General features: G+C 41.7%; 49 protein-coding genes and 1 pseudogene (1 of these 50 running past the window's edge). 31 read left to right on the top strand and 19 right to left on the bottom strand.

Going from position 1 to position 57,671, the window contains the following annotated elements; genetic code table 11:
• Positions 1–113 precede the first annotated feature (113 nt).
• Positions 114–350, bottom strand: a complete 237-nt coding sequence (locus tag HWQ36_RS32485) for a type II toxin-antitoxin system Phd/YefM family antitoxin (protein ID WP_292710690.1) — start codon at positions 348–350, stop codon at positions 114–116.
• Positions 351–1,040: 690 nt separating this feature from the next.
• On the opposite strand from HWQ36_RS32485, the gene HWQ36_RS32490 reads away from it, so the two are divergent.
• The 4 genes from HWQ36_RS32490 to minC all read left to right on the top strand — a co-directional run bounded on the left by HWQ36_RS32490 (position 1,041) and on the right by minC (position 5,059).
• Positions 1,041–1,538: a DUF29 domain-containing protein gene (locus HWQ36_RS32490; protein WP_292710693.1), complete on the top strand. Its 498-nt coding sequence runs from the start codon at positions 1,041–1,043 to the stop codon at positions 1,536–1,538.
• A 40-nt stretch (positions 1,539–1,578) separates the two neighbouring features.
• Entirely contained in the window at positions 1,579–2,241 is a 663-nt protein-coding gene (locus HWQ36_RS32495) for a hypothetical protein (RefSeq protein ID WP_292710695.1), read from the top strand.
• Between the two features lie 204 nt (positions 2,242–2,445).
• On the top strand, positions 2,446–3,768 hold the full coding sequence (locus HWQ36_RS32500) for a four-carbon acid sugar kinase family protein (RefSeq protein WP_292710697.1): 1,323 nt from the start codon (positions 2,446–2,448) through the stop codon (positions 3,766–3,768).
• A 205-nt stretch (positions 3,769–3,973) separates the two neighbouring features.
• Positions 3,974–5,059, top strand: coding sequence for a septum site-determining protein MinC (gene minC, locus HWQ36_RS32505; protein ID WP_292710700.1), 1,086 nt, complete (start codon positions 3,974–3,976; stop codon positions 5,057–5,059).
• 80 nt (positions 5,060–5,139) lie between these two features.
• Here the strand turns inward: minC and HWQ36_RS32510 are convergent, their stop codons facing one another.
• Complete coding sequence (locus HWQ36_RS32510; RefSeq protein ID WP_292710703.1) at positions 5,140–5,286, bottom strand: hypothetical protein; 147 nt, start codon at positions 5,284–5,286, stop codon at positions 5,140–5,142.
• Positions 5,287–5,346: 60 nt separating this feature from the next.
• Here HWQ36_RS32510 and minD point away from each other — a divergent pair, with 60 nt between their 5' ends.
• Positions 5,347–6,153, top strand: coding sequence for a septum site-determining protein MinD (minD, locus tag HWQ36_RS32515; protein ID WP_174712164.1), 807 nt, complete (start codon positions 5,347–5,349; stop codon positions 6,151–6,153).
• Positions 6,154–6,189: 36 nt separating this feature from the next.
• Entirely contained in the window at positions 6,190–6,480 is a 291-nt protein-coding gene (gene minE, locus HWQ36_RS32520) for a cell division topological specificity factor MinE (RefSeq protein WP_292710715.1), read from the top strand.
• Between the two features lie 216 nt (positions 6,481–6,696).
• On the opposite strand, the gene HWQ36_RS32525 is transcribed toward minE, so the two are convergent.
• Positions 6,697–8,019: a hypothetical protein gene (locus HWQ36_RS32525; protein ID WP_292710718.1), complete on the bottom strand. Its 1,323-nt coding sequence runs from the start codon at positions 8,017–8,019 to the stop codon at positions 6,697–6,699.
• A 1,132-nt stretch (positions 8,020–9,151) separates the two neighbouring features.
• On the opposite strand from HWQ36_RS32525, the gene fmt reads away from it, so the two are divergent.
• Complete coding sequence (fmt, locus tag HWQ36_RS32530) at positions 9,152–10,156, top strand: methionyl-tRNA formyltransferase (protein ID WP_292710721.1); 1,005 nt, start codon at positions 9,152–9,154, stop codon at positions 10,154–10,156.
• 118 nt (positions 10,157–10,274) lie between these two features.
• Here fmt and HWQ36_RS32535 read toward each other — a convergent pair whose 3' ends face one another.
• Complete coding sequence (locus tag HWQ36_RS32535) at positions 10,275–10,628, bottom strand: DUF6464 family protein (RefSeq protein WP_292710725.1); 354 nt, start codon at positions 10,626–10,628, stop codon at positions 10,275–10,277.
• Between the two features lie 107 nt (positions 10,629–10,735).
• The gene (locus tag HWQ36_RS32540; protein WP_292710728.1) at positions 10,736–12,244 is read right to left on the bottom strand and encodes an FAD-dependent oxidoreductase; all 1,509 of its coding nucleotides are present in this window, start codon (positions 12,242–12,244) and stop codon (positions 10,736–10,738) included.
• Between the two features lie 181 nt (positions 12,245–12,425).
• On the opposite strand from HWQ36_RS32540, the gene HWQ36_RS32545 reads away from it, so the two are divergent.
• Positions 12,426–13,328, top strand: a complete 903-nt coding sequence (locus HWQ36_RS32545) for a class I SAM-dependent methyltransferase (protein ID WP_292710731.1) — start codon at positions 12,426–12,428, stop codon at positions 13,326–13,328.
• Between the two features lie 236 nt (positions 13,329–13,564).
• Positions 13,565–15,376 (top strand): molybdate ABC transporter permease subunit, encoded by a 1,812-nt coding sequence (gene modB / locus HWQ36_RS32550; protein ID WP_292710734.1) that lies wholly within the window; start codon positions 13,565–13,567, stop codon positions 15,374–15,376.
• A 463-nt stretch (positions 15,377–15,839) separates the two neighbouring features.
• On the opposite strand, the gene HWQ36_RS32555 is transcribed toward modB, so the two are convergent.
• Both HWQ36_RS32555 and HWQ36_RS32560 read right to left on the bottom strand, forming a co-directional pair.
• Positions 15,840–16,211 (bottom strand): four-helix bundle copper-binding protein, encoded by a 372-nt coding sequence (locus HWQ36_RS32555; RefSeq protein ID WP_292710920.1) that lies wholly within the window; start codon positions 16,209–16,211, stop codon positions 15,840–15,842.
• A gap of 560 nt (positions 16,212–16,771) precedes the next feature.
• Entirely contained in the window at positions 16,772–17,836 is a 1,065-nt protein-coding gene (locus tag HWQ36_RS32560; protein ID WP_292710737.1) for an alpha/beta fold hydrolase, read from the bottom strand.
• A 157-nt stretch (positions 17,837–17,993) separates the two neighbouring features.
• Here HWQ36_RS32560 and HWQ36_RS32565 point away from each other — a divergent pair, with 157 nt between their 5' ends.
• Positions 17,994–18,737, top strand: a complete 744-nt coding sequence (locus HWQ36_RS32565) for a response regulator transcription factor (protein WP_292710740.1) — start codon at positions 17,994–17,996, stop codon at positions 18,735–18,737.
• A 184-nt stretch (positions 18,738–18,921) separates the two neighbouring features.
• Here HWQ36_RS32565 and HWQ36_RS32570 read toward each other — a convergent pair whose 3' ends face one another.
• The 3 genes from HWQ36_RS32570 to HWQ36_RS32580 form a co-directional block, all read right to left on the bottom strand.
• Positions 18,922–19,143: a hypothetical protein gene (locus HWQ36_RS32570; RefSeq protein ID WP_292710743.1), complete on the bottom strand. Its 222-nt coding sequence runs from the start codon at positions 19,141–19,143 to the stop codon at positions 18,922–18,924.
• Positions 19,144–19,196: 53 nt separating this feature from the next.
• Entirely contained in the window at positions 19,197–20,696 is a 1,500-nt protein-coding gene (locus HWQ36_RS32575; protein ID WP_292710746.1) for a cryptochrome/photolyase family protein, read from the bottom strand.
• Positions 20,697–20,847: 151 nt separating this feature from the next.
• Positions 20,848–21,639 carry an S-adenosyl-l-methionine hydroxide adenosyltransferase family protein gene (locus HWQ36_RS32580; RefSeq protein WP_292710749.1) on the bottom strand — a complete coding sequence of 264 codons (792 nt, stop codon included), beginning with the start codon at positions 21,637–21,639 and terminating at the stop codon, positions 20,848–20,850.
• 275 nt (positions 21,640–21,914) lie between these two features.
• On the opposite strand from HWQ36_RS32580, the gene HWQ36_RS32585 reads away from it, so the two are divergent.
• The 4 genes from HWQ36_RS32585 to HWQ36_RS32600 all read left to right on the top strand — a co-directional run bounded on the left by HWQ36_RS32585 (position 21,915) and on the right by HWQ36_RS32600 (position 26,109).
• Positions 21,915–22,820, top strand: a complete 906-nt coding sequence (locus tag HWQ36_RS32585) for a hypothetical protein (protein WP_292710752.1) — start codon at positions 21,915–21,917, stop codon at positions 22,818–22,820.
• Between the two features lie 14 nt (positions 22,821–22,834).
• Complete coding sequence (locus tag HWQ36_RS32590) at positions 22,835–24,781, top strand: Hsp70 family protein (protein WP_292710754.1); 1,947 nt, start codon at positions 22,835–22,837, stop codon at positions 24,779–24,781.
• A 9-nt stretch (positions 24,782–24,790) separates the two neighbouring features.
• Positions 24,791–24,961 (top strand): hypothetical protein, encoded by a 171-nt coding sequence (locus tag HWQ36_RS32595; RefSeq protein ID WP_292710757.1) that lies wholly within the window; start codon positions 24,791–24,793, stop codon positions 24,959–24,961.
• Positions 24,962–25,284: 323 nt separating this feature from the next.
• Positions 25,285–26,109: a M90 family metallopeptidase gene (locus HWQ36_RS32600; protein WP_292710760.1), complete on the top strand. Its 825-nt coding sequence runs from the start codon at positions 25,285–25,287 to the stop codon at positions 26,107–26,109.
• Positions 26,110–26,493: 384 nt separating this feature from the next.
• On the opposite strand, the gene HWQ36_RS32605 is transcribed toward HWQ36_RS32600, so the two are convergent.
• Positions 26,494–26,949, bottom strand: a complete 456-nt coding sequence (locus HWQ36_RS32605; RefSeq protein ID WP_292710763.1) for an EVE domain-containing protein — start codon at positions 26,947–26,949, stop codon at positions 26,494–26,496.
• A 151-nt stretch (positions 26,950–27,100) separates the two neighbouring features.
• The gene (locus HWQ36_RS32610) at positions 27,101–27,745 is read right to left on the bottom strand and encodes a class I SAM-dependent methyltransferase (protein WP_292710765.1); all 645 of its coding nucleotides are present in this window, start codon (positions 27,743–27,745) and stop codon (positions 27,101–27,103) included.
• A gap of 137 nt (positions 27,746–27,882) precedes the next feature.
• Between HWQ36_RS32610 and HWQ36_RS32615 the strand changes: the two genes are divergently transcribed.
• The 6 genes from HWQ36_RS32615 to HWQ36_RS32640 all read left to right on the top strand — a co-directional run bounded on the left by HWQ36_RS32615 (position 27,883) and on the right by HWQ36_RS32640 (position 35,636).
• Positions 27,883–29,544, top strand: coding sequence for a glycosyltransferase family 39 protein (locus HWQ36_RS32615; protein WP_292710768.1), 1,662 nt, complete (start codon positions 27,883–27,885; stop codon positions 29,542–29,544).
• A gap of 75 nt (positions 29,545–29,619) precedes the next feature.
• Positions 29,620–30,084, top strand: a complete 465-nt coding sequence (locus tag HWQ36_RS32620) for a MarR family transcriptional regulator (protein WP_292710771.1) — start codon at positions 29,620–29,622, stop codon at positions 30,082–30,084.
• A gap of 157 nt (positions 30,085–30,241) precedes the next feature.
• A complete protein-coding gene (locus HWQ36_RS32625) occupies positions 30,242–31,690 on the top strand; it encodes an HlyD family secretion protein (RefSeq protein WP_292710774.1) in 1,449 nt (482 codons plus the stop codon).
• 224 nt (positions 31,691–31,914) lie between these two features.
• Entirely contained in the window at positions 31,915–33,174 is a 1,260-nt protein-coding gene (locus HWQ36_RS32630; RefSeq protein WP_292710777.1) for an MFS transporter, read from the top strand.
• Positions 33,175–33,416: 242 nt separating this feature from the next.
• Positions 33,417–34,997: a DHA2 family efflux MFS transporter permease subunit gene (locus HWQ36_RS32635; RefSeq protein WP_292710780.1), complete on the top strand. Its 1,581-nt coding sequence runs from the start codon at positions 33,417–33,419 to the stop codon at positions 34,995–34,997.
• Positions 34,998–35,045: 48 nt separating this feature from the next.
• Positions 35,046–35,636, top strand: coding sequence for a Uma2 family endonuclease (locus tag HWQ36_RS32640; RefSeq protein ID WP_292710782.1), 591 nt, complete (start codon positions 35,046–35,048; stop codon positions 35,634–35,636).
• Here the strand turns inward: HWQ36_RS32640 and HWQ36_RS32645 are convergent.
• From HWQ36_RS32645 to HWQ36_RS32655, 3 genes and pseudogenes are all read right to left on the bottom strand, one after another.
• A complete protein-coding gene (locus HWQ36_RS32645; protein WP_292710785.1) occupies positions 35,633–36,391 on the bottom strand; it encodes a Uma2 family endonuclease in 759 nt (252 codons plus the stop codon). The genes HWQ36_RS32640 and HWQ36_RS32645 overlap by 4 nt on opposite strands.
• A 239-nt stretch (positions 36,392–36,630) precedes the next feature.
• Entirely contained in the window at positions 36,631–37,860 is a 1,230-nt protein-coding gene (locus tag HWQ36_RS32650; protein ID WP_292710788.1) for a hypothetical protein, read from the bottom strand.
• Between the two features lie 227 nt (positions 37,861–38,087).
• Positions 38,088–38,528: pseudogene (locus tag HWQ36_RS32655) on the bottom strand (hypothetical protein); the annotation flags it as partial.
• Between the two features lie 294 nt (positions 38,529–38,822).
• Between HWQ36_RS32655 and HWQ36_RS32660 the strand changes: the two are divergent.
• The 3 genes from HWQ36_RS32660 to HWQ36_RS32670 all read left to right on the top strand — a co-directional run bounded on the left by HWQ36_RS32660 (position 38,823) and on the right by HWQ36_RS32670 (position 41,283).
• A complete protein-coding gene (locus HWQ36_RS32660; protein ID WP_292710790.1) occupies positions 38,823–39,722 on the top strand; it encodes a YihY/virulence factor BrkB family protein in 900 nt (299 codons plus the stop codon).
• Positions 39,723–39,809: 87 nt separating this feature from the next.
• Entirely contained in the window at positions 39,810–40,316 is a 507-nt protein-coding gene (locus HWQ36_RS32665; protein ID WP_292710792.1) for a DUF4112 domain-containing protein, read from the top strand.
• A 19-nt stretch (positions 40,317–40,335) separates the two neighbouring features.
• Positions 40,336–41,283 (top strand): alpha/beta hydrolase, encoded by a 948-nt coding sequence (locus tag HWQ36_RS32670; protein ID WP_292710923.1) that lies wholly within the window; start codon positions 40,336–40,338, stop codon positions 41,281–41,283.
• A 152-nt stretch (positions 41,284–41,435) separates the two neighbouring features.
• Here the strand turns inward: HWQ36_RS32670 and HWQ36_RS32675 are convergent, their stop codons facing one another.
• Together HWQ36_RS32675 and HWQ36_RS32680 are read right to left on the bottom strand one after the other, a co-directional pair.
• The gene (locus HWQ36_RS32675; RefSeq protein ID WP_292710795.1) at positions 41,436–42,101 is read right to left on the bottom strand and encodes a class I SAM-dependent methyltransferase; all 666 of its coding nucleotides are present in this window, start codon (positions 42,099–42,101) and stop codon (positions 41,436–41,438) included.
• A 1,842-nt stretch (positions 42,102–43,943) separates the two neighbouring features.
• Positions 43,944–44,348, bottom strand: a complete 405-nt coding sequence (locus HWQ36_RS32680; protein WP_292710798.1) for an Npun_F0494 family protein — start codon at positions 44,346–44,348, stop codon at positions 43,944–43,946.
• A gap of 667 nt (positions 44,349–45,015) precedes the next feature.
• Between HWQ36_RS32680 and HWQ36_RS32685 the strand changes: the two genes are divergently transcribed.
• The 8 genes from HWQ36_RS32685 to HWQ36_RS32720 all read left to right on the top strand — a co-directional run bounded on the left by HWQ36_RS32685 (position 45,016) and on the right by HWQ36_RS32720 (position 55,955).
• Positions 45,016–45,201, top strand: coding sequence for a hypothetical protein (locus tag HWQ36_RS32685; RefSeq protein ID WP_292710801.1), 186 nt, complete (start codon positions 45,016–45,018; stop codon positions 45,199–45,201).
• A gap of 348 nt (positions 45,202–45,549) precedes the next feature.
• Positions 45,550–47,427, top strand: coding sequence for an NAD(P)H-quinone oxidoreductase subunit F (locus HWQ36_RS32690; RefSeq protein WP_292710804.1), 1,878 nt, complete (start codon positions 45,550–45,552; stop codon positions 47,425–47,427).
• A gap of 61 nt (positions 47,428–47,488) precedes the next feature.
• Positions 47,489–48,211 carry a carbonic anhydrase gene (locus HWQ36_RS32695; RefSeq protein ID WP_292710806.1) on the top strand — a complete coding sequence of 241 codons (723 nt, stop codon included), beginning with the start codon at positions 47,489–47,491 and terminating at the stop codon, positions 48,209–48,211.
• Positions 48,212–48,327: 116 nt separating this feature from the next.
• Positions 48,328–49,836: an NADH-quinone oxidoreductase subunit M gene (locus HWQ36_RS32700; protein ID WP_292710809.1), complete on the top strand. Its 1,509-nt coding sequence runs from the start codon at positions 48,328–48,330 to the stop codon at positions 49,834–49,836.
• A 121-nt stretch (positions 49,837–49,957) separates the two neighbouring features.
• The gene (locus HWQ36_RS32705) at positions 49,958–51,265 is read left to right on the top strand and encodes a CO2 hydration protein (RefSeq protein ID WP_292710812.1); all 1,308 of its coding nucleotides are present in this window, start codon (positions 49,958–49,960) and stop codon (positions 51,263–51,265) included.
• 399 nt (positions 51,266–51,664) lie between these two features.
• Entirely contained in the window at positions 51,665–52,945 is a 1,281-nt protein-coding gene (locus HWQ36_RS32710) for a pitrilysin family protein (protein WP_292710815.1), read from the top strand.
• A 295-nt stretch (positions 52,946–53,240) separates the two neighbouring features.
• The gene (gene speY / locus HWQ36_RS32715; RefSeq protein ID WP_292710818.1) at positions 53,241–54,413 is read left to right on the top strand and encodes a deoxyhypusine synthase; all 1,173 of its coding nucleotides are present in this window, start codon (positions 53,241–53,243) and stop codon (positions 54,411–54,413) included.
• A 447-nt stretch (positions 54,414–54,860) separates the two neighbouring features.
• Positions 54,861–55,955, top strand: a complete 1,095-nt coding sequence (locus HWQ36_RS32720) for an endo-1,4-beta-xylanase (protein ID WP_292710821.1) — start codon at positions 54,861–54,863, stop codon at positions 55,953–55,955.
• Positions 55,956–56,200: 245 nt separating this feature from the next.
• Here the strand turns inward: HWQ36_RS32720 and HWQ36_RS32725 are convergent, their stop codons facing one another.
• Both HWQ36_RS32725 and HWQ36_RS32730 read right to left on the bottom strand, forming a co-directional pair.
• Entirely contained in the window at positions 56,201–57,025 is an 825-nt protein-coding gene (locus tag HWQ36_RS32725; RefSeq protein ID WP_292710824.1) for a WecB/TagA/CpsF family glycosyltransferase, read from the bottom strand.
• A gap of 156 nt (positions 57,026–57,181) precedes the next feature.
• Positions 57,182–57,671, bottom strand: partial view of a glycosyltransferase family 4 protein gene (locus HWQ36_RS32730; protein WP_292710825.1) — the end only. Its footprint extends 662 nt past the window's final position; only the last 490 of its 1,152 coding nucleotides appear in the window; its start codon lies beyond the right edge, outside the window; it ends in the stop codon at positions 57,182–57,184.

Here is a 57,671-nt window from a genome sequence, read left to right on the forward strand (position 1 = left end):
GTTTCTGTTTTGGCTGCGGCTCTCCCAAACTCAGACCCTCTGCCATAATCCCTCTGTCAATAGGGTTTGAGACGCGCTAACCCTGGGAACAATGGCGCTAGTATCTAAATAAATCAATATCTTTGGTTATCTCTTTCTTCTAATATCGTCGTACTCATTTCACTCCCTTTTAAAACTATGGATTTTCTAAAATAGTTTAAATTAGGAAATACCTTCTTTTCCTGTTGGGGAGGAAGAAGACGAGCAACTTCTTTGCCTTCTTTCATCAGAACAAATTGCTCACCTTTAGCCACTTTTTCTAGAAGTTTATATAAATTTTTAGTAGCTTCTTCAATTGTAATCTGAGTCATAAGTTTCTCAATATTTTACAAATGTATTCTAATCATATAACAGAGATAGATGTTTTGTAAATATATTTTATTAGCTATTTAGAGAGACTACTAGATCCCCGACTTCTTAAAGAAGTCGGGGATCTGAATATACTAGGAAGTGCGATCGCCTAAAATAATCCTGTTATCGAAAAATGCGATCACACAAAAATATCGTGTTTGGGCTTAATTTTTGTTTAAGTCCCGCTATGCTTTAGGGTGAAATGAAAACGTTAAAGTCTTTAACTCCAATTTCTTTTCCTCCATAGGGGTAGATAACAGATATCATGAGAAATAGGATATTTCTCAGGTGTCCATTTACCTGCGACATTAAACTATGTTTAATTCTCTTTAAATATAAGTGGATGTTATCAATTATTTTGCCTCTATTGGTGTGGACAGCAACAGGGAATCAGATGTATTTTAGCGATCGCCAACAATGGCTCAATCGTCAACCATACCACCTATGAACGCCCAAAAGGTGGCTATGGCAGTAAGATGATGAATGCGTAGACGCAAAGCGGCTTGTCGCAAGACATCGCCTCTGAACTTCCAAATGGTGCATGGGAAATGTCAGCTTTGCCTGATGGACAAGTGCAAGTCGCACTAAGTTGGCGTTTACCCTAAGTCGATCTGGCTAAATTAAAAAAATAGTAGGAGTTCGGCTAGTCTATGGTAAAACCAATAATCCAATCAGCAACTCAAACCTTATACGACGAAGATTATTATCTGTGGCTGAGGACAACTATAAACCAACTTCGCGCTGGTCAGTTTTCATCTGTGGATTTAGAGAATTTGTTAGAAGAATTAGAAAGTGTGGGTAGGAGCCAAAAGCGAACGGTGAAAAGTCTGTTGATTCGGCTTTTTGAACATCTGCTTAAGCTCACATACTGGGATGTGGAACGGGAGCGAAATGAAGGGCATTGGAAAGGGGAAATCAGGACATTACATAGAGAGATTAAGGATGAACTCAAAGATAGTTCTAGTCTTAAGCCTTACATTTTAGAAATATTTGATGAATGTTATCAAAACGCAAGGATGGAAGCAAGCGATCGCTCAAAACTTCCTATTGATACGTTCCCTGTTGCACTTCTTGGTTCTTTAGAGCAAATTTTAGATGAAAACTGGTTTCCTGAATATTACCACAATCATCACGGTAAACCCGATTAAAATGAATACGCAACTTGGGTTTCCATAGGAGTATGCAGCCGTGCAGCCGGACTTAATAGGTTTGGAAATTAGTAAGGGGGAACAGAGACGTTTGACTGGATTCGATCCAGAAGACGTTTTCCGTCCCTCTGTTTTGCGAGATGGCAAGAAGCGATTAGGGTTTTTCATCAATGAAATGCTGGTAACGCTGGCGCTAACCCCTATAATTGTGGGCTTTGTTTATGCGTTTATTATTTTGCCGACAATTGGTTCTTCAATTCGACTAGGAATTCTTTTACTAATTTTAGTGCCAATGCCGATATTAGTAGGGCGATGGCTGTGGCGACAATTGACCTGTCCCGAAGGACTGACAATACTTTTAGATGAAGTTGATAAATATCATGACTTGATTCACGCTATAGATATTAATGACCAATTGGCAGCATCAGGAAACGTAGAAAGCAGTATTCATGACCGAGATAAAGTAACCGCCGCTCTGCAACTAATTAGAGAAGATTTAGTCCGCGCTCTGAAAACGGAACGAATTTTGCGAGATAATAAAAAGTTGCTTGCTAATAACCAAGAGTTATTTGTGAATAATTTAGCCAGTCTGCAAGCTTTACAAGTTAGTAGTCAAGCAGGCGAATATGCTCAACTGCTAAATCAATCATTGCAAATTGCGATCGATGTGCAAGCAGAAATCAGAAAATTGCAGAAAGGCTAAGAGGATGTTTGTAAAACTTGGGCGACTAGAAGTCGCGGCTACACAGACAAAACCTGCCTCCGCAGGTTAGAAAACCATTAATCTTGTATTAGTCCACGGAGGTGGACTTTGCCTGTGTAGCCGCGTTCGCGTCAGCGTGCCGGAGGCTCTATTCTATTCGCCCAATACTTTCTTTCCCAGAAAACGATCGCCCCATTAACTTAAATGACCAACAAACCCAAAATAATTGTCCTGGATGATGACCCTACGGGTTCTCAAACAGTCCACACCTGCTTGCTGCTAATGCACTGGGATGTGGACACTTTACGCAGTGGGTTACAGGACGATTCGCCGATTTTCTTTGTACTGACTAACACTAGATCGCTAACGCCAGAGTCAGCTACATCTGTCACCAAAGAAGTTTGCCAAAACCTGAAAATCGCTTTGAATGCTGAAGGAATTGACGATTTTTTGATTGTCAGCCGTTCTGATTCTACCTTGCGGGGGCATTATCCCATTGAAACTGATGCGATCGCCCAAGAACTCGGCCCCTTTGATGCTCATTTTCTCGTACCAGCCTTTTTTGAAGGTGGACGCATCACCCGCAACAGCGTGCATTACTTGATGATTGGCGGTGTCCCCACCCCAGTCCATGAAACCGAATTTGCCCGTGATTCAGTCTTCAGTTACCATCACAGTTACTTACCCAAGTATGTTGAAGAAAAGACTCAAGGACGGATTAATACCGAAGCTGTAGAAAGGTTTCTTCTAGCTGATATTCGCGCTGGTAGTTTGGAACGTTTGTTAAAACTTAATGGTAATCAGTGCGTTGTTGTCGATGGTGAAACTCAAGACGATCTCAACCGCTTTGCAGTAGATGTATTAGCAGCAGCAAGTCAAGGGAAACGCTTTCTGTTTCGCAGTGCCGCAAGTATTCTAACGGCTTTAGCCGCTTTACCACCCCAACCTATTGCTGCCGAAAACATGGCGCAGTACGTGCGTCAAGGCAAACCAGGTGCAGTAATTGTTGGTTCCCATGTGAAAAAGACTACTCAGCAGTTAGAGGCGCTATTGCAAGTAGAGGGAACAGTGGGAATCGAAGTCAATGTAGCGCGATTACTTGATGATGCAAATCAATCTGCGGTTCTGCTAACTGAAATCAAAGAAAGTACACAGGCGGCACACGAAGCGGGCAAAACACCAGTGGTTTATACTAGCCGTCAGGAACTGAGTTTTAAAGATGTCAACACCCGATTGGAGTTTGGGGCAAAAGTTTCAAGTTTATTGATGGATATTGTGCGGGCTTTACCATCTGATATAGGATTCTTAATCAGCAAGGGTGGCATTACCTCAAACGATGTCTTGAGTACTGGACTAGCCTTAACTTCAGCCCGCTTACTCGGTCAAATTTTAGCTGGTTGTTCAATGGTGTTAACCCCATCCGATCATCCCCAGTTTCCTGATTTACCTGTGGTGCTGTTTCCAGGTAACGTTGGTGATGCTGATGCCTTGGCGACAATTTATCAGAGGTTGACCGTGCCAATTTGAGATTTTAGACTTTCCTGCGGAACGCTACGCCTAGCAAGATCCCCAGAGGGGTAAGGCTACGCTCAGTCGAACGATTTTAGATTAAAGAATCTTTTGGTTCATGTCAGACTAACATCCCACTACGCGCTTTCAAACCTTGTGAGTGACACCAATCCAAAATCTAAAATTGAAAATCCAAAATTTGTTGTCTTTTGGCTAGTACTGCATGACTTCTGATTCAGCAATTCCCAATCTAAAGTCAAATTCTGCACTTCCTAATGCAGAATCAAACTCTATCCTTTCGGAGGTAGAGGTAAATCCTACTGTTTCTGATGTAGAGTCAGATCCTATCCCCCCTGATGCGGAGTTAAGATCCGTCCTTCTTTATTTAAAATCAAATGCTGTCCTTGGGGATATAGAGTCAAATCCTGCTAACCCAGATATAGAGTCAAATCCTGCTAACCCAAATGTAGAGTCAAATCCTGCTAACCCAGATGTAGAGTCTAATAGTGATGCCGCATCAGATTTTATCTTGACTGATTCAAATCCCAATGAGTCAGCAATATCAGGGTATCGCGTAAATGATAATACTCAAGTCCAGTTAAAAAGTAAGGAGGGACGACTGTTATTAATTTTGCCACCAGAATCTCAAGTATCGGCCTCAGAACTCAGTTGGTCTGATATTTGGCAACAAATCAGGCAACGTTTGAATGCAGGCGATCGCTTTCGTGTATCTAATACACCTGTACATCTAATGGCACAAGACCGTCTGGTAGATACCAGGCAACTCCAAGAACTCGCCGAGGCTCTAAGTGAAGTCAAACTCCGGCTAATTTCTGTCTCCACGAGTCGCCGACAAACTGCGATCGCAGCCGTCACATCTGGGTATTCTGTAGAACAATTGCAGCCCGTAACTTCCCTGAATACAGAGTCAGAAGCTACAGCTACACCCCAGGCAGATGCTCTCTATCTAGAAACAACAGTCCGCTCTGGAGTAGAAATTCGTCATCCTGGTACAGTAATTATCTTGGGAGATGTAAACCCAAGTGGTATTGTAATTGCAGATGGAGATATTATCATCTGGGGTCGTTTACGTGGAATTGCTCATGCTGGAGCCGGAGGCAATCGTGAGTGTCTGATTATGGCTTTGCAAATGGAACCTACCCAATTGCGGATCGCAGATGCTGTCGCTAGGGCACCAGAAAAATTACCTACACAATTTTCTCCAGAAGTGGCACATATTATGCCCCAAGGGATTCGCATCGCTAGGGCTAGTGATTTTTCTAGAAACCAATTTACTAAGAGCAATTAGTAGCCCTGAATATTTACTTAAAAGATGAAGAATATGAAGGATGAAATATAGCGGTTTTTATGTAGATGGAATACACTACTTTAATGCCTTTCCCAAGCGTTGTGTATTTCATCCGACCGAGCGTAGATGCAAAGCGGCTTGTCGCCAGACATCGCAATCAAAAAATATTCATCCTCGCCTGAATCAGGGAGAACAGATATTTCTTCATACTTGATACGATACTTCATACTTTATACTGCAATTTACTGTTTTATATTTCTTGAACCCTCATTGACCGCATTTCTATCATGACTCGCATTATTGTGATTACCTCCGGTAAAGGAGGAGTGGGTAAAACCACAGTTTCAGCAAATCTGGGCATGGCTTTAGCTAAAATTGGTCGTCAAGTCGCCTTGGTTGATGCGGATTTTGGTCTGAGAAATTTGGATTTGCTGCTAGGGCTGGAAAACCGCATCGTCTATACTGCGGTAGAAGTCCTGGCCAGAGAGTGCCGCTTAGAACAAGCCTTGGTGAAAGATAAGCGCCAACCCAATCTTGTACTCCTACCAGCAGCCCAAAATCGCTCCAAAGATGCAGTCACACCGGAACAGATGAAGTTACTGGTCAATGCCCTAGCGCAAAAGTATCAGTACGTGATCATCGATAGCCCCGCCGGGATTGAAAATGGGTTTAAGAATGCGATCGGCCCGGCAAAAGAAGCGCTAGTTGTCAGCACGCCAGAAATTTCTTCAGTTCGTGATGCCGACCGGGTAGTTGGATTACTAGAAGCACAAGGTATCAAGCGTGTTCATTTAATAATTAACCGCATCAGACCCGCAATGGTGCAGGCAAATGATATGATGTCAGTGCAAGATGTTCAGGAACTTCTCGCCATTCCCCTGATCGGGGTAATCCCTGACGACGAGCGTGTTATTGTATCTACCAATCGCGGCGAACCCTTAGTGTTAGCGGAAAATCCCTCTTTAGCTGCCACAGCCTTTGAGAACATTGCTCGTAGATTAGAAGGGGAAAGTGTCGAATTTCTGGAGATCGACTCATCCCAAGACAGCATCTTCGCCCGTCTACGAAGGTTGTTGTGGACAAAGATTGTTTAACTTACTTTTCTAGTCTCCGCGCCAGACCTATTCGTAATGATTGAACTTCTAGAAAAACTTTTTTCTCGCGGTACTGATAGCAGTCGAACTCAAGTTAAACGTCGCCTGCAATTGGTGATTGCTCACGATCGCGCTGATTTAGATCCTCAAACGTTGGAAAAAATGCGGAAAGAAATCCTAGATGTAGTCTGTCGCTATGTCGAAATTGAGACAGAGGGCTTGGAGTTCTCTTTAGAAAGCAACCAACGAACCACAGCTTTAATTGCTAATTTGCCCATCCGCCGGGTAAAAGGAGCCATACCTGAATGGGAAAGGGATGATAAATAAGTCTTTATAGAAATACTCGGTAAGCGTAAAACTTAGAGTCTTTAAACCTGAAAGTGTCAAAGTTTTAGTCTTAAGTATTTTCATTTAAGATGTAGTTAAATCATCTTCAATTGCAACGAATCATCCCAAGTTTTGGATTAAATAAGCGCAGCAAAATAAAAAAATCTCCCGTTGTCGTTACTGCTGACAACGGGAGTATATAAATTTTTTTATAAACTATCGGTAAGCAACTTGTGGACCTGCCCAAATTTCTGTAACCTTTTTACCAAAAGTTATCGGTTGATCGTCGTCTGTTGTAGTGATAGTTTTACCATCATTAGCAACTTGCATTAGTGGCCAGTTCTCTTCACCCATTTCACCTGCACGGAACAGCACACGATCTGGTTGGCTTTTACTCCAACCTAATAAGACGGCAATTTTTTCATGTTCATTGTCTTGACTAACAGGGGCAACTGTATTTGCGTGATTTTTTTGCCGATCCCAAATCACTGCACTATCTGTAGAATCACCTGTGTTAAATATACCTTCAAACTTGCGTGCTAAGAAGCGATCGCCTTTTTCCGACCAGCTAACTGGAACTAATACCCCAATCTGACCGTTCGGATTAGCGTCTTCTAACGATGAACCCTTTACAGCCTTTACCTTTAATAAAGGATCGCTAACAGGAGTAGTTGAAGCCATTACCCACAACTTCTTCGTGTGCATATCTTGGACAAACAGAACGCTGGTAACACGGCTGTTGTACATTTCGGGTTTTACTTCTAGTTGCACCCGGCTATAAACAGCATATTTACCATCTGGAGAAACTACAGGTACGCTACGGTAGTGACGAACTCCAGAACCACCCTTGGAACCAATTGCTTCTTGAGTCGCTGTAATCCATTTCCAAGGAATAGGATGAGGACTACCTATGGGATCTATTTGTTCTGCTTGAGACTCATCACGTGGTTCAGCAACAGGTATTTCTGTTGTTGTAGTTGGTTGTGACTCTCTAATAGTTGGTGCTACTTGAGTTGCCGTCAATGATTCAGTAAGATACTTTTCTCTAGAGAGAGATTTTTCTTGTCCTTTCAAAGACTTGATATTAGCAGCTTTGAGTTTTTGTATTAGATTAAGTTGACTAACAGGAACATCTGTTAATGGTGCAAGTTCAACTGCGGCTATTGTATCAGGAACAGTTAAATCGCTGTTTGACCCATAACTATCTGCTTGAGCAAAGGACTCAATTTTATCCGATGGTAATACTTGCGGTTCCTGGACAGCAGGACTTTGTGTTGGTACAGAGTCAAATTCTTCTGTTAAAGAGTCGATTTGATCTGTTTTTGATATTTCAGCTATCTCAGGTTCCCCAACTACAGCTATTTCCTTTGATACAGAGTCAGAATCTCCAGTCATCGAAGTTAGTTTAGCTACTTCGGATTTTACAGGGAACGAGTGAGCCGATGCCCCTAGCAAGGGTGCGATCAGTATCACAACGACAACGTAATTGAGAAATGGTTGCGCGCGGAACCATCCTGACAGCAAAAGGGGTTTAAGCATTTGTAGACTCTCTAGAGGGGCGGTTGCTATGTGAGAAGCAATACCTATGCAGCAATGGGGCAGGCAGTAATTATATGTATAACAAGAAACTAAAAACTTTGACGAGATATTTCCTTCAAAGTTTGCTGAGTTTTACAAAAATTAAGTATCATTGTCTACACCTTTTATTACTCAGGTACTGAATATTTTTTTGCAAAAGTATGGGAGTATAGTAAATACGCTGAGAACTCAGTAATTACTACACGATATATAATCCTGCTGTTGCTATACCCGACAATACCAAAAACAGATATTAGTCAGGAATATTCAAGTTATAGTTGAGGCGATAACGCTGGCAACCAAAAATGATATAACTTAGATATTGGGGATCGTACTAGTTCTAGCTAGTACACAATAAAAAAGTCAGGTCACACACTAAATATAACAGCGCAAACCCTCATAATGGTAGATATGAGGTGTTAGGTTAGAAGCTGGGAAGCAGACGCATAATAAATCATACTCAGAAAATACTGCTGTCAGCAACTCAAAGTTATAAATTGCAATCTCAACTATAAAAAAGCTAGAAGAACGCAAGAGTTTTTTACCAAACATAATTCAGGAGTCAGAAGTCAGAATGGGCTAAACCTAGCTATCCCCTAACAAAATGAATTATGTACGACTGTTGAAGCAGTGGGGTCTTGGGGTTTCCCCAAGTGGAGCAACTGCTGTTCACCGAAGGTGTGCCGGAAGCATCACCCGAAGGGTTAATGAATAACCAGGTTTAACACCCGCACCAAATTTTCAATTTGGTGGTCTTCAATCATTCGCGGGTCTGAATCCTCGACTGATTAATTCTGACTCCTGAATTCTTCTTCAAAAACCCAACTGCATTTAATGCCAATTTGGGTTAAACGTTTGGGAACACAACAAAACTCACTTGGTAGATGCTCTAGCGGCTCGTGATGAGACACCACTAAACTATGAGGTTCCCTAAAGGCAGATGCAGCTTGCATTAGCTGTTACACTTGTCAAGTTAACTATGTAAGTTAATTAAACAGCCTTTTAGTTTCACTCGATACAAAAATATTGTACCACCAAACAGCCGATATTATTTACCATTAACTAATGATTAACGATTAACAACTAATTATTAATGAAAATTGTATTTTTTGGTACACCACAGTTTGCTGTACCCACATTGGAAAAGTTATTGAATCATTCAGAATTTGACGTGTTGGCAGTTGTCACTCAACCAGATAAACGCCGGGAACGGGGAAATAAACTTACGCCAACACCAGTAAAAGCGATCGCTACTGCTCACAACTTACCAGTGTGGCAACCCGAACGAGTCAAAAAAGATACAGAAACTTTAGCCAAACTGAAAGAATTAGACGCAGATGTGTTTGTTGTTGTCGCTTATGGACAGATTTTATCGGCAAAAATCTTAAAGATGCCAAAGTTGGGCTGTATAAATGTGCATGGCTCGATTTTACCTAAATATCGGGGTGCAGCGCCGATTCAGTGGTGTTTATATAACGGTGAGAAGGAAACGGGGATCACAACCATGTTAATGGATGTGGGGATGGATACTGGGCCAATGCTACAAATAGCCACTACACCCATTGGATTACTGGATAATACCCAAGATTTAGCCGAAAGACTAGCTGCGATCGGTGGGGATTTGTTGGTGGAAACTCTGTTGAAGTTGGAACGGCAGGAAATTCAACCAATACCCCAAGATAATTTGTCAGCTACTTATGCACCTCTGATTCAAAAACAAGATTATGGTTTGGATTGGTCAAAAAGCGCCATCCAATTACACAATCAAATTAGAGGCTTTTACCCTAACTGCACGGCTAGCTTTCGTAACAACTTGTTAAAGATCGCCGCTTCGGTTCCCCTTAGTTGTGTATGCGATCGCAATCTACCATCAGAATTACAAGAATTAATTCACAAATTGCCTGATTTGTCAAATGTATCAGACAGACCGGGAGTTGTAGTAAACATTACTAAAGGCATTGGTGCGATCGTCCAAACTGGGGAAGGTTTGTTGCTGTTGCGAGAGGTTCAGCTAGCTGGGAAACGTCCCCAGTCGGGATGGGATTTTGTTAATGGTACCCGCTTAACCGTGGGAGAAGTTTTTGGTGCGGGAAGTTGACGGGGATGATGGAGATGAGGGAGATGTGGTTCGACTTCGCTCACCAACCGGGAGATGAGGGAGAATAATTTTTAACTCCTAACTCCTGTACAGACAGACGCGATTAATCGCGTCTCTCCTAAGACTTTTCATAAAAGCGGCAAGATTCGCAAGGTCCATCTGGGTTAACTGCACAGCGAATGAGTTCTGAATGAGCATTGTAGCAGCAGGTGGCATCGCCAACTACCCAACGTCCACCTACTAAACTTTTTTCAGATGGTCGTTTAGCAGACTGTACATAAATAGCAATATTATGTAAGCGGTAGCGCCCAGCTTTAAGTTGGTATTTATGGCGGCGTTCTAAAACCGCATAAGTTTTACCTTCAAAATCGAGATAATTTCCGGGTTGGGGTGTCCAATCAAGTTGCACTTTACCGAGTGACTCACGCGGATGCGTCAGAATTACCTCGGTTTGTAAAGAGTCTGGCTCCATAAGCTTATGTGATTTGATTTACATTAGAAGGATCGTATAGCATAGCTTTCTTTAGCTTACCGAATTTAGATTACAAGTTAATGATTAACTCTTGGCGTACCTACGGATTACGGCAACCAAAAGTCAGGTAGGATAGATTTACCCAAGTCACGTAGAGTTTGGTTGAGCGATCGCGCCACTTGGATATGCGCTTCATCCTCTTCTACAGCTAAAATCTCGGCTGGCTGACCTTTTCCTAAATAAGACACCACCAAATTCGCCGCCTCTAAACCAGTAACATAAGCCTTTTCCTGTGACCAGGAACCATGACGGTTCACAATCCAATCCCCACTCATAAACACATTCTCAAAACTTGTCTTCGCGGGCAACATATAACGATAGCTGCCAGGTGCAAAGTGAGTTACCGCCTGAGATAGCCGAATTACACTGCTATCAATTATCTTTGCCTGCCGAAAGGCCGGTACACAAGTTGCTAAATAATCCTGAACTATTGCTAAAATCTCCTCATCACTCAAACCCAAAAACTGATTTGCGTGATAAAAATCAGCTTCAATCACCGTTCCTGGCTCATCCCGATATTCATCATGTAGAGCATTCAAATCAAAAAACGTCCAACCTGTACTTGCATCAAATCCAAAACAAGCATTAGAAGGACGGGGAATATTAATTTTGCGGTCAAACCATAGCCGCGTTGCTAAAACATCAATCGCTCCTAAATTGCTCAAATTACGGAATTCTTCATGGCTTTGTAAACTAGGGCTAGTTGAGACAATTTTCTTCATCCCCGCGATTCCAACTGCAAAAATCACGGCATCTGCATGAAAAACTTCATCACCGCAAACCACACCCTTAACTTGATTACTATCAACAATTAAATCTGTAACTCGACGCTTGGACAACACCCGCGCACCAGCTTTTTCAATCCGTTCCACCCAAGGACGAAATATCTTTTCTCCAACAGTTCCCCGACACCAAACTACATCAAAATCAGGTTGATGAGCCAGAATAAAAAAGTAAAGCATTCCTAAAGTTGCTGCGGCTGAACATTGTTCACCAGGGGCAAACAAACCCACTAATAACATTGGTTCAAAAGCCTCGCGGTAAAGTCGTGCAGAAACGTTAAAGTCTTTGAACAATTCCCGGGCAGTTACAAAGTCATAGCGTCGCCAAGCATTATCGGAATTGTCAAAATCAACAACAGCATACAGTAAAGGCAGGGCGCTCAGACGGTCAATTAGTGGCAATCGTTTAAACTGAGTATATAGAAAAGTTCCTAGTGGGGATGGGAGTCGCGGTAAGTCTTGAAAAATCGGTGATTCAACTTCCAAGCCTGCTGGCGAATATTGCGAAGAACGAGTCCAAGTAGTAAAAGGATTAATTTCTAATTGATTGATTAAAGAAAAAATATTTTTGTAAGGATACCAAAAGCCATGAATGCCAGCTTCAACAGATTTGCCGGCGGCTGTTTGCCAACCTGCCACCAATCCACCTGGATAGGGGCCTGCTTCTAGAAGGGTAACATCATAGCCTTGTTTTGCCAAATGGTAGGTTGCTCCTAAACCAGCCCAACCAGCACCTACAACTACCACCCGTTTTTGTTGCGATCCTTCTACCATCCCAGCCTCCGATTGTTGCTGTCCATCAACTAATGTATACGAACTTGTGTTCTGATTGGATGACAGGTTGTTACTATAGCGGTTTTCTTTGGGATGCAGTTCAGTAAAAATGCCTTGCGGTTAATGCTGAGTTAAGAGTATAACAGAAAACAGACTTGACTATTGATGAGGAATAATCCTAATGACTCAATTAGCAAATACAAAATTCAGTTTAAATGACTTTGAATTACGAGATGGCATTTATTTTCCTAGCGACTATGAACAATTGAATAATACTCAACATAAAAAAACATGGGATGCAATTGGTAAAACATATTATGGTTCCCAAAAAATTGAAAAACTTGCAGATACATCGCCCATTAAACAAGATTACACTTTACTAACTGGCACACCTGGAGGTACTTGGAACAAATTCCCATTGAATAAATCTGTTGGCTCGATTCTAGAGATTGGCTCTGGTTATGGTCGCGCCCCTTTGCATCTCTCGAAAGCGAAAAATCTCAGATGCGAAAAATATTATGGTATTGATATTTCTGAACCTTTATTGCGGCGGTTAATCAAGGTTAAACAAGAATATAATTTTTTTCCAGAAGCTGAATTTAACTTGATTTGTACTTCTGCTGAAATATTGCCTTTAGAAGATAATTCTATAGATTTGGTAATTTCTAACTGCGTCTTTATGCACATACCAGATGCACAATTAAGAAGCTTGTTAGCTGATATATCTCGCGTACTAAAACCTGGCGGAATTTTTGTTTTTAATCATTCATTTCATAACAAATCTTGTCCTTCTCATATTATCCATAATTTTATCAGAAGGCTAAATCCATTTGTGAGAAATCCAGTTTATCTCAAGCAATATTCTGCTGCTGAAATAAATGAAATGTTAGCTGACGCTGGCTTGCAAACTAAGTGCCCAGAATACATTGTGGAACCAACAGCAGAATATGCAATTTTGCCGGAAACTATTAAGGGAATTCCAGTACCCTTTGCTAATGCTATTAACAGAAGTCTTAAACCATCAGATGCTTTAAAAGAAACCTTGGCTTATGGTTTTAGTGCCTACAGCACGAAACTCGATTAAGTAAGTAAACGTAAGACTTTAGGGGCAATTCATAAATTCCCCCTACTTACATAGAATTGGTATGAGAATTGCAAGCCGCAGATCCCCGACTTCCTAAAAGTTGCCGGGGATCTTGTTTATGTGCGTTTGATTCAGGATTGCTATATTTGTTAGGTAATTTACCAACTTTTACCAACATATCAGAACTAAAGTTGGTAAATTAGGGATTAGTTAAGCTAATTCTTACCTACCCGACTATGCCATTGGATTTATCGCCTCTTTGGATATCACTCAAAACTTCATTACTTGCTACATTTATCACCTTCTTTTTGGGTATTGCTGCCGCCTACTGGATGCTGGGATATCGTGGCAAAGGTAAATCGTTGATTGAGGGTATCTTTATTGCGCCACTGATTTTACCGCCTACAGTTGTCGGTTTCTTGTTGCTGCTATTTTTTGGCAAAAATGGCCCTGTAGGGAAACTCATGGCGGCTTTTGACTTCAGCATCGTCTTTACTTGGTATGGTGCTGCGATCGCAGCCACGGTTGTTTCTTTCCCATTAATGTATAAAACTGCATTGGGAGCCTTTGAACAAATAGATGGCAACTTACTGCGAGTAGCTAGAACCCTTGGTGCAACCGAAACTACAATCTTTTGGCGCATCAGTTTACCCTTAGCACTACCTGGCATTGTAGCCGCTACAATGCTCGCTTTTGCCCGTGCTTTGGGAGAATTCGGCGCGACATTGATGTTGGCTGGTAATATTCCCGGACAAACGCAGACAATCCCAATGGCGATTTATTTTGCTGTGGAAGCGGGAGCAATGAACGAAGCTTGGTTCTGGGCGATCGCAATTATGGTGATTTCTCTATCTGGAATAATTGCAGTCAACTTCTGGCAAGAATTGAGGGAAAAGGGAAGGGGAGCAGGGGGCAGGGAGCAGGGAGCAGGGAGAGCAGGGGGAGAAAATCTTTATACTCCGCAATCTAGCTTTGAATCTGGTGGATTGTTAGTCAACATTGAAAAAGTACTTCCTAGCTTTGATTTAAAAGTTGCTTTCACTACTGATGAGCAACCTTTGGGGTTGTTAGGGGGTTCGGGAGCAGGTAAAAGCATGATTTTGCGCTGCCTTGCGGGGATAGAAACACCCTCTTGTGGGCGCATAGTTTTAAATGGCAGAGTCTTGTTTGACTCGGAACAAGGAATTAATTTACCTAGCCGCGATCGCCGCATCGGTTTTTTAGTGCAGAATTACGCTCTCTTTCCACATTTGAGTGTGGCGCAAAATATTGCTTTCGGTTTGCCCAAAAAACTATCGGCTGGAAGTATTAGGGTACAGGTAGAAGAGCAATTAATCGCGATGCAGTTGCAGGGATTAGGCGATCGCTATCCGCACCAACTCTCTGGAGGACAACAACAACGGGTAGCCTTAGCAAGAGCATTAGCAAGTCAACCGGAAGCATTGCTTTTAGATGAGCCGTTCTCGGCACTTGACACCCATCTACGTAGTCAATTAGAGGAGCAAATGACAGAAACTCTAGCTGGCTACCAAGGTGTGACTCTATTTGTCACCCATAATATGGAAGAAGCTTATCGGATTTGCCCAAATCTGTTGGTATTAGAACATGGGAAAGCCGTTCATTATGGCAGCAAATACGATATTTTCCAGCATCCTGCTACCGTTAGTGTGGCTCAACTTACTGGATGTAAAAACTTCTCCCGTGCTGTTCTCCAGTCATCACAACAGGTAGAAGCGATTGATTGGGGTTGTAGTCTCCAAGTCATTGAACCAGTCAACAGCGAATTATTTCACGTTGGCATTCGTGCCCATCAGTTCATTTTTACTAACGACTCATCACAAGAAAATACATTTCCCTGCTGGGTAGTACGAACAAGTGAAACGCCCCACCGAATGACGTTGTTTCTCAAACTACATTCTGCTGGCAAGAACTCTCAAGATTACCATCTGCAAGCTGAAGTCTTCAAAGAAAAATGGGCGACGATGAAAGACCAACCTTTTCCTTGGTATGTGCGTTTAGATCCTCTGCGCTTGATTTTGATGGAGTGAACGCAGAGATACACACGATATAGGAAAGTTTCAAACCAAGAGATAAAGAAGAACAGGCTAAACTTTCAGAGATTATTAATATTCTCAACAAAAGATTTAGAACTGATTTTACTGAAGCAGACAAATATTTTTTCAGCCAAATTGAAGAAGCACTAGTTCAGATAAGACATTATCACAACAAGCTAAAAGTAACTCAATTCAGAACTTTAAATATGGCTTTGAGGATGCATTTCTGACAAAGCTGATTGAGCGAATGGATTTAAATCAAGATATTTTTACCAAAATCATAAATTTTAAAGATTTTGGTGAAGTAGTCAAAGAGTGGATGCTAAGGAAAGTGTATACAAGGTTGACACAAGAGTTCAGCTAACAAAAATGATTAAATTACTTCAAGCGCCCAGACCCTAAAGAGTCTGAGCGCTTGAATATTAGGTTGCAGAGAAACTTCTGCTAGTTAGAGAAATTAAGCAGGCATCATTTGCATACTTCTGCAAGATTCTGCACATTTGCGGCAAGCAGCAGCACATTCCATCATTTTCATGTCATCGCTCATCATCTCACACTCCATTGCAGTGCGATCGCACATTTGGGCGCAGAGCATACAAGTGCTTTCCATGAACTCAGAACCGCTCATCATCATATTCATACACATCATGCACATTTCAGAGCAATCGCGCATCATACTCATCATGCTCATCATGTCCTTGTCCATCTGCATACCACCTTTGGCCATGCAGTAGGTCATGGTTTCCATGCACATTTTATGACAGTCCATACAAGCTTCCATACAAGCTTGCATTTCGGCAGTCATAGTTTCAGTCATCATCATCATCATCATTATGAAGTACCTCTTGATTTTTTTGATGCCTAAAGAGTGTCCTTGTAAGGACTACTCACAACATTAATCCTATCCTTTTCAAGAGTCAATGGGAGTTTTTTGTCCAGAATTCAGAAGCCTACTATCCCGATATAATTACCGGAAATTTGGGCAAATCCTACAGAAGTTTTGTGCTGTTTTTTTGGTTATTCTTACATATTAAGGCTTAGAAACTCTCGTTGTGGAGTGGGGTTTTATTGAGCAAGACAACTTTTATATCAGCTAGCAAAAGTTAGAGCTATAACCTGGACACAAACTAATGTCATGATTTCTTGACAAATGCTTTTTTGGAAGCATTTATTAAATTATATTAAGCTAGTATTTATTAGCTCTAATGAATATTTGTTGCCCACCCCACAAGATATTGAAAAAATTTTAATATGCAAATTAGATGTCTTTTAGTTTATTAAGGAAGTCGGTCTAATAAAAGCAAACTGTGTGAAGAAAGGTAAAGAAGGCTAAAACTCTTTTTCCCCTTGCCCCCTGCCTTATCCCAATGATAATTATTTACGCCAACCTTATCCTTTACGCTGTTGCTCCAACCATTGTAAAATCCGATTCCATGCCCACCAAGGATCGCAGTCTTGTACTTGACGCTGGCACTCTTTGCTACTCAAATAGCCAACATGGCCGCCATACTGAGTGAGCAATAAATCTATTGCCGAATTGCGATCGCAGGCTTCTTGTAATTCCGGTATGATAGCTGGGTCAAAAAGTGGGTCATCAGCAGCATATAAAATCAAAGTCGGTTTTGAGATTTGCGGCAATATTTGTAAAGCACTACTAGCTTGGTAATATGCTTCCACAGAAGAAAAACCTAATTGGTTAATTACCAGTTCGTTATCAAAACCCCAAATACTATTTGCCCGTTCAATCGCTTCTGGATCAATGCTTCCAGGATGAGCATCATGAATTCGCCATGCCAGTTTTTTTAAATTCTGGGCAATCCCCGCTTCCAAATATCTGCCGAAGGGTTTTGTAACTAGATAAGATAGCGATCGCTCCGAATCCAAACTAGGACAAATCACCATACCACCGCCAATATCGCTATCTTCTAGTCCTAAATCTTCATACTCCCTAATCACCTCACCAGCCACCTTCACCGCCCATAACGCTAATTGCCCTCCTAAAGAAAACCCTGTAAACCAAAATTTTCCCGGACATCCCATCGCCTTAGCTGCGGCGGCGATGCGGACAAAATCTTCCCCCTCATACAAACCATCAGAAGTTAGAGTCGGCGACAATTCGGCAGTTTTGCCGTGGGCCCGCCAATCAAACAACACTACAGCGTATCCTTGAGCGTAGGCTTTACGTCCTAGCACCCTCAAAAACCATTCTGTTTTTAACTCTCCAGTAATGCCGTAAGTGCCGATAATCGTGCTATGGGCATTTTCAGGGATGGCAACCAAGCCAAAAATTGGCACACCTTGGCCACCAATAAAGATTTTCTCGTGATAAGACGGTTCTGGGTCTTGGATAGTACTTTCCCAGTGACGTTTTCCCCACAAAGCGGTGTATACAGTCATCATCACACCGTTTTGTAAAAACCAAGACGGATTGTAGGGGGGAGTATAACACATCATAGACTATAGGATTTCGTGTAGTTGAGTCTTGATTTCACAGTCATTTAATCTTAATATTTATGTAAGATTTAAAAACTTTTTCATCATTGATTCAAAAATCTTTGTATCTATCAAAGGTTGTTATTTATCCTTAATAAGTAGTAATAATTTTTTAAGAATGCCGAGGATTCTTGTCATAGACGATGACCCAGCGATTTCAGAACTAGTTGCCGTCAACTTGGAAATGGCTGGCTACGATGTTAGTCAAGCTGAAGACGGCATCAAAGGTCAAGCGCTGGCTCTCCAGCTACAACCAGACTTGATCATGCTCGATTTAATGTTGCCCAGAGTAGATGGGTTTACAGTTTGCCAACGCCTGCGCCGCGACGATCGCACCTCTGAGATTCCCGTGTTAATGTTGACGGCTATGAGCCAAACTCAGAACAAGGTAGAAGGCTTTAATGCTGGCGCAGATGACTACCTCACCAAGCCTTTTGAAGTTGAAGAACTGCTGGCGCGGGTGCGGGCACTTTTGCGGCGGACTGACCGCATTCCCCAAGCCGCAAAGCATAGTGAGATTCTGAACTATGGATCGTTGACTCTCGTTCCCGAAAGATTTGAGGCAATATGGTTCAATGACACGGTGAAATTGACTCACTTGGAATTTGAGCTACTTCACTGCTTACTACAACGCCACGGTCAAACAGTTTCTCCTAGCGAAATCCTCAGAGAAGTTTGGGGCTACGATCCCGATGACGATATTGAAACGATTCGAGTCCATATTCGCCACTTGAGAACCAAACTAGAACCAGATCCCCGCCACCCCCGCTATATCAAAACAGTATATGGTGCTGGATACTGTCTTGAGTTACCCGGTGTTCCTCCAGCAAATGAAGGAGTTTCCACAACACTGGTGGAATGAAATCACTTAAGCAGTAGTGATTGTCCAAATTAGTTAAGTCTAAAGTAGGGGCGCACTGCAATGCGTCCCTAAAAATTGTATGTACTTTACTTAACTCAAGGGGATGAAGTTATTGATCGTGGGCGAAGAATTACCAATGCCGCAAGCGGCGGGGGTTATGGCAACAGTATCAATCAAAATAGTACTAGTTGAAATGTGGAATATGGGCTGTAGGATACTGACTAATTTCAGTTGGCGGGCGTTTAATTTCTCCCTCACAGTAACCCAGTTCGTACATACTGGCAGCTTGAGAATCTTCTTCTGGCGGCACTTTGGCTTTTCCAGCCCAGGCATCAGATTTTCCTAAGCTAAACCAATCTTCATTATTCATCCCTGAACCGAATGTGTTATCCATTGTTTTTGTCATTTAGGTATCTCTCCTGTACTGATAAGTAACTGGCTCTGAATACCTTGCATCAACTAAAACTGGGCGTGCCAATCTTGAGCTTGTTGACGGATAGACTGTAATTCTTCAGAAGACATTTTATCCAAATTATTTAAAATAAAACTCATCCTTCCTTGAGATTGTAGTTGTTGGCGGTGTCGGTCAAGAAAATCCCAATAGAAGAAGTTGAACGGACAAGCCTTTTCGCCTACACGTTCCTTATGGTTATAAACACAACTTTTGCAATAGTCACTCATCTTATTTATATAGTTAGCAGAAGCAGCATAGGGTTTAGATGCCAACACACCTCCATCAGCAAATAAACCCATACCAATAACATTTGTCTGCATTACCCAGTCATAAGCATCAATAAACACTGCATGGAACCAGTTCTCTACAGATTGTGGTGAAAGTCCGGCAATTAAAGCAAAATTACTCAACACCATTAGCCGTTGAATATGATGAGCGTAGCCAGTGCGTTCCACTTGCATGAGAATTTGGTGTAGACAATTCATTTCCGTTCTACTTGTCCAGAAAAATTCCGGTAGCGGTTGTGTGTGGTTAAACCAATTTTTATCTGAATAATCTGCATCTACATAGTGATAAATGCCGTGCATATATTCTCGCCAACCCAACACCTGACGAATGAAACCTTCTACACTATTTATTGGTAGTTGGTGTTCAAAATATGCTTTTTGTACGGTTTCAATTACCTCCATTGGTTGGAGTAACCCAATATTCAAATAAGGAGAAAGTAGCGCGTGCCACATTGTTTCTTCTCCCGTTACCATTGCATCTTGATAGGGGCCAAAATGCGGTAAACGATTTTGAATAAACCAGTCTAATACTTGAAGTGCCTGTTGGCGATTTATTCCCCAGCGAAAAGGTTTTATTTCCCCATAAGTTGGGCAAGTGAGAGAATTAACCTTGTCAATGACATCGAGAGTAATTTCGTCTGGTTCAAACCATTGTGCAGGTGGTGTATTTAATTTACCTTTGAGCGGTTGACGGTTTTCTTTATCTAAATTCCACTGTCCGCCGACTGGTTTATCTTTCTCCATTAAAATTTGGAAACGCCGCCTTCCTTCCCGATAAAAATCTTCCATTAAGAGACGCTTACGACCTGATGCCCAATTATTGAATTCTTCTGTACTCCACAAAAAATGATTGTTAGGAATCAAAGTAATGGGGCAAAATAGTTCTAAACTTTGAATCATCTGGGTGAATGGTAAATCATTCGGTGTCATCACCCGTAACTGAGTAATTTGATTTTCTCTAATCCATTCTTGGAGTGGTATTTCAAAATCTTCAGCTATTTTGTATGTTACTGAATATTTCAGTTGTCGCAACTCTTGGGCAAAATGTCTCATTGCCGACCAAAGTAAAACTAGCTTTTGCCGATGGTAAGGTCTGACTTGAACATGATGCAGTGACTCGATCAAAATTACAGGCACGTTTTCCTGATGAGAACAACTTTGTAAAGCGGCTTGTTTTTCCCAAAGTTGGTCGCCTAATATCCAAACTCCAATTGCCATTGTTAGTACCACTAATACCCATACCTACAGATAAACATAGATAGTGCTTATCTGTAGATATGGAGAATGGATTTGATTTAGAAGTGTATGAGTTTGGCTCTAGAATTTCTGAGTGCGATCGCCTTACTATAAAGAAGCCTACTAACCGATTTCAGGCAATTCGAGTTACTTGCTGATTCACACGGGGACGGCCAAAGCGCTCCCAAGCACTGCCTCCTCGCAGAAATAGCTCTAAAAAGCGCAATGGTTCTCCTGAATCGCCTCTTGTCCAACCAGAACTACCTGGAGCAAATGCTAAAGTTCCTTCAGATACCTTGAAGCTGCCATCAGAATACACTGCATCACTGACTACATCTCCAATCCGAATCACAATCTTGCTTTGAGGTTCCAAGTTAAGTGTATGGGCCCCAATAGTTGTTTTGATGTTGCCGTAGCCATCAATCCAGGCAATTCGATCTGGTGGAACATCTGGGATTTGCTCACTTTTAAGGCTATCTCCCAGAAGGCTAAAATCTTCATTCATAATGGCAGCCGCAGCCGGAGGAAACACATCCCGTGAGCGAAACTGTGAACCACCACGGGAAACGTTGACCACTCGTAACTCCTTTGTATAGTCTTTGATAAAGGAGAGGGTGTAGCCCGCATTTACACCCACTACTTTTACACCATTGGATAAAAGGGCATAAGTTAGTCCTTCACCTTCATTATCCCGACGAGCTTCGGGATCATCCTGACGAGGGGCACAGTTATGATAGATTAGGCGATCGCTAGGGCCTGGGTTAAGTCCTAGTTGGGCAATCCAGAATCCCGTTGCCAAGGTACTGAATGCTGGAACCGAAAGCAAATGAATTTGGGCATGGGGAAAAGCCATCAGCAGACGTTGTGTGACTTCTGTAAATGCCGGATCTCCTGTACCGTAGTCTGCAATGACGCAAATAAACATTCTGCTCCTCCTTCCTTAGCAAGTAATTTGCAATCAATGGTTAGGCAATAGGTGGTTTCAAACGCCCCAATGACCCTGCCTCATCAGCAGTTTAGGTGCGATCTCAACTATATGCAAGATTTCTACATAACATTGAGCGTAATTTTCCACTAAAAAAATGCTGGAATCACACAACCTAGATTAATTACATCAGTCATCATCTGATTACAGGTTGAAATAAGCAGTTGTCTGCTCATTTCACTCCTATTAGTAACGTTAAAGTCTTAGTCAACGCAATGAAAACAATCACCTCACTTTTTAGCGAAGAACGCAACCAACTCCAGACAGATATTGATAACACAACCAACATTGAAGAGATAGTTAAGTTGGTTCAGAATCGACTTGATAATCTCGAAAGAATTTACATTGAAAAACTTAATCTGGCTCAAGTTCGTCTCGCTTCCTTTTTTTTGGATACGCTGCGGCAATCCATCGCCACTCTTGCTGCGGCTAACTATTCTCAAGTTACTCCAACAGAGCGAAAGCAATTTACTAACTCAGATACAAAGTTTTTTTCCAGCAGATTAATTCTGAAACTATTAAAGGGACTAATTTATATAGGCATCTTAGGTTCGTTGTTCTCCTTAACTAAAACTACCGCAGGTGCATGGATGGCTATCTTACTAACCTCTCTACTTTTAGGGGTAGAAGTTGTACTTCAACTCGACTTAAATAACCAGCAAAATTCTATATCTTCAGAGCTATTAGAATTACCTAAACCTATGCTCCGGGTTGATAGCAAAGTATTTTTAGATCATCTTGGCGATGCTCTCAACACTATCGACCTAGCAGTGGCTAGAGTAGAAGAAGGGAATAAACATGAAGGCGACTTAGCAATAGAAGGACTGCCAGAGCTATTGAATTTTCTGCAAAGACTAATTGGCGCATCAAAACTTGATAAACCCCAAATGGCTTATGAACTGGCGAAACTTCTGCCACAGATTTTAATGTCTCAGGGAATTAACACTCAAATTTATCGACCAAATGACCCTGATAGCGATCGCAATTATTTTGACTTTGAGCCAAGTATCGATCCCGATACCAAAGATCACGTGACTCTAACTCCGGCTTTATTAAAAGGCGATCGCTTAATTAGGCGCGGTCGGGTAATCGAGCCAGCATATTCCTCTGCTAGAGAATAATAGACAATAAGGGTATGGAAATTTTAGAAACAATCGGCTTTGATTTGGGGCACGGTGAAACTGCTGTAGCTAAAGCGATAGTCGAAAGCATCGAACCCCCCCAGATGCTAGAAATTAATAACAAGAAGAACCAAATTACAGCCCTTGGTTGGCATCCTAAACTCGGTTATCTGGTCGGAGAACAAGCATTAATTCAAGCTGGCGTTACCCAACTGACAATTTCTTTTAAGCAAAAACCCAACAACGATCCCAAATATCGGGAAACAATTAGCACTTTTGTGGCAACCTACTACCGCCTTTTGAAAGAAAGCAAACAACTTGAAGGTGGAGAAAGTAGCTATTTTTACATTGGTTGTCCTTCAGGATGGTCAGTTAGCGATCGCACCGAATACCAAAAGCTACTTCAAGAAGCTGGTATTCCCCAAATAAATGTTGTACCCGAATCGCGGGCTGCTTTCATGCAAGCCAAGGAAGCCGGGAAGCTGGAGTATGATAAACTTATTGCATCGGTGCTAATTGTCGATATTGGTTCTTCAACCACAGATTTTACTCTAGTTAAAAGCTTAGAAGAGATCCCGATAGATTTCGGGAGTAATACTTTAGGTGCATCCCTAATTGACAAAGCTATTTTTGCCCGGACTCTCGCCAACCACGAACAAAAAGCATTACTCGAAAAAGTATTTAAGGAATATCCCCATCACCAAGCTCGTTGTGAACTAGCTTGCCGCAAAGCTAAAGAAGATTATTTTTCTAATGAACAGCTATACAGCGATCCTGAATCCTTTGCGCGTGGCTTCGAGTCAATCAACGAACAGATTTATTTTATTCCCCAAGTAAATAAATTGATGATGGAGGAAATTTTAAACCAACCCTTACCGGAACTGGGGCATCATAGTTGGGTGCGATCGTTTAGCGACTCTTTAACCGAGGCGAAAGAAAAGCTAGAAGAACTTGGAATCGTGCCGAAACTTGTGCTGATGACGGGTGGTGCATCTCGCATGAAGTTTACGCACTTGCTTTGCCAAGAGATGTTTCCCGAACCAGAAACGCTGCTTCGCCCCGATCCTGAACCGGAACGGTGCATTGCACTGGGTTTAGCACGAGTAGGACGATGGGATCTGCGTGCTGCTGCTTTTAAGGAAGAAGTCAACAAACTATTTACCTCGAATCAGCTTAAAGGTTTGATTGAGAAGCATATCCCGGAGTTAATTGAATCATTAACTAAACCTTTGACAGATGGTTTGATTATCAACGCAGTTAAACCAGGTTTAAAAGATTGGCAAAAAAACAAGATACGGACTTTAGCAGATTTAGAAACATCTTTGATCGGTCGTGCAGAACAATGGCTCAAAAGCGATGCCTCCGGCAACGTCTCCGACGAACGCGCTGTGCAGATAATTAATCATCAATGCGCTTCTTGGTTTAGCAATAAAATCCAACCCGATTTAGCCGCACAAACCGATCCAATCTGTCGAAAGTTTCAGATACCTAGAAGCAGCTTAAGGTTCCAGGATAGCATTGACCCAAATTTTGTTAACCCAGAGTTACGAATTGGAGATACTATTCTGGCTGAGACAGTGGGCTTTATCGTCAATGTAGTAATTGGTGGAGGCACTGTAGCTAGCATTATCACTCTTATACTAACTGGACATTTAACCTGGCCTATTGCATTAGTATATGGGGCTTCAGTTATGGCGGCAGGAATGGAGCTAAATCGCAAGAGTGTTCAAGAAGTAATCAAGACAAATGTGGATGTACCTAGTTGGGTTCGTTCTAGTTTTTTGGGCGACAAAAAAATTGAGGATATGTGTGAGCAAATAAAGCCTGAGTTAGAGAAAGTTCTTCAAGAACAATTGACAGCAGACCAAGAGGCTTTTGACAAACTGATTAGCAAAGTTGAGCAAGGAGTTCAAAAAAGTCTTTCCAACAAAGTTCAATCTTGCATAATTTTGATCCAATAGCCGTGATATATGCCAGTAAATGTAAATTTTATAATTTTTGTCGCATCTACTCATGATTTAAAAATGGTGGCAATATATGATAAACGAACTGCAAAGGGCACAAAGGACACAAAGAAAGAAGAAGCAAATAAGATTAGTGCAGCCTCACAAATAAATGGTATTAAACTAAAACCAATCTAATTTGCATATTAAAATTTTCTCAATATCTTGTGGGGTGGGCCGAAAAGCCATTGGTGTCAACTTAAGTCAGAAAGCTTATTCCACGGTCATTTTACCCCACCCCTTAATCCCCTCCCCGTTCACGGGGAGGGGAGATTTTGTCGCTAGACAAAAGCGGGGTGGGGTTCCGACGACTTAATTGGTAATTGAGTAGGCTTAATATAACGTCATTGCGAGGGTTTCACGTTAAGTTGACACCAATGGCAACATGAGCGCCCTGATTATGCAATTAGAATGCTGATTAGCTTACCAGTAACTTAAATATATAAACTGCTCAAAAGTCAATGATTCAAACAATAGTTGTCTTTCTCATCATTGGGCTAATTATCACTGGGATTTTAGTCAATCCTATTGTAGTCAAAAGGCGAAGAACCCGTCTCAAACATCGCCCTTTCCCTCCACTGTGGAATGCGATTGTTGAGAATAATCTTCCTATTTATCTATATCTATCTCCCGATGAAATTAGACGGCTTCAGGGACATATTCAAGTATTTTTAGCAGAAAAACAATTTATTGGATGTAAAGGATTACAGGTTACGGAGGAAATAAAACTGAGCATTGCATCTGTCGCCTGTTTACTTTTATTAAATGAACGTGGGCAATACTTCCCTAGACTTCGTTCAATTCTGGTTTATCCCAACGCTTATTTTGTTAAAGAAACGACTTCAATCGGAAAATATGTTGTTGAAGAAAGGCGTGTAGCTAGACTAGGCGAATCGTGGACAAGTGACCAATTAGTACTGTCTTGGGAACAGGTAAAACAAGATATTAATAACTGGAAAGATGGACGTAATGTTGTGCTTCATGAATTTGCTCATCAGTTAGATCAAGAAGATGGCAAAGCTGAAGGAGTTCCTATACTGCAAAAAAACTCAGACTATCCTATTTGGGCAAAGGTAATGACAGAAGCATATCAGCAACTTTGTAATGATGTTCTACAAGATGTAAAGACGGTAATGGATAGCTATGGTGCAACGAATCCCGCAGAATTTTTTGCCGTAGCAACTGAGACCTTCTTTGAGAAACCGCACCAATTGTTGTCTAAGCATCCGGCACTTTATGAGCAGCTGCAAAGTTACTATCAATTAGATCCTGGGCAATGGTCGTGAAATAAATAAGTAGGCAAGAATAAATCACATTATGTCGCAATACGTATGGGTTAAGCATTTCTTTCTGCTCTTTGCGAAAAATTTTACTGAGGTTTGCTTTTTCAGCAAAATACGTGAAATAAAATTGACTTTGGCAAAGAGTTTTAGCCTTAACTTAACTGTATTAGACATCTCCAGAAATTAAATATGCCTTACCCAGAACCCTTGTAGAGACGCAGCAGTACTACATCTCTACATTGTTTTTCGGAGATGTCTATTGCATTATGCCCAGCCATTTTTTGTAGGTTGGGTTTTGCTTTGCTCAAACCAACCTAAGAATCGAGACATTTTTCGATTTGGCGAAGGTATTGTTAAAAATGTTTTACGAATTACGAATTATTTCAACTAGGAGGTTTTCATCGCCAGAATCTTCAAAGCTACTGCTTCAGAGACAGGCATCACCGATAATCGATTTCCTTGTCTCACCAACATTAAGTCTTCATCGCTAAACTTTTGTTTGAGTATTGATAGTAAGATTGGGTTAGAAAAAGTCTCAACGAATTCTACTACAACTGTTTGCCAGCGAGGGGATTCGGAAGTTGATTTCGGGTCGTAGTATTTACTTTTTGGCTCAAACTGACTTGGGTCAGCAATATCTTTTTTGACCACACGCATTAACCCAGCAATCCCAGGATAATTAGTGTTTGAATGATAGAAAAAAGCTAAGTCTCCTTCATTCATTTGGCGCAAAAAGTTACGAGCTTGATAGTTGCGAACACCGTCCCAGATAGTCTGGCTTTGCTGTTGAAGGTCAGCAATGCTATAGGCTTCTGGTTCTGATTTCATTAGCCAATAATTCATCTACAGAAATTATGTATATACAAAAGTATTTGAATTTTGAGCAGGTAAGTAAGTTTGTAGTAAGGACTTTAGTCCTTATTTTCTAAGCACTAAAGTCCTTACTACAAGGCCTCTTGCACTAGCTTAGACATTGTACTAGTGAATATTTGGCTTAACTACGATGAGCTATAACGGCATAAAACGGATCTCCCCCAGCTGCACCCAACCACTGTAATAAACTCGGTAATGTTGATTTCTGAGCTATAACTTCTACGGTTGTAAATCCTGGAACTGAGGCGAAGTAGGCTTTGACTAATTCCACTCGCTGTGCTTCTGAAGCCTCACGCCAAGCTTGAATCGCCTTTTCAAAAAACATTCGGTTAGAAAAGCTGATAATTGCGACACCACCAGGTTTCAGGATGCGGTAAATTTCAGAAAATATTGCTTCTGGATATTGCATATACTGCACAGATACGCAATTGAGAACAGCATCAAAATCTCCACTTGGTAAAGGTAGCTGCGGATTTTCGTTAAGATTTTGCACAAAGTAATGATTTAAGCGAGGATTTCGTGCTAATTCCTCAGCGTTGAGTCCATGTCCTTCTACATGGGCAAACTGCATTTCTTCTGGTAGATGGGACACCCAACTGCTCATCATATCAAGAATGCGGGTGTTGGGTTTCAGGCGATCGCTATATAAATCCGTTAGCTGTTGAATAAATCCTTCATCGACATGGGTAACGAAGCGGGGATAGGCATAGAACAGCTTATCGTCTTTGTCGTCTAATTTCAGGCGTTGATTCGGTCTTAATTGCATAAATCTCTGTTTTGGAGTCCTTTGTTCAAAAAATGCGACAATTTCAGGTATTTTTCAAAAAACACTATGTAACATATTTTAATAACAGCAAGACACATAAACGAGTCTAAATAGCAGCATTCAATTTTATCAATTCAATGTTTTATAAATTACACATCTTGCAACATATTTGGCGAAAAATGCGCCTGGTCGGATTATTACCCTATTTAAGTTTGTTTGTTTGGATACTCCCCTTATTATTATTTACTTCTGGGCACAATAGCCTGATGGCACATGATGAAGCACTTTACGCTTCGCGGGCGCGTCTGATGTTTGATTCTGGTAATTGGATAGCTCCTTGGACAACGGCACATCATAAAACCCCTGGCCCTTATTGGTTAATTGCCAGTTTCTACAAGCTGTTTGGGATGAGTGATACTAGTGCGCGTCTTCCGAGTATGATTGCTAGTATTTTTAGCTTATGGCTTGTGTATGAAATCGGCAAAATTATGCTATGTAAAAAATTAGCTTGGCTTGCTGCTGCTATTTTAAGTGTAGAATTTCTCTGGCTGCAATACTCTCGCTTAAGTACACCTGATGTCACAATGATTTTCTTGGTGCTTTTAGCTATTTGGTCTTTAATAAAAACGGAATTAAATCCTAAATATCGCTATTTTTGGAGTTTTATAGCTGGTTTAAGTTTAAGTTTAGGCTTCTTAATTAGAAGCTTCATGATTTTTTTGCCAATCATAGCTTTATTCCCTTATTTAATTGGAGAACATCGCCGTCATCGTCATCTTACTAACCCAATTTTATATTTAGGCTTTTTCGTCGGTTTAATACCCACTGGTGTTTGGCTATGGTTAAGCTGGCTGCACTACGGAAATCAGAGTTTTGAAGAGTTGCTTCATTTTGTTGTGCAGCTAGGTTCTGAGGATCATTATAATAATGGGCCACTGTTCTATATGTGGAATATCCCTTTAAAATCATTTCCTTGGGCTTTTTTCGGGATTTTAGGTTTAGTTTTAACTCTTCATCATCCCATTGTTCGCTACCAGTTAATATTAGTTGGCTTTCCCCTTGTCTTATTTTGTGAACTTAGTATTTTCACGACTCGTTTTCCTCACTATAGTCTTTGCCTTTATCCGTTTATAGCTTTATTTGCATCTGTAGGTTTAAACTGGTTAGGCAATATTTATCAGACACGAATTCACCGACAATTACCTATTGAAAAAGGTAAAATAAATATATTAATAAAGTTTTTTGCAATAAGGAATCTTCCTCGGAATCTCAGTTATGGCTTTGGTGGATTAGGTATTTTACTTGTGGTAGCGAGTATTGGCGTTTTTAGTTGGGGTAGTTTTGATATTCGCAAGTATGCAACTATTGGCTTGGCTATGGGCTTAGGTTGGTTAATTTTACCTGTGGTGTGGATTAGTCGTTACCACTTTGGCATCAAGTTTCTCACAGCGCGTTATTGGATTGCAGGTTGGTTAATTCCCTGTTGGCTAGCTTTGGCGGCGATGGGTAGCATAGGTCTTTTAAGTGACTATAACCCTGTTTTGAAAACTTTTTTACAACAAAGTGCGATCGCCTCAACTCTCCAATCTCATCCTACCTACTATGTGCAAATAGACCAGAAAACCCAAGTACTGCTTGATTTCTATCTTCCTATTCATGCCCAGCCAGTATCCTCTATTTCGCAAATACCAGCTTTGAGCTATGCTTGGATCTATACTGACCAGTCCCCTAAATTATCTAGACCTCACCGGATTGTCGGCACTGTCAAAGATTACCAATTGCTCCAATTTCTTCCCTAAGTACAGATGCAAAGCAACTATTGCTAAAAAAGATTGATTTAGATATAATATTACGCACACTAAGTATTTTGCTAAATGGTTTCTACATCTAATCATTCCCCATTAGAGTCGTGGCAGCAAAATCTGGCACCATACAATTTGGGCTATAGAATCAAATTAGTCTCACAATTGCTCAGTCGCAAGTTTACAGATAAGCTAGAACCCTTTGGACTTACGCCATTTCACTGGTTGGTGTTGTGCTGTTTGTGGCAAGAAGATGGTTTACCTACTTCTAGTATTGGAGACAAACTCAAACAAGTGGGAGGGACTTTAACAGGTGTACTAGATCGGATGGAAGAACGCGGTTTGGTGCGTCGAGAACGCGACACTCACGATCGCCGCATCTGGCGGATTTGGCTAACGGATGCAGGTAAGGAACTAGAAACTATCTTACCCCCAATCGCCGCCGCAGTAAGGGATGAAGCAATGGACGGTATTTGTTTTGCTGACCGAGAACTGTTTTCCCAAATCTTGAATCGGGCGATCGCTAACCTCTCCTAAAGATAGTCCCACAATCACCCGACCGGGGGAGGTGCTGTAAAGATTTGTTTTGAGATAATATTACGCATACGAAGGAAATAAGATTTTTTTAAGGAAATATTACGCATCCTAAATAAACGACTATTAATCAAATCATCGAACAAGCGAGTTAAGGATCATGAAAGCCAGTACATTTAACGGACGCAACCAAAACAAAACCATAGTTATAGAAAAAGAATTGATTCCTAATTCCGAGACTTTAGAAGCTGTAACCGCAGAAGCACCTGTTGTAACTCCTGAGATCGAGAAAGAAGTTCCACCGAAACGGAAAAAACCGACTGGTTTGATTTTGGCAGGATTAGGTGTGGGTGCGATCGCTGCAAGTACTTTTGGTTATCACTACTGGCAATACGCCTCCACCCACCAGGAAACAGACAACGCCACCGTTGCCGGAAACATTCACCAAGTTAGTAGCCGCATTCCTGGAACTGTAAGTCAGGTGCTTGTGAATGACAACCAACTGGTGCAACCGGGACAGTTGTTAGTGAAATTAGATCCACGGGACTATGAAAGTAAGGTACAACAAGCAGCAGCAGCCTTAGAAAATGCTCGTGGACAGGCCCAAGCCGCCCAAGCAAATATTGCTTTAACTTCACAAACCACCAGTGGTAAGACAAGTCAAGCGCAGGGAGATGTTAGCGGTGCGGTAGCAGCAATTTCTACAGCCCAAGCAGCAGTACAAGAAGCCCAAGCTGGGATACCAGCAGCGCAAGCCCAAGTCAGACTAGCCCAAGCGGGGATTCCCGCCGCCCAAGCGCAGGTAGCGCAAGCCAATGCGAATTTGGAAAAAGCTCAAACAGATTACAGTCGCTACAACGAATTGTATAAAACGGGTGCGATCGCTCGCCAGCAATTAGATACCGCCAAGGCAGCTTATGATGTAGCGACGGCACAAAAAAACGCTGCTATTCAAGGAGTAGAACAAGCCCAAGCTAAGTTAGCCTCTGCCAAAGTTGGTGTAACTCAAGCCCAATCTCAACTAGCACAAGCGCAAGAAAATGTCACCAATGCCCAAGCTAAATTGGCAGCATCCAAGGGCGGATTGCAACAAGCTACCGCAGGCGGACAAGATACAACAGTAAAACGTAGCCAATACGAAGCTGCTAAGGCTGCGATCGCGCAATCAGAAGCATCGCTCAAAGACGCGCAACTGCAACTATCCTACGCCAACGTTACCGCCCCCAGTGCCGGACGAGTCGGTAGAAAAAATGTGGAAATTGGCAACCGAGTTCAATCGGGAACACCATTAATGGCGATCGTGGATAACGAGTATTGGGTAATTGCGAACTTCAAAGAAACCCAATTAGAAAAGATGCGCCCAGGAGAGACGGCAGAAATCAAGCTCGATGCTTTCCCTCATCATACCTTTGTTGGTCGTGTTGAAAGTCTTTCGCCAGCTTCCGGCGCTCAGTTTGCCTTATTGCCACCGGATAACGCTACAGGTAACTTTACCAAGGTTGTCCAACGCATTCCAGTAAAAGTGGTTTTTGACCAAAAGAGCATTCAAGGGTACGAATCGCGGATTACTCCGGGGATGTCTGCGGAAGTTGCTGTGGAAGTCAAGTAATATCATGTACATCAAATTGAACCCCACCCCCAGCCCCTCCCCGCAGGCGGGGTGGGGTTCCAGGTATTATGGTTAATTGCCCGGACATCATTAATACTAAATTGACTGCAAATAAGTGAAAAACCTCTTTCTTGCTATGGCATTCTCCTACATCTGTAGACAGGCGTATAAATATGAGGTGAAATGATATTTGTGAGAGCAGATTGGTATAAAACAAACCTGACATGAAAAAACCGTTACTACCTGCATTAAGGTCAAAAAACTACCAGTTGTTTTTTGCCGGACAAGGTATTTCCCTAATTGGGACGTGGATGACGCAACTTGCGACGATTTGGCTAGTTTATGACTTAACAAAATCACCATTAATGCTGGGAGTTGTGGGATTTTCGAGTCAAATTCCTAGCTTTTTTTTAGCTCCTTTTGGTGGAGTATTTGTAGATCGATTTTCTCGATATCGTACCTTAATTGGTACGCAAGTCTTGGCGATGATTCAATCGTTAACATTAGCGGTACTGGCGCTGACTGGTGTGATTGAGGTATGGCATATCATCGCCTTGAGTTTATGTCAAGGATTTATTAACGCCCTAGATGCACCAGCACGCCAAGCATTTGTGCCAGAACTGGTTGAACACAGAGAAGATTTAGCCAATGCGATCGCCATCAACTCTACCATGATCAACGGGGCGCGACTAATTGGCCCTGCGATCGGAGGTTTACTAATTGCTAGAGTTGGAACTGGCTATTGTTTTTTAATAGATGGTTTCAGCTACATTGCTGTACTCGCCGCTTTATTGGCAATGAAAGTTAAGCCTTGGAAAAATGTGGTAACTGACGGTAATCCCTTACAAAAAGTCAAAGAGGGATTTATATATGCCTTTAGCTTTCCACCCATTCGAGCAGTCTTATTGCTATCAGCTTTAGTCAGTCTCATGGGACTGCAAAACACTATTCTCGTACCAGTTATTGCAGAACAAGTACTCAAAGGTGGTGCAGAAAGTTTGGGTTTTTTGATGGCGGCATCTGGAGTTGGAGCTTTAACTGGTGGAATTTATCTAGCTACGCGCCAAACAATCTTAGGAATTGGTAACTTGATTGCTTTAGCTCCAGCAATTTTAGGATCTGGTCTAATTGCCTTTTCTTTGTCTCGATTTTTACCACTTTCTTTATTTACAATGTTATTTGTTGGCTTAGGTACAATTCTCCAAATTGCTGCTAGCAACACATTTTTACAAACAATAGTTGAAGATGACAAACGCGGGCGATTGATGAGCTTATACACAATGTCATTTTTGGGGATGATTCCCGTGGGCAACTTGTTAGGAGGTATATTAGCCAGTCGTATTGGCGCACCCAACACTTTAATTATTGATGGTATAGCTTGTATTTTAGGTTCTATATTTTTTAGCAGACAGTTGCCTACTTTAAGAAAGATAATGCGTCCAATTTATGAGCAGAAGGGCATTGGAATAAGTAATAAAGCTTAGGATAAAAAAATGCAAAGAGATGGTATAAAATTTATTGGATAAGAATTCCTAACCCAGCAAGACGTTTGCGGAGTCACTACCGATGCGCTATCAGAATCAAGACGCTGTTTATTTATCCGCCAGTTGCACTTCATTCTGTTAGCGATAGCGGGGCGTTTAGCCCATTCTGACTCCTGAATTCTGACTTCTGAATTCTATTTAATAATAATTTTGTTAATTAACTTTTGAACTGGAACAACACTATGGCTAATACAGGTGTAATTCGTCAGCAAGCACCACCAGAACGTGTACCGCTAAGAACCTGGATTGGTGTATTAGCAAGTATGCTTGGTGCATTCATGGCGGTATTGGATATTCAAATAACTAATGCTTCACTGCAAGATATTCAAGCAAGTTTAGGAGCAACTTTAGAAGAAGGTTCTTGGATTTCTACCGCTTATTTAGTAGCAGAGATTGTGGTAATTCCTTTAACAGGATGGTTGTCGCGGGTGTTTTCTCTGCAACGTTATCTGTTAGTGAATACTGCACTATTTATCTTCTTTTCTATATGCTGCGCTTGGTCGTGGAATCTCAATTCCATGATTTTATTTCGCGCCTTGCAAGGTTTTAGTGGAGGAGTATTAATTCCCACTGCTATGACAGTTGTATTAACGACTTTACCCCAATCTAAGCAATCAATTGGACTAGCTGCATTCGGATTTAGTGCAGTTTTTGCGCCTTCAATTGGCCCGACATTAGGAGGTTGGTTAACAGAAAATTTTGGTTGGGAATATAACTTTTATATAAATGTAATTCCAGGTGCATTAATGCTAGCTGGCGTTTGGTACGGAATTAAGCAAGAACGACCCCAAATTAATTTACTGAAACAAGGTGATTGGTGGGGAATTATTGCGATGGCTATTGGGTTAGGTTCCCTGCAAGTTGTATTAGAAGAAGGTAGCCGCAAAGATTGGTTTAGTTCAGCGCTGATTTTGCGCTTAAGTGTAATCGCAGTAATTTTTTTGGCGATATTTTTCTTTATAGAATTAACTCGTAAGCAACCATTTATTAATTTACGACTTGTGTTTAGGCGAAACTTTGGTTTAGCCAGTATTGTTAATGTGTCGCTGGGGGTTGGATTGTATGGTTCAATTTATATTTTACCGTTGTATCTTGCCCAAATTCAAAAATACAATGCGCTACAAATTGGTGAAGTATTAATTTGGGCTGGTATTCCTCAACTTTTTATTATTCCTTTAATACCCAAATTGATGCAACGCATTGATGTACGGTTAATGGTAGCTGTTGGTGTAACTTTGTTTTCCATCAGTGCATTTATGAACTCTGGAATGACTAATCAAACTGGATTAGATCAGTTACGCTGGTCGCAATTTGTGCGTGCAATGGGACAACCCCTAATTATGGTACCGCTAACTTCTATCGCCACTGCTGGATTGAGTCCACAAGAAGCAGGTTCAGCAAGTGGTTTATTTAATATGATGCGGAATATGGGCGGTTCTATAGGAATTGCATCTTTAGCAACTTTATTAACTAACAGAGAGCAATTTCACTCGAATAGATTGGGTGATGGGATATCTTTATATAACCCAGAAACTCAACAGCGAATTGACCAATTGACACAGTATTTTGTCAGCAAAGGAGCAGATTTAAGTACAGCGCAAAATCAAGCGATCGCATCTATATCTAATATAGTCCGCCGGGAAGCTTTTGTAATGGCGTTTAACGATTGTTTCTACTTTATTGGCATTGCTTTATTACTCAGTGGAATTGCCATTTTATTCTTCAAAAAGGTGAAGCCAAGTGGTAACGCTGTCGCTCATTAAATTTGTTGTATGGGTTACAATATTTGATAAAACTACTAAGGTACTAAAATGGTCATTAGCCAAAGTGAGTACTATATCTCTCCAGAAAAATATCTAGAAGGCGAGAAAGTAAGTGAAATTAAACACGAGTATATTGATGGGCAAGTCTACGCAATGGCAGGGGCAAGTGATGCTCATGTTACAGTTAGCATGAATGTATCTATGCTGCTGCGAAATCATCTCCGGGGTAGTGGTTGCCGTGTCTATATGTTAGACATGAAAGCACAAATTGATGTCATCAACCGCTATTTATATCCTGATGTAATGGTAACTTGCGATACACGAGATAGAGAGTCTGAATATTTTAAGTCCTATCCTTGTTTAATTATTGAAGTACTTTCTGAGTCAACAGAAAGCTTTGATAGGGGAAAGAAATTTGCTAGTTATCGACACTTAGAATCACTACAAGAATATGTACTAATTTCACCAGACCAAATGAGTGTAGAATGCTTCCGTCGCAATGAACAAGGACAGTGGGTACTTTACCCTCATGAAAAAGATCAAGAAGTGCATTTAGCTAGCGTTGATTTTCGGTGTGCGATGCCTACGGCGGGCTACGCCTACGCAGAAATATATGAAGATGTATTACTAGCGTCCTAATCTAACATTTCTGGATCAATTCCTAAAGCATTGAGTTGTTCAACAGAGAGCGATCGCAATTTCTCTACAATTCTCTCACGCTTTTGTCGCTCAACTTCCGCCCGTTCTTCACCCGTTAGCAGCAAATTTCCTTGTGCATCCCACCAGCGTAACCAAGGTAACTCTGCATTCTGATAAAATCCCTGCCAGATTCCCAACTCTACCCCTAAAGGAGCAATCGGGTAATGTCCCCGTTCATTGGGTTTCATTAGTTGATAGGTATTATCGATTAGGTGATACACCTCAATCTGAGCTTTTGCCACTTCATAAATCCCATAATAAGGGACTCGAATCGCCTGCTCGTAAACCCAAAATTTACCAACATTCCCACCTTCACCTTGAGATGGCGGCGTTTTATCTCGTTCTTCGGAACCATCGCCAGAGACGAATTCCAGCGCCATCAACGGCGCGATGTACTCCTTCCATAGCACATAAGAACGGCGCATTTTACCATCCAGAGTAGGTGGTACATTCGGTACATAAAACCAATCAGGTGCTTCAGCGCCTTTTTCAGGAGGATCTGTCAATCGCCAGTAGATACCAGAATCTTGTCCAATACAATATTGTCCGTCAGGATGGCGTTGTTCTAAAACTGGTTTAATTGAATCTGTAATTAAGATGCTTTGCGGATGCTCCTGAAGATTTTTCACAAATGTACCATCTGAGTCTGGTAACTGAGTGTGATCGGGTAAAGTTAATGCCGATAGGGAAGTCACGTCGCTTCGCTCCGAATTCAAAATTCAAAATTCAAAATTCAATAATTTTTAATCCCCATAAGTAAATCTATGGGCAAGTCAACGAGAGACAACCAAGATTATATTTGTATTGTATCAAGAAAGGTAGAAGGCACGAGGAATTTATTTGATCAGAATTTCTCCTCTCAGATTTGAATTTTGAATCTTTCAATCCAAAATTTAAAATCCAAAATCAGAGAATTGAATAGCGTTAATATTGACTACAATTTTGCTTTCGAGACTTTTTCAATTTGCCCAGTAAAGTATGCTTCTTCATGTTTGAGTTTTTGTGCTAATTCCAACCCTTTTTTAAAAGCTGTTAATGCTTGAGGAAAATCTTTGTGTTCTAGATACAATTGCCCAATTTGGTCATAAGCTTGCATCATCCCGTAAAAGTTGGCGGCTTGCGTCTGTGTCTGCACAAGAATTTGACTAGCCCGCAAAGCCTCGTCTATTTGTCCTTGAGAACGGTACAGCGCAATTAACTTTTGCAAAGCGTCACCAGCACGAACGTACTCGCGTAATTGCCAAGCAGTGGTATAAGCTTCTTGATAATTTTGAAAAGCTTCTAGCAGTAAGTTAGGATCTTTTTTGGCTAGAGATTCGTAATTTGCAGCGATCGCTAGCTTTAATTCGGGGATTTCAGTAAGATTATTTTCACTAGCGTAAATTTCTACTAGTTTATTAAGTACATTCAATGACTGCTGCGGTTGTTGTGTCTGCTCGTAAATGTAAGCCAGCCGTTGCAGATATGTTACCTCGTTTACACGTTCACCTTGAGAAGTCGCTAAACTCAATAATTCCTCGTAGACTGGGGCGGCTTTGGTATAATCAAACCAAGTTAAATGTAGTTCCCCAATTGTCTTAAGCATTTCTACTACTGCTGTTGTATCTTTTTGCTGTCGCACCACTAACAAAACTTTGTCGTAAGCTTCTACAGCTAGTTTAATCGATCGCACATTTTGGTAAGCTTGGGCTAGCGATCGCCATAATTCCAGATTCACTTGGGCAGTTGTTTTCTGGGATTGCGCCTGCTTTTGAATTGCTTGCAATCGCTGTGTAATATATTGTACTTCCTCCCCATCATTTTGCTTCCAAGCGATCGCCCCGACTCGTGATAGTGCTTGCACCTCTGCTAAAGAACCTAAAAAGCGCCGCAAGCGAAGTTCTCGGTTCCAAATTTCAAACGCCGCCACCCGATCTCCTGCTTGCAGTTTCACTGCTGCTTGTTGATTTAAGGCATCCAGCGCTGGTTCTAAGTTTTGCTGTTCTTGGAGAGTTAACGGCTGTTTATCCTTGGGCAAACGTGGTAGCAGTGGATCGGGTGTGGTAATTTCTAGGGGATTAGGAGGAAATTTATCCGGTGGTTTGGGCTTTTTAGTCTGTGCCAGCGTTAAGGAGTTGCTAAAGAGGATAGCGGCAGTCAGAATTACAATTAAACGCCTGAGCATGGGTACTTTACCTTGCCTTGAGTGAGTTGTATGAGGTCAATATTAAGTTAGGAGTTAACGCCGTGTGCAACTTTCTCTCAAACCTAACCCCCAACCCCTTCCCTGCAAGGGAAGGGGAGTAAGAATCAAAGCCTCTCTCCCTGTGGGGGAGAGGTTTGGAGAGGGGTTTCAATCCTAAGTTGCACATCGCGTGAGATAGGAGTTTTCCCTTTTTGAGCTTCTGTTAATGATCGTTCGCGTGTCAAACTGTCAATAGCATCACCCAAAGCAGTAGTAAGGCTATTGCGGGTTTGGGCGTGGTTATCTTGTTCAGTTTTCAAAGCTTGCAAAAGGCGATCGCGTTCTTTGATCGCGGCGATGAGTTTAGCTTGCAACTCCTCCACAGATTTTAGTTGTTCTATCTCTCGTTGAATCGCTGTTATTGATGTCTCAGCAGCCAGTGTCTCGAACTCAAAACCCCGGAGTTTATGCAAGTCTGCCTTGAGAGATGCGATCGCCTGTTGGGACAGTTGGGCATCTGTGCGGCGTTGTTCTGCTTCTGTGTTGTAAAGCTGTCGCCATTTTTGGGCACTTTCCCAAGCCGTATCGCGATCGCTCTGAAGTCCCGCCATCTGCTCTCTAAGTACCTGGATTTCTGTCAACCACTCATGTGTAAAATCTTGATTCATAAATTAAATAGTCATTTGTCATTTGTCATTTGTCATTGGTTATGGGTTATTGGGCATTGGGCATTGGTTGTTTCTCCCCCCCCATCTCCCTATCTCCCTCATCCCCCGGTTGGTGAGCGAAGTCGAACCACATCTCCCTCATCTTCCCCTGCTCCTTGCCCCCTGCCCCCTGCTCCTCCTGCCCCCTGCCTCCCCTCTCCCCACTCGGTATTATTGCGGTAAAAAGATAAATGCGATCGCTACGCAAAATTTGGCACAGTAGTTAAGAAACCTAACCAGTTTTAACTCTAAATTATGCCAAAGCCTCGTTTTTTTCGCTTCTTTCGCCATCTCAATTGGCGCACGCTCAAAAAAACTTTTGCTAGGACAATGGAAAGACGACTTTTGGGACTAGCCTCAGAAATCGCCTTCAATGCCATGTTATCGCTGTTTCCAGCAATTCTTGCTCTGATTACAGCCATTGGCTTATTGGCAGAATCTTTGCAAGCTACCTTTAAACAACTAGCAGCCCAACTCAGTCAAGTCCTACCCGAACAAGCCTTGATTCTAATTCGTGATTTTGCAACCACAGAAATTACCAATTCTAGAAATAGTGGCTTATTTTCTCTGAGCTTTGTCTTAGCAATTTGGACTGCTTCTGGGGCGGTTAGTACTGCAATGACAGCCCTCGACCAAATTCATCAAATTCCTTCAGAAAATATGCGCCCCTTTTGGAAAGCCAAGCTCGTCTCTTTGGGATTAACAGTTGGTACTATGTTGCTTTTAGTGCTGGCTTCTTTCTTAGTGTTTACCAGCGATTGGCTTTTGGGAATGGTAGTGCGCGAAAATCGTTCCTTGATCGTCTTATTGCATCTTTGGCAGCTGTTGCGCTGGCCTTTAGCTTTGAGTATTGTTGCTGTCGCTTTTGGCTTTGTCTATCGCTATGGGCCAAGCCAGTGGAACTCAGGCACGCCAATGATGCCTGGAGCAATTTTGGCAGCTGTTTTCTGGGCAATGTTGTCTGCCCTATTTCGGCTTTATGTGGCGAATTTTGGCAATTATAATAAAGTATATGGTGCTGTAGGGGCTGTGATAGTTTTAATGCTCTGGCTGTCGATGAGCGCTGCTGTACTGTTAATCGGCGATCAGTTGAACGTGACAGTCGGTGAAGATATGCGCCTCAAAGCGCAGTCACAATCTAACGAAAAATATTAATTTGTAAATCCTTGAGAAAACTTTTGCAAAAGCTCTGTAGGGGAGTAGAATGTCTAACGATTCAATGCAAAATTAGCGATCGCCTTCATGCCAGATTCTCCTCCTCGGTTTTCTATGATTGAACCTGATACTAAAGCACCCACCTTGAAGCGCCTGCGTCAGTTAAGTCGGCTGCTAGATAATGTTATTACCATTCCTGGTACAAAGATTGGTTTTGGTCTAGATCCAATTTTAGGACTTATACCTATTGGTGGTGATTTTTTGGGAGTCATGTTTTCTAGCTACATCATCCTAGAAGCAGCGCGGCTGGGTGTCTCTAGAGCCACTTTAGGCAAAATGGTTGTAAATGTGATCGTTGATGGCTTGGTAGGCACTGTCCCCGTTTTGGGAGACTTTTTTGATTTTGCCTGGAGAGCTAACACTAATAATATCAAGCTATTGGAGGAATACTTAAAGTTTCCCAGCGAGCAAAAGAGTGCAGACAGGTTGTTTATCATTGCCCTTTTGGTTGGATTGTTGCTGATCTCTATTCTTTTAGTAGCATTACCCGTGATCCTAATTAGAATGCTCTGGAACGCTTTAACTGGTGGTTAAATTATTGATAGATAATGGAATGAAAGATTGGTGGCAAGCTACTTTTCCCAAGGGGCGGCAAAGTTTAATTATTACTGATGCTAAAGGGTATCCTATACAAATTTCTTATGGCGAAAAAGGTAGAGGCAAACCGCTAATTCTATTACATGGCATGGGTAGTTGGAGTTATAATTGGCGACACAGCGTCACAGCATTATCTAAATATTTTCGGGTAATTTGTTTTGATGCCAAAGGTTTTGGTTTTTCGGAAAAACCATTGTCTCGGAGAGAACACAACGGTCATCAAGTTATTGAGTTTCAAAGAATTATTCAGGCATTATGTGATGAACCCGCAGTGATTGTGGCTGAATCTCTGGGGGGATTAGTTGCCCTGGCTCTTGCTCAAGAAAATCCGCAGTTAATCGGGCAGCTTATAGTAGTAAACGTACCTGTTTTTGCCAAACGTCTACCCCATTGGTCTATGGGATTACTTGCCCAAACTCCTTTAGAAATCATCCAAGCAATTGACTGTTTACGTCTGCCATATTTGTTTGCACCTCTATTAAGAGAAATTATGGCAATAGAAAGACGTGGAGTATTATTTGATCCGTCAATTTTGACAAAAGAAGATGTCTATTGGATAACTTACCCGTTTATTGAATTTCCTGGTACGATTGTCAAAGTTGCCGAAGAGTTACAAATAGCAGCGCGAGAAATTGAGAATTTGCAAGCAAATAAGCCAAATATGCTTACCAAAATTCAAAATAACCTCAGTGCAATTAAGTGTCCTACACTAGTTTTGTGGGGCGATCAAGATAGTTGGTTTCCTGCTACTCATGGTGAAAAATTACATCAGCATATCCCAAATTCCAAATTAAAAATTTTGTCTAACTGCTATCATGACGCTTCAACTGGTGCTTCTAAAGAGTTGAATGCAGCGATTCTGGAATTTTTACGGGATGGTGAGACTGTATTAAATAATTCGTAATTCGTAATACTTCGGCTTACCTCGGCTTCGCTCGGCACAAGTCGCTCAGTACAAGTTCGTAATTCGTAATTAAGTAATGCATTAGGGGATTTTAACCCTACCGCAAAACTTGTCGCGCAATATAAGCGAGGGACTTAGACCCCTCAAAAATGTTAAGGCCGCTTGATGGCTAAAGTAAGCCCATCGGCAATGGGGACAAGGGAAAGTGTTACCCGTTCATCATGATGTAACTTCTCATTGAGTGCCCGAATCGATTGGGTGCTTTCATCTTGATTTTCCGGGTCAGCAACTTCTCCTGACCATAAAACATTATCAATCGCAATCAATCCACCTGGACGCAACAATTGCAGCGATCGCTCATAATATCCATCATAATTTTCTTTATCAGCATCAATAAAAGCAAAATCAAATGTCCCGCCTTGGCCAGTTGCCAACAGATGATCTAAAGTCTCTAAACCTGGAGCCAATCGTAGATCGATTTTATGGGCAACTCCGGCTTCTTGCCAATATCGGCGAGCGATCGCAGTAAATTCTTCGCTCACATCAGCAGCGATAATTTTACCATCATCAGGCAGTACTAAGGCAACTGAGAGTGAGCTATAACCTGTAAATACACCAACTTCTAGAGTTTTCTTGGCTCCAATCAGCTGTACTAATAGGCTCATAAACTGCCCTTGTTCTGGTGAAATCTGCATTGTGCTTCTGGGATGGCTAGCAGTTTCTTGGCGCAACTTCAAAAGAATCTCTGGTTCCCGCAGTGAAACGGATAAAAGGTAATTATAGACTTGCTCGTCAAGGCCTATAGACTGTTTTGGCATAGTAGATGAGAGAATTGCAATAATCTACAGTTATACTATCGCCTAAAAGTGGTTTATCAAACATCCGACAAGAGGACTTTTAAAAGTCTCCTTATCGGTATCAAAAGTTCTAGATCCCCCTAAATCCATGCCACTTGCTTCACTACAGCGCAACTCTTGGAGACGCTTCGCGTTAAGCGAAGCTATGCCGTTCGCGCAGCGTCTCGTAGAGAAGGCTTTACGCGCATCCTGCGGCGGGGGAGACCCCAAGACCGCAGTGGCTCCCCGATAAATTGGGGGACTTTAAGAAGTTTTCCCCCCTTTTTAAGGGCAGGGCTGTTTCGTTCCCTCTTAAACAGGATTTGTCAAGATAGTTAGCGATAAAAATCATAAGTATGAGTAGCGACTGAATAGACTTTTAAGCACATAAACAACAGTGTAATTATCTGTTCTCTCGACACGCTCTTAGCAAAATAATCAAATTTAAATTGCTAGAACTCTTGATTTTTAAAGCCTTTTAGGGAATGAATCGGCCCTGCCCTTAAAAAGGGGGACTTTGAAAAGCTTTTGCCCCCCAATTTATCGGGGGGTTGGGGGGATCAAAAGGCTGTGGGGCAACTCTCCAAGACTTGTGTGTAGACTGTAGCTCCCATATTTGGGATTCGGGGAGCTAGAATTTCAAAGTCCCTCTCCCAGATTTGGGAGAGGGATTTAGGGTGAGGGCGAAAACTACGGTTCTCAACTTAGATGAGGTTTATATATTTTGTTGAAGGAGGTAGGACGAGCAAATCAGTAAGGGATTCGACCCCAACTGATTTTAAGCCACTGAACTTTCGTAAGAAAGCGGCAAGCTGACGCAACAGTAGGCATTGGTATCAACTTAACGTGAAACCCTCGCAATGGCGTTATATCAAGCCTACTCAATTACCAATTAAGTCGTCGGAACCCCACCCCGCTTTTGTCTAGCGACAAAATCTCCCCTCCCCGTTCACCTACCGTGTATACACAAGTCAGCAGACCTCTCCCCAAACCCCTCTCCGACGCGGAGAGGGGCTTTGAATCTTACTCCCCTTCCCTCGCAGGGAAGGGGCTGGGGGTTAGGTCTGGGAGCGCTTTGAGCAAAATAAGTCACTTGTGTGTACACGGTAGCCTTTTTAAGGGGGGTTGGGGGGATCAAAAGCTTATGGGGCAACTCTCAAAGACTTGTGTGTACACCGTAGCCCTGTGAACGGGGAGGGGATTAAATAATTCGTAATTCGTAATTCGTAATTCGTAATTAAGTTTTGTGACGGGGATTTAGACCCCGACCCAAAACGCGCTGTCTGTAGAGACAGGGGACTTAAACCCCCAAAGTTCGTTAAAAAACAGATAGAAGAATAGAAGCGATTTCCCCCTGTTTAACTTATTGTAGATATTGTTAGTCTGCAATCCTTGACTAAGAATTTTAGATTTTAGATTTTAGATTATTTCGGTTCATGCCCCACCCGAAGTTAAGTGAAACAAATCCTCTCATCCCAAATTGAAAATCATAATGCCCCGTACCGCAAGTGGCGCGGGGTCAATCCAAAATCGCAAACTTGTACTGAGCGACTTGTGCCGAGCCTGTCCTGAGCGTAGCCGAAGGGCGAAGCCGAGGTAAGTCGAAGTATTGGGAATTGGGAATTGGGAATTGGGAATTGGGAATTGGGAATTGGGCTATTAATTTAGTTATTCTTTACTCCCCCTGCTCCCTGCTCCCTGCCCCCTTCTCTCTGTACAATGCCCAATGTCCCACCACATTGTAAAGACTTCATAAACAGATGTGATGTTTCCGTATATATTGTTCCCTTTGATTGCCTAATCCTAACTATTGGGTTTTTTCTTCTAAAAGGGTATCCGTAACCAACGAATTACAGCATCGAATAAACGATCGCGCCATGAAGGTGTCCGCCAGTTTTTTCCGTGGTATTGTTCCACCAACTGGCGACCCAAGGGAGTGAGGCGAAAACTATCTGTAATCCCCTGTCCATCGACTTCTCGCCGCAATACACCCACTTGGATCAGCCAGCCCAAGGCGTTATCACAGGCTAATTCTGATAAAGGGCGTTTGGTATAGCCCTGTTTGAGTCCATTTTCCAGAGCGATCGCGGTTAATGATACACTCTGGTGTCCCATGACTTCAAATAAAGATACATTGAAGGGTGAACACACTAGCGATCGCTCGGCTCTTTCTACTGTGCTTTGAGGATAGACAAAAATATTTGGATTTTGGGAATCAGCAGCAGCCATTGTGTAGGGGGATAAATTTTCTTCTAAAAAAGATTAATTCAAAAATATATTTTTTCTTGTACTGTATACCTCATTTAACCAAAATTAGTTACTTAAAGTATAGGTTTGCTATTTTTTAGTAATTAAACCACGTCTATCTTGAAACCTGTAGTTCAACTCTAATGAATAAGGATTTGCCCTCATCCCCCAACCTATCCCCCATATCTGGGATTCGGGGAGCTAGAATTTCAAAGTCCCTCTCCCAGATATGGGAGAGGGATTTAGGGTGAGGGCGAAAACTACGGTTCTCAACTTAGATGAGGTTTATAATCTCTACCTTCTGTCTTCTGCCTCAAAACTCGTAGCTCTTTGTATTTCATCCAAAATAAAACTGCTGTAAATAGGTAGGCGCAACGTACTAAACTATTACTTTGATCAATTATGAGTATATCGGTAACTGTGTGGTGTATATGTGAAGTATTAATGTGGATATAGGCCAATACGCTTAGGTTAGTGATATTTTGTCTAACCCAGACCACTTGCTTGAATTGGAGAAAATTCAGACCTTGCAGACTCGCTAACGCTTTTAGTGGCTCCTCTTTTTAAGGAGGGTTAGGACGATTAAGCCTTAACTAGAATGTATTGGGATATAGACACATCACAATAACTTGAATTATAGGAAATACTGATGGAACGTTCAAAATTAATTGCTATTCTTACAGGTGCGATTTCGATTATTTTAGCGATCGCTTACCTGATCTTAGTCCAACTGCTGGACTACCGAGACATGAAACCCGCCCCCATCAGCCAATCTGACCAAGTGCCTGTGATTATTTCTGTTTTTCGGCAGATTGACAAAATTACCGAACTGTAGTCTATATTTTGCTGACTTTTAGAGACGCAATCAATTGCGTCTCTTGTGATTAATGTCAATAAGTAAAAACTCATGCTCGCTATTGATTAAAGCAACGATTGATTCATAGATAAAAAGTAATAGTTATTATTCATTAGTCAAATGGTCAATTATATAAGATTTATTTAGAGTATTTATCTCAGATTTGTTTCAATAAAGTAATTCCATTTTTACAGATATAACGGTAAGCTGTTTTAACAAGATTAAATAAAAATAAATTTGCCTGATTTGCGATAGCTGGGTTTACAGGGATCAACGCGAGTTGAACTAAAACCCCAGATTTTTGATGAAAACTATAGAGGTGGGTTGATGGCTCAGTTTCTACTTGAGACTGTTTGGCTAGTTCCTTGCTATGCCTTAATAGGTGGCTTGTTAGCTGTGCCTTGGTCGCCGGGAATCATTCGGAAAACGGGGCCAAGACCGGCGGGTTATATAAACTTGGTGATGACATTTTTGGCGTTTGTACATAGTGCGATCGGTTTACAAGCAACTTGGAATCAACCAGCCCAAGAAGTATTTATTCCTTGGTTATCTACAGCTGGTTTAGACCTCACCATTGCTTTAGAAATATCCTCAGTGAGTGTCGGCGCTTTAGTTGTGATTACTGGTTTGAATTTGCTGGCGCAAATTTATGCCATCGGTTACATGGAGATGGATTGGGGTTGGGGACGCTTCTATTCCTTATTAGGATTATTTGAAGCAGGATTGTGTGCCCTAGTTCTGTGTAATAACTTGTTCTTCAGTTATGTAATTTTGGAAGTCCTCACACTGGGAACTTATCTACTAGTTGGCTTATGGTTTAGCCAGCCGTTGGTAGTCTCAGGTGCAAGAGATGCTTTCTTAACCAAGAGGGTGGGAGACTTATTCTTGCTGGTGGGCGTGTTGGCATTATGGCCCCTAGCTGGAACTTGGAGTTATCCAGAACTAGCGAAGTGGGCGGCTACTGCTAACGTTAACCCAACAACAATGGCATTGGTAGGTTTAGCCTTAATTGCTGGGCCAATGGGTAAATGTGCCCAGTTCCCACTGCATCTGTGGTTGGATGAAGCAATGGAAGGCCCAGTTCCCAGTACAATTTTGCGGAATTCGGTAGTAGTTGCTAGTGGTGCATGGGTGCTGATTAAACTGCAACCTGTGTTAAGCCTGTCGCCCATAGTTTCCTCCGCTATGGTGGCTATCGGGGTAGTGACATCGATAGGTGCTTCTTTAATTGCGATCGCTCAAATTGATCTTAAACGCTGCCAATCCTATTCTGTCAGTGCATACATGGGTTTAGTATTCATCGCCGTAGGAACGCAACAATATGAAGCGGCGCTGTTATTAGTACTTACCCATGCTATATCCGCAGCCCTGTTAGTAATGAGTACTGGAGGAATTATTTGGAATAGCATTACCCAAGATGTCACCCAATTAGGCGGGTTGTGGACACGTCGCCCGATTTCAGCAATAGCCTTTATCGTCGGCACTTTGGGGTTAATTGGTTTTCCACCACTGGGTAGCTTTTGGGCGTTAGTAAAACTAGCTGATGGGTTGTGGGAAACGCAACCTTTGTTAGTGGGAGTAGTGATAACAGTAAATGCTTTGACAGCAGTGAGTTTAACTAGAGAATTCGGTTTAATTTTTGGTGGTAAAGCCAGACAAATGAGTCAGCGATCGCCGGAAGCACACTGGCCGATGATTTTGCCAATGGTAATTTTACTTGCCTTTAGTCTACATCTTCCTTTAGTGTTACAAAGCTTATCACTTTTACCGGATTGGGCAACTCTAAATAAAGATGTCGTACTACTTCTAATTTGGTCGAGTATTTCCGGTTGCAGCATCACTGGTGTGGTTTATTTAGGCAATATTCCTAAACCAATTCGTCTCCCTTGGAAAGGTTTACAAGACTTGTTCGCATACGACTTTTATACCCCCAAACTCTATCGAATAACCATTATTTTTGGCGTTGCCAAAATTTCTCAACTTGCCGATATGATTGACCGCCTTGTAGTCGATGGTATCGTTAATTTGGTTGGTTTATTTTCGCTATTAGGTGGCGAAGGTTTAAAATACAGCACCTCTGGACAAACTCAGTTTTACGCCTTCACCGTCCTACTAGGAGTGAGCATTTTAGGAATGTGGGTAGCTTGGCCATTTTGGGGAGTGCAGTTTTTAAATGTGATTTCTCAAATTTCGACAGTTGGGTAGTTAAACACCGTTTTATTACAAGCAAGCAGACAGTTTCGTTTAATATTTGCAGGATAATTTCATGAGCATACAACATCCCCAAATCAATCTTTCCAGAAGAAGTTTATTCAAGTTTGGTGCAGGTGCGATCGGTACAGGTGTACTGACAGCCGGACTTAGCTCAAACTTACTTGCAGCCGAAAAACCCCCAGCAGCCCCAGCAGAAGATGATATTACCCCGGATAAGGCATTGCAAGAATTATTAGAAGGGAATGAAAGATTTGTTAAAAGAAAACGTAAAAATCCTCATCAAACTTATTCACGTTTAGTCGAAGTTGCCAAAGGTCAAAAGCCCTTTGCTTCGGTTTTAGGATGTGCAGATTCACGAGTCCCTTCAGAGATTGTTTTTGACCAAGGACTTGGAGATTTATTTGTCTGCCGTGTAGCTGGTAATATTGCCACACTAGAAGAAATTGGTAGCCTAGAATTTGGCAGTTTAGTATTAGGCTCCAAAGTTATCATGGTAGTAGGACATGAAAGATGTGGTGCAGTAGATGCCGCAATCAAAGGCGCTCAAGTACCAGGACAAATTGGAAGTTTGCTTGCAGCAATTAAACCAAGTGTAGAAAGTTCAAAAGAACAATCAGGAGATAAGTTAGAAAACGCTTGTAAAGCAAATATTTTGACGCAAGTTAAAAAGTTGAAATCATCGTCAGTTTTATCTGAGTTAATCAAGGCAGAAAAACTGAAAATAGTCGGAGCTTATTACGATTTAGATACAGGCAAAATCAGTATGGTAAATTAGCTTTTTTGTCCTTTGTCATTGGTCATTAGTCATTGGCTAAGAGTAACTAATAAAGGACAAAGGACGAAGAACAAAGGAGAAAGGACAAAGGACGAAGGACAAAGGACAAAATTACCATGTTAAGTGTTTTGATTTGGCTCCCAATTTTAGCTGCGGCTCTCATAGCAATATTACCTGCAAGTATCCCTAATTATCGTATTCGTTTAACAGCATTAATTTTGTCTGGGATAGTTCTTTTTTGGAACCTGTTTATCCTGCTAAAATTTGATATCAGTAATCCAGGAATGCAATTTAAAGAGTACTTGCCCTGGAATGAAACACTTGGTTTGAGCTATCAAATAGGTGTTGATGGGCTTTCTATATTAATGTTGGTGTTAAATAGCCTACTCACCTGGATTTCTATTTACAGCAGCAGTCAACAAACTGAACGCCCCCGGCTCTTCTATTCCATGATTTTATTAGTGAGTGGAGGGGTTGCAGGTGCTTTCCTCGCTGAAAATTTACTGCTATTCTTCCTATTTTACGAACTAGAATTAATCCCCTTCTACTTACTAATTTCCATTTGGGGAGGGGCAAAACGGGGTTATGCTGGGATTAAATTCCTGATTTATACTGCGGTTTCGGGAGCATTAATTCTGGCAACATTCTTGGGTATGGTGTGGCTGAGTGGTTCTACCAACTTTGCTTTTGATTCAGTCTCTACAGAAAACCTCTCAACAGCAAAACAAATCCTTTTACTAGCAGGAATAGTGTTAGGTTTTGGCATTAAAATTCCCTTAGTTCCCTTCCATACTTGGCTACCCGATGCTTACGTTGAGGCTTCAGCACCAATTGCCATTCTTCTCGGTGGCGTGTTAGCAAAGCTGGGAACTTATGGACTGCTGCGATTTGGTTTGGGGATGTTTCCTCATGCTTGGAGCATTATTGCACCAACTTTAGCAATTTGGGGAGCAGTCAGCGCTATGTATGGGGCAGTAATTGCGATCGCTCAAAAAGATATCAAGCGCATGGTAGCATACAGTTCCGTCGGTCACATGGGTTATATCTTGCTAGGTGCTGCCGCCAGTACTCCCTTAGCACTTGTTGGTGCAGTCGCCCAAATGTTTAGTCACGGTATCATCCTGGCAATCCTTTTCCACTTGGTGGGAGTCGTAGAAGCCAAAGTTGGTACCCGCGAGTTAGATAAACTCAATGGTTTGATGAGTCCCATACGCGGCTTACCTCTAATTAGCGCCTTACTGGTTTTAGGTGGAATGGCTAGCGCCGGTATTCCCGGTTTAACAGGATTCATTGCGGAATTTATCGTCTTTCAAGGTAGTTTTTCTGCCTTTCCCATCCCGACTATTTTGTGTGTAGTTGCTAGTGGATTAACCGCAGTTTATTTTGTTATCCTCCTCAACCGCACTTGTTTTGGCAAACTCGATAACTTCGCCTACTATCCCAAAGTTCTTTGGTCTGAGAAAATCCCAGCTTTAATTTTGGCAGCTTTTATCATCTTTTTGGGAGTACAACCCACTTGGTTAGTGCGTTGGAGTGAATCTACAACTACAACAATGGTGGCTGCAATTCCCTCATTAGAAAAAACCGTAATCTCTGAAGTAGTCGCTGAAATAGGAAATAGATAAAAACACTTGTAGAGACGGCGATTTATCACGTCTCAAATTCTACCAAACGCGATTTATCGCGTCTCAAAATTTATCCCCCAGACGCGATTTATCGCGTCTCTACAAAAAATTTACGATTACCATGACAGCAATTAAAACAGCAATTAAATTACCACCTTCAAAACACGAATTTGCCGAGGTAATTCATCGCTTAGAAGCAGGCGGTGCAATGTTACCCGATTCTCCAGAAAATTTAATGCAAATCATCGGTTTATATAAAGCTTATGCGGTGCCGATGGATTTTTACTGGCGTGACCTGCTTTATATTGCTGAAAACGAGTTTTTAAACCCGATTCCTTTCTTTAAATACTTCTTACCCAAAGAGTATTTAGAACTGCATAATCATTACGCTGGCAATGATGCCGATTTACGAATTTGGCGCGGCGAAGCTACTGCACATCCAGAACTTTTGGCATTTATCGAGAAGGGTGAAACTTTCAAAATGCCTAAGTTATTGCATCACTTATTCCACGATCGCATTAACATGGAGTTTGCTGAAGCTTGTATGCGGGCGATGTTGTGGCACAGAGGGATGGGTGGACAATTTGACCCTTACCTAGATTCAGACGAATACAAAGCCAACGCTGACCGAGCAATTAAAGCTTATTTTCAAGGAAACCCAGTTATGCTGGGGCTTTACAAGCTGTTCCCCGATATGTTTTTGGAACAGTGCCGCCAGATGTCGTACTACGCTAATCTGGGCTTATTCTGGGAAATCATGGCCCCGGTATTCTTTGAAATGTCCGATCGCTATGACGAAGGTACCATTAGCAGCGTCCCAGAGGCAATGAGCTTCTTAGTTAATGGTATATTTGCGATCGCAGGTCGTCCCATTTATCATCACGTTTACATTCGCGGCGAATGCTACGAAATTATCCCCAAATCTAAGGGTTTTATGTGGCTATACGAAGCTGCATTACCTTATGTAGAAGCCGTTTTCTACCGCACCGCACCCTTTCGAGGGACAAAATCTTATAATGCTCAAGCGCGTCAAGTACCAGAAGACCAAAAAGACTTTCACTTTGGTATTCTTTACGCTGATGTATTTCCAGTGGGTACTGCTGGCATTCCCCCCACATTATTAATGCAAGATATGTTGCATTTTTTGCCCCCATATCTTGTTGATTATTACAGCCAACATTGCCGGGGTGAAGAAGATATGTTGATTCAGTTGGGAGTTAGTTTTCAACGCTCAATGTACTGTGTTACTTCTGCGGTAATTCAAGCATTGAGATCTGCACTTTTATATCCTTTAGATGACCCAAATCCCAAGCATTTACAAGCCAATCGAGACTTCTTTGAAATGCAGATAAATCGCTTTACTCGTCCTGAATATAACATTCGTGATGCTGCTCGTTTAGGGAGTATTCAAAAGCAAGATTATAGATAAGAGATCCCCCCCATTTATCGCAGGGCTGTTTCATTCCCTAAAACCGATAAAATTGCAAGTAGGCTTTGAATTCGGGAGCATCCCAATGTTTCGCATAATACTTTTCAAACATCCTCTAAGGGGGTTAGGGACTTCCAAATAAAAAAATACTCAACTATTTCTTGTGGGGGTGGGCATCTTGCCCGCCTTTGTATACGAGCGGGCAAGATGCCCACCCCACAAGATTGGATAATTTATTTGTTGAAAGTCCCTTTGGGCAACTCTAGAAGACTTGTGTGTACACCGTAGGAGTCGGGGAGGGACGGGTTTTACTACGCAAAACCTCTTAGTAGTCTTTTTATATAGATTTTCCGTCACGGATAATATAAAGGAGTAATATAGCTCCTCACACAAGTAGCAATGACTTCAACCCTGCGGAATTTAACTCGTCTTCATAGCCCAACCCTGCATCAGTTACCCAATGGTTTGACAATCATCGCGGAGCAGATGCCAGTTGATGCTGTAAACCTCAACTTATGGATTAAAGTTGGTTCAGCCGTAGAATCTGATGCCATTAACGGTATGGCTCATTTTTTAGAACACATGATTTTTAAGGGAACAGAACGATTGGCTAGCGGCGAGTTTGAACGTCGAATTGAAGAACGGGGTGCTGTCACCAATGCCGCTACTAGCCAAGACTATACTCATTACTATATAACCACTGCCCCCAAAGATTTCGCCCAGCTTGCTCCACTACAAATAGATGTAGTATCAAATGCTAGTATTCCTGATGATGCTTTTGAACGTGAACGATTAGTAGTTTTAGAAGAAATTAGGCGTTCTGAGGATAATCCCCAACGGCGGACATTTCGGCGGGCGATGGAAACAGCGTATAATGAGCTACCTTATCGCCGTGCGGTATTGGGGCCAGAATCGGTGATTGCCGAACTTAAACCCCAACAGATGCGGGATTTTCATAATATTTGGTATCAACCCCAGTCAATTACTGCTGTAGCTGTGGGCAATTTGCCTGTAGAAGAATTAATTGCGATCGTTGCGGAAGGATTTACAAAAACACTCAGCACAGACGTGATGAATCGCGTCTCTACCCACTCCCCATTAAATCCTGAGTCACCATTTACAGAAATTGTCCGTCGAGAATTTATAGATGAAAGTCTCCAGCAAGGGAGGCTAGTGATGGTTTGGCGGGTTCCAGGAATGTCGCAGTTAGATCGCACCTATGGATTGGATGTTTTAGCAGGAGTTTTGGGACATGGAAGGACATCAAGACTGGTGAGAGATTTACGAGAAGAACGGGGATTAGTTTCTTCAATTTCTGTGAGCAACATGAGCAATCAGCTGCAAGGGACATTTTACATTTCAGCTAAATGTGCAGTAGAAAATTTAGCAGAAGTAGAGGATGCGATCGCTCAACATATTCGCACAGTCCAAACCGAGTTAGTCACAGAGTCAGAAATTGCCCGTGTACGGCGGCGAGTAGCGAACAGATTTATTTTTGGCAATGAGACACCAAGCGATCGCACTGGGTTGTATGGTTATTATCATTCCTTGGTGGGAGATTTAGAACCCGCCTTGAACTACCCAGATTATATTCAAAGCCAAGATGCAACTGACTTAATGCAAGCAGCCAAAGAGTATCTTTCCGCAGATGCTTATGGTGTAGTTGTCGTTAAACCGTAAATTAAAAATGGGGAATGGGGCACTTGTACTGAGCGAAGTCGAAGTATTGGGAATGGGGCATTGGGCATGAAGAAGAGACAAGGGAGACAAGGAAGAGGAGGGAGACAAGGGAGAGACTTGTTCAATAATTCCCCCTTGTCCCCCTTGTCTCCCTGCTCCCCTGCTCCCCTGCTCCCTCATCCCCCTCATCTTCCTCATCCCTTCAACACCCTGCTGTACTAATTGAATTGCTGTCACTTTGGTTGAAAGCTAGATAACATTAGATTCGGCGTGTTTACTGTTCGGGAGTGCCAAAATGTCTAAACAGCTGGGTCAAAAAATTGCACCTACACCTATATCAAATGATATCAATGTAGTGGATTTGATCGATCAATACTTCACTGCTTACAACTCAGCGCGGTTGCGGGAAATCTGCCAACTTCTGAGTCGTGATGTGCTAACCGAAGGTGTCACGGTGGGAGTTAGCCTTTCGGGTGCGATGACACCGGCAGGATTTGGGGTTTCAGCGCTTGCACCTTTAATTCGGAACGGCTTTATTGACTGGATGATTAGTACTGGTGCAAATCTTTACCACGATATGCACTACGGTTTGGGTTTTGAACTCTTTGCTGGTAATCCGTTTTTAGATGATGTGAAACTACGTCAGGAGGGGACTATTCGCATCTATGACATTATTTTTGGTTACGATGTGCTATTAGAAACTGATGCGTTCATCCGCAAGATTCTGCAAGGGGAAGCGTTTCAGAAGCGGATGGGAACTGCTGAGTTTCACCATTTACTGGGTAAGTATGTTCGGGAAGTAGAAAAGCAACTGGGTGTGCAGCATTCCTGCTTGCTGGCTACAGCTTATGAGTACGGCGTGCCTATATATACGTCTTCTCCAGGAGATAGCTCTATTGGGATGAACGTGGCAGCTTTGGCTTTGGAAGGTTCGCAGTTGGTGTTAGATCCATCAATTGACGTAAATGAAACAGCTGCGATCGCATATAATGCCCGTGAGTCAGGCGGTAAAAGTGCGGCTGTAATTCTCGGTGGCGGTAGTCCTAAGAACTTTTTACTACAAACTCAACCGCAACTTCACGAGGTATTAGGACTAGAAGAACGAGGACACGATTATTTTGTCCAGTTTACCGATGCACGTCCAGATACAGGCGGTTTGTCTGGAGCAACCCCATCAGAAGCCGTTAGCTGGGGTAAGATTGACCCGGAAGAGTTACCTAACACAATTGTTTGTTATACCGATAGCACAATCGCTCTACCACTGGTAACAGCATACGTCTTGAATAAGTGCCAGCCTCGTCCCCTGAAGCGTGTGTACGACAAGCGAGAAGCAATTCTGGATAAACTGCAAAAAGACTATCTAGCAGCCAAAACCCAATCATCAGATCAGATTCCCGCAGCAGTGGCTGAAAGTGCTTCACAACAGACAGCGACTTATCCCTGTGGACGGTTAATTCCGAATCATTAGGGAGTAGGGAGCAGGGGGAGATGAGGGGGACAAGGAGGATAAGAGGGATAAGGGAGAATTATTAAACAAGTTTCTTCTTTGTCTTCCCCCTCTCCCCTATCTCTTCCCATGCCCATTGGATCTAGTAGTTAGTCTTTCATTGTGGTATGAAAACAGACTTGATATTTATCTTTAAAAGGAAGAGTAAAAGAGGATATTTCAGGGGGTAAGAAGAAAAAATGCTAAAGAGAACTATTATTAGATAATTTCAGCCCACTTGAGTGGACTTTGGCTATCAGCCTTGCACTTCAGCATAGGGCGGGATGTCGAGCAAGTGCGATACTTTAAAAAGTATAAAAAATTATTCTGTAATATAATAGTCGTGTTTTTTATTAAATATCGTTTATGCCTTATCGCAGAAAATTTTTAAAAAGAGCAGGATACACAACCCTTTCTGCCTTATTGACTATGGGGTTTTTACAAAAGGATAAGCAGAAGGAAGATGGTAGCACAAATGCTGCTCCGGCAAATTATCTAAGTGCAAATGTCAATTCTCCCCTTCGACAATTAGCAGCCGCCAAAGGCAAGCGTTATGGCGCAGCAGTTTCTACTGATATTTTGCTAAAAGAGAAGGATTACGCTGACCTAATTGCTCGTGAATGTTCGATAGTGACACCAAATGGTGAATTAAAATGGAACGCCACTGAACCACAGCCAGGAAAATTTACCTTTGAATCAGCAGATGCGATCGCTGGTTTCTGCCAAAAGCATAATATAGAATTGCACGGGCATACCCTTTTCTGGCACATGGGAAAACCAGACTGGCTTCCTTACCCCCCCACTCTTAAAATGCTCGAACGCCATGTTACAGGAGTCATGGGTCATTATCGCAATAGCCCCGTTTTGAAATCTTGGGATATTGCCAATGAAATCATCGCTGATAGTGAAAAGGAAACTGATAATCCTACCTACGGTTTGCGTAAAGGGGTAAAACGAGAATTAATTCGAGATTTGTTTTTATTAGCAGCTTCAGTTGATAGTAGCAAGAAATTTTACCTCAACGATTTCGGCATCGAAGGTGCTACATGGAAATCAGAACGTTTCTTAAAAATGGTCGAATATCTGAAGAATAGTGGCGTTAAAATTGACGGCGCAGGTATCCAATCACATCTATGGTTTTCTACTGCTTATGGTTTTGATGAAAAAGGATTTAATTCCGTCTTAAAACGACTTAACGATCTGGAAGTTAAACCTCTAATCACAGAATTAGATATTATCATTGATACCCCACTGCCCGATAGTATCAAAAAGCTAGACCAGATGGTAGCCGACAGTTACAAGCGATATCTTGACCTCTGCTTTGCGGCTGGAGTTGATACTGTAATCACATGGGGAATCACCGACCGTCATACCTGGATACGTCATCCTGACTGGATACCAGGAAAAACATTTAGAAACAATCCAAGTCTCTGGAAATTTCTGCGTCCACTTCCCTTCGATGAAAACCTACAACCTAAACTTGCTTGCAACGCCATTGCCAAGGCTTTTCAGCAAGCAACCTAATACTTTACCCAGACGTAAATAGCGCTTTCAAGTGTCATTCTTAACGAAGTATGTGGGGATATTATTCATCATTTACGATGATGATACATAAAGTGTCTTGATTAATTAGTCAGAAACCCCAGCCCTAAAGGGCGAGGCTTGAAAAAGCCTAAATTTGACCAGTCTAAGTTATTCAGCCTTAATACAGTATTTCATAAATTCGTGACAAATTAAGTGACGTACTGGTGAGGCTTGGCGAAACTCAATTATGCTACAAACTTGTGGAATCTTGTACTGAGAAATAGCCGCATTCTATTTTTTTTTTGTTGGCTTGGCATACTCCAAATTTCTCGTAAAAATAATGTAGCTACAAACCAAGGCTCAAGCAAGTAACGTTTCCAAAGTCTTTTCGGTTCAGATAACAAACGATACAACCATTCCAAACCAACCCTTCCCATCCAGCGAGGAGGAGTAGGTACTGCTCCTGCTACATAGTCCATACAGGCTCCACTAGTCAAAATAGTGTTGGCATCAATATATTCCAGATTTTCCAAAATCCAATGCTCTTGGCGTGGCATACCCATTCCCACCATTAATACATGAGGTTTGTAAGCATTAATTGCAGCCAGAGTGGCAAGATTTTCTTCACTATCTTTATCCATATCAATATAGCCATGAGCGCAAGCAATCTGTAAACCAGGAAATTTCTGGCGCAAAATACTTGCTCCTTGTTCCGCCACTCCTGGCTTTGAACCTAAGTAGAATACACGCCAGTCTTTATTAGCTGCTTCTGCCATCAGAGGCCATACCCAGTCAGCATAGGTTACTCTTTGTTCTCGTTTCATTGGAAAACCTAACAACTTTCCAATAAACAATAGAGGCATACCATCAATATGGATAAATTCAGCCTTGGCATAAAACGCTTGCATCTTTGGGTCGTTATGAAAGAGATAAAGACTATGCAAGTTGTGATTAGCAATAATCCATTTCTCCTTTTTCTCAATAGATTCTTCAATTAATAAATTTAACTCTGGGATAGAGAGTGCATCAACTTTAATACCAAGAAGTTTATAAGAAAATCGATTTTTCATGATTTAAAGAATTTTTATTTTTAGAATTATGAGAGTTTATTTCAAAGGAAAGGTGAGTATTTAAAAATTAATTGCTAGCAATATTTAAATATTTCAAATCTTCAATACTAAAAAAATTATTTTTTTAGGTCTATATATTATTTGAAATAAACTTAACTAAGAACGACTTACTTCCATGAGAATTTGTGCGATATTCTGCGCTCTTGCATTCCAGGAATATTTCTCTGTAATTAAGGTATATGCTGTATCTACAAGTGATTGATATTTCTCAAAATTTGAAGCTGCATCTAGCACTGTATTAGCGACTTCCTCAGTAGAATATCCTGTTACTAAAAGATGTTCCAAGTGCCGAAATTCTTCTAAACCTCGCAATCCTTCTGGTGTTGATACAACTAACTTTCTACTAGCGAAATAATCTAACGCTTTATTCCGAGCGCCACCGGCTACTGCTTGCTTAGAGAATGGTAGCAAAGCAATATCTGCATATTTAACATATTTAACAAAATCCTCTCTTTTCGGTAAAAACCCCAAAAAAGAAAGATTAGAAGGTATTGGTTCTGAAACATCACTACTATCCCTACCTATAACAACAAAATGTATTTTCTCCTGATTATTTTCAATATGTTTAGCAACCTGAATAGTCATT

The sequence above is a fragment of the Nostoc sp. NMS2 genome (genome assembly GCF_017115105.1).
Classification (GTDB): Bacteria; Cyanobacteriota; Cyanobacteriia; order Cyanobacteriales; family Nostocaceae; genus Nostoc.

Coding starts and splice junctions, on each gene's coding strand:
- HWQ36_RS32485 (WP_292710690.1), bottom strand. CDS start 350: ATGACTCAGATTACAATTGAAGAAGCTACTAAAAATTTATATAAACTT.
- HWQ36_RS32490 (WP_292710693.1), top strand. CDS start 1,041: ATGGTAAAACCAATAATCCAATCAGCAACTCAAACCTTATACGACGAA.
- HWQ36_RS32500 (WP_292710697.1), top strand. CDS start 2,446: ATGACCAACAAACCCAAAATAATTGTCCTGGATGATGACCCTACGGGT.
- minC (WP_292710700.1), top strand. CDS start 3,974: ATGACTTCTGATTCAGCAATTCCCAATCTAAAGTCAAATTCTGCACTT.
- HWQ36_RS32510 (WP_292710703.1), bottom strand. CDS start 5,286: ATGAAGTATCGTATCAAGTATGAAGAAATATCTGTTCTCCCTGATTCA.
- minD (WP_174712164.1), top strand. CDS start 5,347: ATGACTCGCATTATTGTGATTACCTCCGGTAAAGGAGGAGTGGGTAAA.
- minE (WP_292710715.1), top strand. CDS start 6,190: ATGATTGAACTTCTAGAAAAACTTTTTTCTCGCGGTACTGATAGCAGT.
- HWQ36_RS32525 (WP_292710718.1), bottom strand. CDS start 8,019: ATGCTTAAACCCCTTTTGCTGTCAGGATGGTTCCGCGCGCAACCATTT.
- fmt (WP_292710721.1), top strand. CDS start 9,152: ATGAAAATTGTATTTTTTGGTACACCACAGTTTGCTGTACCCACATTG.
- HWQ36_RS32535 (WP_292710725.1), bottom strand. CDS start 10,628: ATGGAGCCAGACTCTTTACAAACCGAGGTAATTCTGACGCATCCGCGT.
- HWQ36_RS32540 (WP_292710728.1), bottom strand. CDS start 12,244: ATGGTAGAAGGATCGCAACAAAAACGGGTGGTAGTTGTAGGTGCTGGT.
- HWQ36_RS32545 (WP_292710731.1), top strand. CDS start 12,426: ATGACTCAATTAGCAAATACAAAATTCAGTTTAAATGACTTTGAATTA.
- modB (WP_292710734.1), top strand. CDS start 13,565: ATGCCATTGGATTTATCGCCTCTTTGGATATCACTCAAAACTTCATTA.
- HWQ36_RS32555 (WP_292710920.1), bottom strand. CDS start 16,211: ATGATGATGATGATGACTGAAACTATGACTGCCGAAATGCAAGCTTGT.
- HWQ36_RS32560 (WP_292710737.1), bottom strand. CDS start 17,836: ATGATGTGTTATACTCCCCCCTACAATCCGTCTTGGTTTTTACAAAAC.
- HWQ36_RS32565 (WP_292710740.1), top strand. CDS start 17,994: ATGCCGAGGATTCTTGTCATAGACGATGACCCAGCGATTTCAGAACTA.
- HWQ36_RS32570 (WP_292710743.1), bottom strand. CDS start 19,143: ATGACAAAAACAATGGATAACACATTCGGTTCAGGGATGAATAATGAA.
- HWQ36_RS32575 (WP_292710746.1), bottom strand. CDS start 20,696: ATGGCAATTGGAGTTTGGATATTAGGCGACCAACTTTGGGAAAAACAA.
- HWQ36_RS32580 (WP_292710749.1), bottom strand. CDS start 21,639: ATGTTTATTTGCGTCATTGCAGACTACGGTACAGGAGATCCGGCATTT.
- HWQ36_RS32585 (WP_292710752.1), top strand. CDS start 21,915: ATGAAAACAATCACCTCACTTTTTAGCGAAGAACGCAACCAACTCCAG.
- HWQ36_RS32590 (WP_292710754.1), top strand. CDS start 22,835: ATGGAAATTTTAGAAACAATCGGCTTTGATTTGGGGCACGGTGAAACT.
- HWQ36_RS32595 (WP_292710757.1), top strand. CDS start 24,791: ATGCCAGTAAATGTAAATTTTATAATTTTTGTCGCATCTACTCATGAT.
- HWQ36_RS32600 (WP_292710760.1), top strand. CDS start 25,285: ATGATTCAAACAATAGTTGTCTTTCTCATCATTGGGCTAATTATCACT.
- HWQ36_RS32605 (WP_292710763.1), bottom strand. CDS start 26,949: ATGAATTATTGGCTAATGAAATCAGAACCAGAAGCCTATAGCATTGCT.
- HWQ36_RS32610 (WP_292710765.1), bottom strand. CDS start 27,745: ATGCAATTAAGACCGAATCAACGCCTGAAATTAGACGACAAAGACGAT.
- HWQ36_RS32615 (WP_292710768.1), top strand. CDS start 27,883: ATGTTTTATAAATTACACATCTTGCAACATATTTGGCGAAAAATGCGC.
- HWQ36_RS32620 (WP_292710771.1), top strand. CDS start 29,620: ATGGTTTCTACATCTAATCATTCCCCATTAGAGTCGTGGCAGCAAAAT.
- HWQ36_RS32625 (WP_292710774.1), top strand. CDS start 30,242: ATGAAAGCCAGTACATTTAACGGACGCAACCAAAACAAAACCATAGTT.
- HWQ36_RS32630 (WP_292710777.1), top strand. CDS start 31,915: ATGAAAAAACCGTTACTACCTGCATTAAGGTCAAAAAACTACCAGTTG.
- HWQ36_RS32635 (WP_292710780.1), top strand. CDS start 33,417: ATGGCTAATACAGGTGTAATTCGTCAGCAAGCACCACCAGAACGTGTA.
- HWQ36_RS32640 (WP_292710782.1), top strand. CDS start 35,046: ATGGTCATTAGCCAAAGTGAGTACTATATCTCTCCAGAAAAATATCTA.
- HWQ36_RS32650 (WP_292710788.1), bottom strand. CDS start 37,860: ATGCTCAGGCGTTTAATTGTAATTCTGACTGCCGCTATCCTCTTTAGC.
- HWQ36_RS32660 (WP_292710790.1), top strand. CDS start 38,823: ATGCCAAAGCCTCGTTTTTTTCGCTTCTTTCGCCATCTCAATTGGCGC.
- HWQ36_RS32665 (WP_292710792.1), top strand. CDS start 39,810: ATGCCAGATTCTCCTCCTCGGTTTTCTATGATTGAACCTGATACTAAA.
- HWQ36_RS32670 (WP_292710923.1), top strand. CDS start 40,336: ATGAAAGATTGGTGGCAAGCTACTTTTCCCAAGGGGCGGCAAAGTTTA.
- HWQ36_RS32675 (WP_292710795.1), bottom strand. CDS start 42,101: ATGCCAAAACAGTCTATAGGCCTTGACGAGCAAGTCTATAATTACCTT.
- HWQ36_RS32680 (WP_292710798.1), bottom strand. CDS start 44,348: ATGGCTGCTGCTGATTCCCAAAATCCAAATATTTTTGTCTATCCTCAA.
- HWQ36_RS32685 (WP_292710801.1), top strand. CDS start 45,016: ATGGAACGTTCAAAATTAATTGCTATTCTTACAGGTGCGATTTCGATT.
- HWQ36_RS32690 (WP_292710804.1), top strand. CDS start 45,550: ATGGCTCAGTTTCTACTTGAGACTGTTTGGCTAGTTCCTTGCTATGCC.
- HWQ36_RS32695 (WP_292710806.1), top strand. CDS start 47,489: ATGAGCATACAACATCCCCAAATCAATCTTTCCAGAAGAAGTTTATTC.
- HWQ36_RS32700 (WP_292710809.1), top strand. CDS start 48,328: ATGTTAAGTGTTTTGATTTGGCTCCCAATTTTAGCTGCGGCTCTCATA.
- HWQ36_RS32705 (WP_292710812.1), top strand. CDS start 49,958: ATGACAGCAATTAAAACAGCAATTAAATTACCACCTTCAAAACACGAA.
- HWQ36_RS32710 (WP_292710815.1), top strand. CDS start 51,665: ATGACTTCAACCCTGCGGAATTTAACTCGTCTTCATAGCCCAACCCTG.
- speY (WP_292710818.1), top strand. CDS start 53,241: ATGTCTAAACAGCTGGGTCAAAAAATTGCACCTACACCTATATCAAAT.
- HWQ36_RS32720 (WP_292710821.1), top strand. CDS start 54,861: ATGGGGTTTTTACAAAAGGATAAGCAGAAGGAAGATGGTAGCACAAAT.
- HWQ36_RS32725 (WP_292710824.1), bottom strand. CDS start 57,025: ATGAAAAATCGATTTTCTTATAAACTTCTTGGTATTAAAGTTGATGCA.